We start from the raw sequence: 55,012 nt of genomic DNA, 5'->3' as shown, positions 1-55,012 counted from the left end.
GATCGGCTCGCCGCCTCCGGTGACGGCGCCATCGGAAGTCGCGAGGCCGCCGTCGGCGGCGTGCTCGAGGGTGAACGTCGCGCTCGATGCGGGCGTGCCGCCGAGCAGGGCGACGGGCCAGGCGATCGCGTCGCCCGCGGCCCAGATGGCCTGCTGCGTGCCGACGCCCGCGAGGGGCGGGTCGGTCACGACGATCTCGAGGACGTTCGTGGCGAGCGTGTAGAGGAAGCGGACCTCCTTGCCCTCGCTCGCGCTGAAGGAGTAGTTGGCGCCGTTGCGGACGCCGTCGACGCCGTAGTTCTCGTCCCACGAGAGGCCGTGCGCGACCTTCACCTCGTAGCTGCCGCTCGGCAGGGCCGAGGTCGCGAACTCGTAGACGCCGTCCTTGTCGCCGTCCTGCGCCAGGGTCGCGAGGCAGTCGGGCTGCCAGTCGCCCGGGCAGCCGAGCTCCGACTGCAGGCTGCCGGGCAGCGTGACGACGGGGCCCTCGGCGCTCGAGGAGATGATCTTCGTCACGGGGTCGAAGTAGAACGTGATCGGGCCGCCCGCGTGCGAGTAGGTGATGTTCCCGCCGTCGCGCACGCCGTTCGCCCCGTAGTTCTCGGCCCACGAGCCGTTGACCGCGACCTTGTACTCGTAGTCGCCGGCCGGGACGTCGAAGGTGCCCGTCCAGATCCCCGAGGCGGTCAGCGTGAGCTCGGCGGCGCCGCAGTCGGGCTGCCAGTCGCCGGCGCAGCCCATCTCGCTGTTGTGGCTGCCGGGGACGACGACCGAGTCGTAGCCGGGCTCGACCGGGCCGCCGTCGTCGACGGCGCCGTCGATCGCGACGCCGACGGAGGCGTAGGTCGAGGCGGCCGAGCGGTTGCCCGCGGCGTCGACCGTGACGGCCCGGTACTCGACGAGCGTGCCCGTGGCGAGGCCGCGGGTGTCGTGGAAGAGACGCGGCGAGGTGTCCTCCGCCGTGCCGAGAGGCGTCCAGGCGTCGTCGCCCGCGATGCGCCAGGCGAAGCTCGTCTCGGCCCACGTCGCGTCGTCGATGTCGGCGGCGACCGGCGCGAGGTCGGTGACCGCGGCACCGGCGGAGGGCGCCGACACGGTGATGGCCTGCGCTGCCTCAGGAGCGGTGACCAGGCGGTCGGCGACCCAGACGACGGCGGAGAGCGCCGGCACCGTGACCGACACGAGGCCGGTCGCGTCGGCCGTCGCGGCCGCGCCGTCGCCGTGCAGCACCGAGAAGGAAGCCCCGGCCGTGAGGGTCGGGATCTCGACCGTCCGCGGCTCGGCGGCGTTGTTGACCGCCACGAGGTGCTCGATCCTCTCGTCGCGATCGACGCGGCTGAAGGCGTAGACGCCCGCGCCGTCGGCGACGTAGCGCTCGATCTGGGCGCCCGTGTCGAGCGCGGGGTGCGCCTCACGGAGGGCGGCGAGCTCGGAGATCGCGCCGTAGAGCGGAGCATCCGTGCTGAATCGATCGACGCTGCCGGCCGTCTCGCCCGTGACGAGCGGCTGGTTCGCGTACTCGGCCACCTGCGTCGCGAAGAGGGTCTGGCGGGCGTCCTTGTCGCCGCCCGTGCCCGCGAAGCCCTGCTCGTCGCCGTAGTAGACGACGGGCTGGCCGCGCGTGAGGTACATGAGCTCGTGGGCGAGGACGGTGCGCTCGAGCGGCTGGCCGGTCGAGGCGAGGAAGTAGCCGACGCGGCCCATGTCGTGGTTGCCGAGGAAGGTCGGCAGCGCCGTCGAGGACGAGTCGGGGGTCGTGTAGCGGTCGTCGCCCGCGAAGAGCTCCTGCAGGCCCTTCGCCGAGTTGCCGCTCGCGAACGAGACGGCCTTCTGCTGGAAGGTGAAGTCGAGCACCGAGTTCATGTCGGTGTCGCGGATGTACGGCGCGAGCTTCACCGGGTCGGCGTCGTAGACCTCGCCGAACATGAAGAAGTCGGGCTTGCCCGCGACGTTCTTGGCGTAGTCGAGGACCTCGGTGCTCCACTGCTCCCAGAACTCGAAGTTGACGTGCTTGGCGGTGTCGATGCGGAAGCCGTCGATGCCGAGATCGATCCACTGCTGGTAGACGTCGACGAAGCCGTTCACGACGGTCGGATGCTCGGTCATGAGGTCGTCGAGCCCGACGAAGTCTCCGAACGTCACCGACTCGCCCGTCCACGTCGAGTCGCCGCGGTTGTGGTACAGCGTGGGGTCGTTGAGCCAGGCCGGGACCTTGACGGTCTCCGTGCCCGGTGCGATGACGGGCGTGTAGGGGAAGCTCGTCGCCGCGTCGAGGGCGGGGAAGTCGCCCGTGCCCGCGTAGTCTCCCGGGTCGAAGGCGGTGCCGTCGGCCGCGAGGTACGGGCTCGTCGCCTGGTCGATGTACGAGTACTGCCCCTCCTCGTACGCGATCACATCGGCGGTGTGGTTCGTGATGATGTCGAAGTAGATCTTGATGCCGCGCGCGTGCGCCTCGGCGATGAGGGCCTCGAGCTCGGCGTTCGTGCCGAGGTGGGGGTCGATCTGGGTGAAGTCGGTGATCCAGTAGCCGTGGTACCCGGCGGAGGCGTTCGCGCCCTCGCCCTGCACCGGCTGGTTCGTGAAGCTCGGGGTGAGCCAGATCGCGCTCGTTCCGAGCCCGGCGATGTAGTCGAGGTTCTCGCGGATGCCCGCGATGTCGCCGCCGTGGTAGAAGCCCTTGTCGGTCGGGTCGAAGCCCGTGACCATGCGGTCGCCCTCGAGCCCGCCGAGGTCGTTGGCGACGTCGCCGTTGGCGAAGCGGTCGGTCATGACGAAGTAGAAGTTCTCATCGCTTCCGGCCTGGCGCACGGGCGGGGCGATGATCGCGTCGTCGGCGGCGGAGTAGGCGCCCGCCATGCTCAGCAGCTCCAGGCCGACGCGCTGCGCCGCCTCGTCGAAGGTCACCCGGACGGTCGCGTCGCCGGCAACCGTGAGCGGGATGTTGTCGCCGCCTCCGTCGCGCCCCCACGCGGCGTCCCACGAGTCGTTCGCGGCGACCTTGTACTCCCACGATCCGGCCGGGATCGTGAATTCGGCGGAGAACACGCCCGACGTCCCGGTCGCGGCGAGCTCGGTCTCCGCGCACGCGGGGGCCCAGTCCTCGGCGCAGCCGAGCTCTGACTGCAGGCTGCCGACGAGGGCGTACGTGTCGCCCTCGGCCGAGGCCGCTGTCATCGCGGGGAGCGGACCGGCGACGAGCGCCGTGACGGCGAGCGCTCCGATCGTCAGCTGGGCGGACACGGTGCGGATGCGCGCGCGAGAGGTCATCGTCGACTCCGGTTTCTGCGGCACAGCGAGGTGCCAGGGGTGGTCGGGCCGACGCTAGCAACTGGCTGAGAATTGTGCAAGCGTTTGCACCTCTACCCCCCGAGTGCGGGGCCGGATGCCCGGAATGACGGGGCAGGAGTCTGCCCTGAATCCGGTTCACGCCCTGTGGAACCGGGCTGGAACGCGACGACCATCGACTGGAACCGCTTGCAACCACGGGCCGTGCCAACGAGAGCTCAGAGAGCGCCGAGCACGGATCGGGGCGCGCCGACCACGGATCAGAGCGCGCCGGTTCCCGGCGAGACCGGCGCCGTGGCGGCGGAGCCGAGCGGGCCGGCACCGCCGGCCGCGCGGACTAGAGCCCGCTGTACGAGTGCAGGCCCTTGAAGAAGAGGTTGACGACCGTGTAGTTGAAGATCACCGCGCTGAAGCCGATGATCGCGAGCCACGCCGAGCGGTCGCCGCGCCAGCCGCGCGTCGCGCGGGCGTGGATGTAGCCGGCGAAGAGGGTCCAGATGATGAAGGTCCAGACCTCCTTGGTGTCCCAGCCCCAGTAGCGGCCCCACGCGCGCTCGGCCCAGATGGCGCCGGCGATGAGCGTGAAGGTCCAGAACACGAAGCCGACGACGTTCACGCGGTAGGCGAGCGACTCGAGGGCGGATGCTCCGGGCAGGGTCTGCACGAAGCGCAGCCCCTCGGCCTTCGACGCGGCGGCGCGCGATCGCAGCAGCTGCATGATCGAGAGCCCGGCGCCGATCGCGAAGAAGCCGGTCGCGAGCGTGGCGACGAGCACGTGGATCACGAGCCAGCCGGACTGCAGCGGCGGCGGGGTCGGCACGACGTCGACGTAGAAGTTCGTCGTCACGATGCCGAGGGCGAGCAGAGAGAAGCCCGTGATGTAGGCGCCGAGGTAGCGGATGTCCTTCCAGAGCAGGGCGCCGAGGAACGTGCCCATCCCGAGCGCCGTCGCCGTGAGCCCGAACTCGAACATGTTGGCCCACGGCACCCGTTCGGCCGCGATGCCGCGGGTGAGGACGGCGGCGAGGTGCAGCAGCCAGCCGAGCGCGGCGAGGGCGACCGCGACCTTCTGGAAGCGGGTCGCGCCGATCGGCGCGTCGACGGGGGTGCCGGATGCCCGGGCCGTCGTCGTCCGCTCGATCGTCGATGTTCCGCCGCGGGCCGACCCTGCGGCCGCCTCGGCGGTGAGGGAGGAGGCGGGGGCGACCTGAGCGGGCGCGACCCGTGCGGCATCCGTCGACGCCGCCGAACGCGTGGCGAGGTCGATCGTGAACAGCACGAACGCGATGGTATAGACGCCCATGGCCGAGTAGACGGCGACGAGCGAGTAGGCGACGAGGTTCTCCATCAGGTCTCCAGAGTAGGCGCGAGTCGCTGGGAATGCGCATCGGCGAGGTCGGCGACCGCCGCCTCGAGCCCGGGGTCGTCGCCGCGGGCGAGGCCGGCGTACTCCAGGCGCACGCCGTCGTCGGTCGCGGTGGCCACGACCCACAGCCGTCGACGCGGCACGAAGAGGCTGACGACGAGCCCGCCGAGCACGAGCAGCGCCGAGATGAGCACGCCGGTCTGCGTCGGGTCGTGGTGCACATCGACGCTCACGAAGCGCTGCAGGCCGCTGAACTCGACGGACCCGAGCCCATCGGGCAGCTCGGCCGTCTGCCCGAGCCCGATCACGAGCGGATCGGCCGGCGCATCGCGGCCCGCGATCTGGGTGAGTCCGTCGGTGTCGAGCGCGTAGGCGTTCCGCGGCACGCCGTCGTTCAAGCCGAGGTCGCCGGTGAAGGCGTTGAAGGTGAGGACGGGCTGGTCGGGCTCCGGGTACACCGACGAGAGCGCCCCCGACTCGAGCTGGATCGCCGAGGGGTAGAAGAAGCCGATCATGCCGAGCTGCTCCTCCAGGCCGTCGGGCACCTTGATGACGCCGATGCTCGTCAGGTTCGCGTCCTGCGGGAGGAAGGGGACGGCCTCGCTGAAGACGATGTCGCCGTCGCCGTCGCGCACGGTGATCTCGGGGGCGAATCCGTTGCCGAGGAGGTAGAGGTTCGTGCCGCCGACGGTGAGCGGGTCGTTGACCTTCAGCGTGCGCTGCGCCTCGCGGCCGTTCTCGACGACCGTCATGCTCGCGGTGAAGTCGAGCGGCTGCACCTGCCCGGTCGTCGTGTCGAGCCCGTACTCGGCCTCGAAGTCGTCGAGCCGCACGCCGTAGGGGTCGAGCAGGGCGTCGTCGAAGAAGCGGCCGGGGTTGAACGAGTCGTAGCTGCCGAGCTGGTTGACGAAGGTCTCGCCCTGCACGATGACCTTCTGGCCGTTGTAGCCGAAGCCGCCGGCGAAGCCGATGGTCGCGAGCACTCCGACGAGAGCCATGTGGAAGATGAGGTTGCCGGTCTCGCGCAGGTATCCCCGCTCGGCCGAGAGCGAGTCGCCGTAGCGCTCGACGCGGTACCGGCGGCGGCGCAGCTCGGCGCGCGCGGCCTCGAGCGCGGTCTCGACGTCGCCGGGAGCATCCGTCGCCCGGTACCCGACCAGGCGGTTCAGGCGGGCCGGCGTCTTCGGCGGAGCCGAGCGCAGCGCGCGCGCGTGGTGCAGCGTGCGCGGGATGATGCAGCCGATGAGCGAGACGAACAGCAGCAGGTAGATGGCCGAGAACCACACCGAGGTGTAGGTGTCGAACACCTGCAGGGCATCGAGCACGTCGAAGAGCTCGGGGTTGTCGACGCGGTACTGGGAGACGCCGTTCGGGTCGGCCGAGCGCTGCGGCACGAGCGACCCGGGGATCGCCGCGACGGCGAGCAGCAGCAGCAGGACGAGCGCCGTGCGCATGCTCGTCAGCTGCCGCCACGCGAAGCGCAGCCAGCCGACCGGGCCGAGCGACGGCTGGGCGATGGGCGCGGATGCCCCGCGCGCGTCGCCGCCGTCGGCGCCGTCGGCCGCCGCGCGGGCATCGATCGCGGCTTCGCGCTGCTCGGCGGCGAGCGCGTCGGCGTCGATGTGGTCAGAGGGGCGTAACGGTTCCACCGATCACCGCCCCGAGGCTCGAGACGAAGAGCTGCCAGAGGCCGGTGACCATGGCGAGGCCGATGACGATGAGCAGGAGCCCCCCGATGATGTTGAGGACGCGGATGTTCCTCCGCAGCCACGCGGTCGCACCCGCGACCCAGCGGAAGCCCAGCGCGATGAGCAGGAACGGCACTCCGAGGCCCAGGCAGTAGACGAGGCCGATGAGGGCCGCGCGCCCCACGTCGCCCTCGTTGAGGATGAGCGCGTTGACGGCGACGAGGGTGGGGCCGATGCACGGCGCCCAGCCGAGGCCGAACACGATGCCGAGCACGGGCGCCCCCGCGAGGCCCGTGCGGGCCGCGATGCGCGGCTTCATCGTGCGCTGAAGGAACGACACCTGCCCGATGAAGACGAGCCCCATGACTACGACGACGACGCCCGCGACGCGCGTGATGACGTCGAGGTACTGCTGCAGGAGGAACCCGGCGGTCGCGAAGACGATCGAGAAGGCGACGAAGACGACGCTGAAGCCGAGGACGAACAGCAGGACGCCGAGCAGGAGGCGCCCGCGCTCGCGGCGGTTCTCGGCGGGGCGCGTGATGCCGCCGACGTAGGCGAGGTAGCCGGGCACGAGCGGCAGCACGCACGGCGAGGCGAAGGCGAGGAAGCCCGCCGCGAGCGCGATCGGCAGTGCGAGCAGCAGGTTGCCGCTCAGCACGATCTCGCCGATCGGGTTCACCACGCCGATCAGCTCGACTCGGCGAGGGCGTCGGCGATCATGGCCCGCAGCGTCGACGGCTCGGAGACCAACCCTGAGATGCGGGCGGCGACCCGGCCCTGAGCATCCACCACGAGGGTCGTCGGCGTGGCCGTCGGCGCGACCTGCCCCGCGAAGGCGAGCCGGACGATGCCGGTCTTCGCGTCGAGCACGGAGGGGTAGGTGACGCCGAACTCGTCGGCGAAGGCGAGCGACTGCGCCGCGGCATCGCGCGTGTTGACGCCGATGAAGGGCACGCCCGCTCCACCCTGCTCGTCGGCGAACTCCTGCTGCAGCGCCTCGAGGTCGGGCGCCTCGACGCGGCACGGCGGGCAGCCGGCGTACCAGAAGTTGACGACGTACACCTGGCCGGCGAGGTCATCGCTCGAGAGCTCGCCGCCCTCATCGAGCGGAGCCCCCTCCCAGGCGACGGGCGCCGAGCGCTCGTCCGCGGCGATGACCGTGTAGGCGCCGTCGCCCGAGATGTAGCCCTGCCCGGAACCCGAGCGGTACTGCTCGGCGAGCGGGTCGCTCGAGCAGCCCGTGAGGGCGATCGCGGCGACGGCGAGGGTCGCGGCGAGACGCGCGCGAGCGGTCGCGCGGCGTGCGGGCGTGCGGGCTGCGGAGAGGCGGGTCACACGGCTCCCAGATCGATGGACTGCGCGAGCAAGTCTGCCGCGGGATCCTGATAGCCGATCTCAGTGAAGGCGCCGTCGCGCCAGGCGAAGCTCGTGACGCTCGAGAGCGAGCAGCGGCGCTTGCGCGGGTCGTGCGCGAGCCTCTTGCCGGCGACGGCGCGGTGGGCCATCCAGATCGGCAGCTGGTGGCTGACCATGACGACCTCACCGGAGTCGGTGCGCTCGTGGGCGTCGCGCATGGCGATGAGCATCCGCGCCGCTATGTCGGCGAACGGCTCGCCCCAGCTCGGCGTCGACGGGTCGCGCATGAGGTGCCAGTGCTTCGGGTGCAGCAGCGTCCGCCGGTTCATCCGCTTGCCCTCGAACCGGTTCGTCGGCTCGATGATGCGCTCGTCGGTGCGGATCGGGAGCCCGAACGCGTCGGCCCACGGCTGCGCGCTCTCCTGGGCGCGCTGCAGGGGGCTCGCGTAGAGCGCGGTGACCGGATGCCCGGCGAGGGCCTGCACCGCCGAGGACGCCATGCGGTGCCCGAGCTCGCTGAGCCCGAACCCCTCGAGCCGCCCGTAGAGCACCCGCTTGGGGTTGTGCACCTCGCCGTGGCGCACGAGATGGACGATGTCGGCGGGCATGAGCCCAGTCTACGAGCGGGCGGATGCCCGGATTCGCGCCCGGTCGCGGCCCGAGCCCGGGCATCCCGCCCGCCGGTAGGCTGTTCTCTCGTGACTCGCACCCTCATCAAGAACCTCGCCCCCCTGCCCGACGGAACCGTGACCGTGGCCGGGTGGGTCGATACGGTGCGCGATCAGAAGAAGGTGCAGTTCGTCATCCTGCGCGACGAGTCGGGGGCCGTTCAGCTGGTCAACCCTGCGACGCGCGAGCTGGGTGACGACGCTGATGACGCAACGCGGTCGGCGCTCGCGCTCACCGAGACGATCTCGGGCCTCGCGCACGGGTCGATGGTGCGCGTCACCGGCGAGCTCAAGCACGACGAGCGCGTCAAGCTCGGAGGTATCGAGGTGAAGATCGCGAGCCTCGAGGTCGTGAGCGAGGCGCTGCCCGAGACCCCCATCGCCGACGACTCGAGCCTCGACAAGCGGCTCGACTGGCGCTTCCTCGACCTGCGCCGCCCCGAGGCGAACCTCGTCTTCCGCGTGCAGACGACGTTCGAGCACGCGCTGCGCACGTGGTGGGTCGAGAACGACTTCGTCGAGATCCACACCCCGAAGCTCATGGCGAGCGCGTCGGAGTCGCGCGCCGAGCTGTTCGAGCTCGAGTACTTCGAGGGCAAGGCCTACCTGTCGCAGAGCCCGCAGTTCTTCAAGCAGATGGCGCAGCCGGCGGGCTTCGGCCGCGTGTTTGAGATCGCGCCCGCCTTCCGCGCCGACCCCTCGTTCACGTCGCGCCACGCGACCGAGTTCACGTCGATCGACGCCGAGTTCAGCTGGGTCGACTCGCACGAGGACGTCATGGCGATGCACGAGCAGCTGCTCGTGGCGGGGTTCACCGCGGTCGTCGAGAAGCACGGCGCCGAGATCGAGGCCGCGTTCGGTGTCACCGTGACGGTGCCCGCCGTGCCGTTCCCGCGCATCCCTCTCGCGGAGGCCCTCGAGCTCGTGAAGGCCCGCGGCTACGAGGTGCCCCGCACCGACGGCGACCTCGACCCGGAGGGCGAGCGCCAGCTGTCGGCCCACGTGCGCGCGGCGTTCGGCCACGACTTCGTGTTCGTCACCGACTACGCGAGCGGGATCCGGCCGTTCTACCACATGCGCTATGAGGGGGATGCAGGGCTCACGAAGAGCTACGACCTCCTGTACAACGGCACCGAGATCTCCACCGGAGCCCAGCGCGAGCACCGGGTCGAGGTCCTCATCGCGCAGGCGCAGGAGAAGGGGCTCGAGCCCGAGGAGCTCGAGTTCTACCTCGACTTCTTCCGCTACGGCGTGCCCCCGCACGGCGGGTTCGGCATGGGCCTCGCGCGCGTGCTCATGCTCATGCTCGGGCTCGGGTCGATCCGCGAGACGACGTACCTGTTCCGCGGGCCGACGCGCCTGCTGCCGTAGTGCTGCCTGCGCGGCCAGCGCCTCCGGCCCGAGTGAGCCGCGATGTCGCAGTTGAGCCTGAACTTTTCAACCCAACGGCGACTTTCGGGCTCACTCGCTCGCGGAGCAGGGGGCGGGTCGGCTAGACCTCGAAGTCGGGGCGGATGCTCCAGCCGGTGTACGTCTCGAGGGCGGCCATGAGGCGCAGGGCCTCGAGCGCGGCGTGCTCGTGGCTGACCGTCGAGTAGACGTCGATCGCGAGGGGCGGCGGCTCGCCGAACTTCGGGATCTCGATCTCGGCGCGGGCCCCGCCGGCGAGCTCGACGTAGGGCCGCATGGTCCGCGCTTCGCGCACGGGGCTGTCGACGGCGAGGGCGACGATCGCGAGCGCGTCGATCTTGGTCACCGGGCTGCGGACGACGATGGTCGCGCACCACTCGGGCTGCTCGGCTCCCGAGCGACCGATTCGGGGCAGGAGGCGGCCGACGAGGTCGCGGACGGGCTCGATCACACCGTCACGATAGGCACGCCGGCTGGGCGGCCGCTCGGCGGCGGTCGGGAATATCCCTGGCGTCTATGCGTTTGCATCGATATCATCGGCGCGACAACCTCAGGAGCTGACATGACCGCGACCACCCAGGGCCTGCACCACGTCACCGCGATCGCGGGCGACCCCCAGAAGAACATCGACTTCTACATCACCGGCCTCGGGCTGCGGCTCGTGAAGAAGACCGTCAACTTCGACGACCCCGGCACGTACCACCTCTACTACGGCGACGAGTCGGGGCGCCCCGGCACGCTCATGACGTTCTTCCCGTGGCGCGGCATCCAGCCCGGCCGCATCGGCGCGGGCCAGTCGACCTCGACCGCCTTCTCGGTGCCGGCCGGCTCGCTCGGCTGGTGGGTCGACCACTTCGCCTCCGTCGGCGCCGAGGCGCGCATCACCTCGACCTCCTCGAGCGAGGAGCGCCTGCTCGTCCACGACCCCGACGGCCTGCAGATCGAGCTCGTCGCGACGCACGAGCACGACCCGCGTGACCCGTGGGACTCCGCGAGCGTCCCCGCCGAGCACGCCATCCGCGGCCAGCACTCGAGCGTCCTCACCGTGCGTGACGCCGAGAGCACCGTCGCGCTCATGGTGAACGACCTCGGGATGCGCGTGGTCGAGCAGGAGGGCAACCGCACCCGCCTCGCCGCGGGCGACGGCATGCCCGGCGCCCTCGTCGACGTCCACGCCTCGTCCCTCGCCCCCGCCGGCCTCACCGCGGGCGGCACCGTGCACCACATCGCGTTCCGCGTGCCCGACCAGGCGACGCAGCAGCAGTGGCGCGACGAGCTCGCGAGCAAGGGCCACCGCGTCACCGAGATCCTCGACCGCCAGTACTTCACGAGCATCTACTTCCGCGAGCCGGGCGGCGTGCTGTTCGAGATCGCGACCGACACCCCCGGATTCGACATCGACGAGCCGCTGCTCGAGCTCGGCCGCGCGCTCAAGCTGCCGCCGTGGCTAGAGCCCTCGCGCGAGGCGATCGAGGCGCGCGTGATCCCCGTCACCCTGCCGGAGGAGAACAACCCCGAGGTCGCCGCGTGACCGGCGCGGCCGAGCCGGGCGGCGCGGCCGCGGGTGTCGCCCTCGACGCCTGGCCGCACCTGTTCCAGCCCGGACGGGAGGGCGCCCCCGTTCTCCTCACGCTGCACGGGACGGGCGGCGACGAGCGCGACATCGCGCAGATCGCGCCGCACCTGCTCGATGGGGCGGGCATCCTCTCGCCGCGCGGTCGCGTGAGTGAGCACGGCATGAACCGCTGGTTCCGGCGCATCGCCGAGGGCGTGTTCGACGTCGACGACGTGATCGTGCGCGCCGGCGAGCTCGCCGCGTTCATCGCGCTCGCCCGCGAGCACTACGGCATCCAGGATGCCCGGCTCATCGCCGTCGGATTCTCGAACGGCGCCAACATCGCGCTCGCGACCGCGCTGCTGCACCCCGAGGCGATCGACCGGGTCATCGCGTTCAGCGGCATGTATCCGTTCGGCGATCGCGACCCGATCGGCGACGTCTCGGGGGTGAGGCTGCTGCTCGCGAACGGCGCGGCCGACCCGATGGCCCCCGCGGCGAGCGCCGCGCACCTCGCGCGGGTCGCGGCCGAGCACGGCGCGGAGGTCGAGCGGCACATCCGCGCAGGCGGCCACGGCATCGACGGCAGCGACATCGCGGCCGCGCGGACGTGGGTCGCTGACGTGGTCGCGACCGTCTGATCGTGCGCTCGTGCCAGCACGTGCGGGCGCGCAGCTCGGGCTCGGCCCGACCTGCTCGCACGGGCGCGGGCTGAGCCCGCCCCAGCCCCGGGCTCAGGCCTGGTGGGCGACCGCGTCGACGAAGTCGAGCAGGGCCGCGGCGGTGGCGCGCGCATCCTCCGCGGGCGGCAGGTGAGCGACCCCGGGCACCATGACCGCCCGGCCGTCGACGACGCCGTGGGCGATCTCGGCGGCCCTCGCCTGGGGCGCGACGAGGTCGTGCTCGCCCCAGAGCGCGAGCACGGGCATCCCGATCTCGCCGAGTCGTGCCCGCACGTCGTAGTCGGCGAGCGCCTCGCAGCAGCGGGCGTAGCTCTCGTCGTCGGCGTCCTGCAGCACCCGTAGCAGGCGGTCGGTGAGGTCGGGCTCGCGCTCCCTGGATCCGGGGGCGAACCAGCGCTCCGCCGATGCCACCATGACCGCCGTGGTCGACCGCTCGCGCACGATCGCGGCGCGCTCGTGCCAGGACTCCGGCGTGCCGAGCCGGGCGCCCGAGGCGACGATCGCGGCTGCGACCACGAGGTCGGGGTGTCGCAGCGCGAGCTCGAGGCCCGTCGCCCCGCCGAGGGAGACGCCGGCGGACAGGATGCGGTGCTCGCCCCGAGCGCGGAGAGCGGCGGCCAGTCCGTCGGCGATCGCGCCGACCGTGACGGGCCCGTCGGCGGCGGGGCCGGCGCCGTGCCCGGGCAGATCCCACGCGCACACCCGGTAGCGCTCCTGGAGGAGCGGGGCCACCGCCTCCCACAGGATCGTCGACGTTCCGAGCGAGGGACCGAGCACGACGAGAAGCGCGTCCGCCGGGCCGACCGTCTCCGTGAGGCGGATGCTCGGGGTCGTCATCGTCCGTCGCCCTCGTCGGCGACGCCGCCGATCGACATTCCCGCGATCCGTCCGTCCATGGCGCGAGCGTAGCGCCCGTTCGCCCGCACCGGCTGGCCGTCGTCTGCCGCGTCGCGCGCCGCTCTCGCCCGTAGGCTGACGTCGTGACGCGAGCCGCCGCCCTGACCCGCGCGTCCGCCCAGCGCTGGCCGACGAGCGCCGTGCTCTGGGTGGTCGCGCTGGCGATCATGGCGGGGTTCCAGTTCTGGCGCGGCGCCCCGATCGACGGCGTGATCTTCGCTGTCATCACGTCCGGCCTCCTCATCGAGCGGTCGGTGCGGATGCGCCGCCCCGCCGCCGACCCCGCTCCCGCCCCGAGGAGGTCGCCCTTCACGCCCCGCCTCTCCGTCGTCGTCGGCGTCGCGCTCGCCGCCGGGCTCGCGCTCGTGCTCGCCCCGCGGACGGGCGCGATGAGCATCGCGCTCGTCGCGGCCCTCGGGCTCGCGGCCGTCGCGCTGGTGTGGGATCACGCGCCGGGCTCCCGCCCGAGCTCGCCCGCCTCGCGCCGCCGCTCGCGCATCGCGTGGGGCTCGATCGGCATCGCGCTGTGCCTGTGGGAGGCGGCGGCGTACATCCTCTCGGTCGCCGTGCCGCGCGGCTGGATCGGCTTCCCGACGGTCTCGCTGCTGCTCGAACCCGCCGTCGACTTCGACCCGACCCGCGCGCTGCTCGCCGCGGCCTGGCTCGCCGTCGGCGTCTGGCTCGTCGCCGGCGCGGCCGCGCGGCGAGCGACCCCCCGAGCGGGAGCGCGCTCGTGATCGACGTGGTCATCGACGTCGAGCTCACGCGGACGATCACGATCGCCGGCTACCTCGCCGTGATCGTCGCGGCCGTCGCGATCGACGTCGCCGCCCGTCGCGGGGTCGGCCGGCTCGAGCCGCTCGGCGACACGATCGCCGCCGCGATGGGCGACCGGACCATCCGGATCGCGGTGGTCGCCACGTGGTGGTGGATCGGCTGGCACTTCCTCGCCGACCCGACGCGCAGCTACGGTCTCTGAGGCGCGGCCGTCGCGCGAGCCGTCAGAGTCGGGCGGCGCGGTCGGTCGAGAGGAGCATCCCCTCGATGACGCCCGCGCACGCCGCGGGGTCGGCGAGCGGCAGGTCGTGGCGACCGGGCAGGCTGCGGGCCGAGACGCTCGGGAAGCGCTCGGCGAGCTCGACCGCGCGTCCGGGGACGGGGACCGGGTCGCGGTCGCCGTCGACGAGCAGGACGGGGATGCCGCGCTCGTCGAGGTGGGTGAGCGCGCCCTCCCAGGTCTGGCCGGCGACGAGGGCGTCGAAGCTGCGGGTGTAGGCCTCCCAGGTGTGGCGCACGCCCGCGCGGGCGATCGGCGCCGGGAGGTCGGGGTTGAGGGCGACGGCGAGGCGCGCGGCGCTGTCGCGGTTCTCGCACACCCACGCGCACGTGCGCTCGGCGACCGGTCCGCTCGCCATGAGCGCCTCGAACCAGCCCATGCCCGCGACGCGCTCGTCGGCCTCGGCCCGCGTGCGGTACAGCGGAGCGTCGAACGCGACGACCGCGCGCACGGTCGACGCCGTCGCCGCCCACTGGATGGCGAGGCTCGCGCCCATCGAGTGCCCGACCGCGATCGTCGGGCGGTCGCCGAGCCCGAGCTCGTCGAGGGCCGCATCGAGCGCGGCGAGGTGGGCCGCGAGCGAGACGGACTCGCCCGCGGTGCCGTGCACCATCGAGTCGCCGAAGCCGAGCGGGTCGGCGACGACGACCGTGGCGTGGGCGCCGAGCCGGTCGTAGACATCGCCGTAGAAGACCTGCGTGGCCGCGATGCCCGGCAGCAGAAGCACGACCGTGTCGCCCTCGCCGAAGACCCGCACCCCGAGCGGTCCGGCGACCCGTACGTCGCCCGCCCCCGGACGCCACGAGCGGACCGCGGGCGACGCGGCGCGGGCCGCGAACCAGCCCGCCGCGGTGAGGCCCGCGCCGAGGGCGAGGCCCGTGATGATGCGGAGGGCGGCGGTCATCGCAGGGCCCTAGTGGGCATCCTTGCGCTTGACGCTGTTGCCCTTGGCGGTGACCTGGCGCTTCATGCGCGGGTCGTCCGAGAGGTCGAGGCCCTGCGGGCCGAGAGCGGCGACCGCCATCTCCTCGAGCCACTCGCGGTCGAGCGGGCCGTGCGCGGCGCTCGAGTACTTGAAGTAGATCGGCACGGAGGTGTCGATCCAGATGGCGCTGCGCCCGTCGCCGACGCTCTGCGGGTCGCGCCAGTTGAGGAAGAAGTTCTCGCCGCGGCGCAGCTTGGCCGAGAACAGCGCCTGCAGGTGCGCGAGCACGCGGTCGTCGAACTCGAACTGCTGGCCGACCGAGCCGTAGATCAGGGTCCCCATCGTGCAGAATCCTTCCGGTGTCGCCGCCATCGCGGCGAAAGCGCATGATGGGGGCATGCTACCCGGGTGACCTGGACTCCATGCGGATGGATGATTCCTCATGCGGCCACCGGCCCCGACCCGGCGCTCAGACCGTCATCGGGAGGTCGTGCCTCTTCACGGTGTTGTGGGCCGGCATCGCGGTGCGGCTGAGGTGCACCTCGTCGGAGAGATCGAGACCCCCGGCGCCGTGCGCGGCGATGGCCATCTCCTCGAGCAGCTGCCGGTCGAGAGACGGCCGCTCGACGCTGTCGTAGTGGAAGCCCAGCGGGATCGCCGGGTGGAGCCAGATCGCACTGCGCCCTCCCCCGACGACCTGCGGATCGCGCCAGGACAGGAAGAAGCACTCGCCCCTGCGGAGCTTCGCCGTGACGACCGCCTGCACGTGCGCGAGCACGGCGTCGTCGAAGTGGAAGCTCATGCGCTCCGCGCTGTACGCGAGAACGCCCATGGTGCACCTCCCGATCCGAGGTAACCGAACGGCCACAGTATGGCCCTCTCCGCGGGCGCGCGCCAGAGGCTCTCGACACCCGTTCGCGCGACGGCGCGGCCTACCGCCCGAGGCGGTCGGGGCGCAGGTCGAGGCGGCGCAGCAGCTGCGCGTTGAGAGCGACGACGACCGTCGACGCCGACATCAGCAGGGCGCCGACCGACATCGGCAGGATGAACCCGATCGGGGCGAGCACGCCCGCCGCGAGGGGCACCGAGATGAGGTTGTAGCCGGCCGCCCACCAGAGGTTCTGCGTCATCTTGCGGTAGCTCGCGCGCGACAGCTCGATCACCGAGAGCACCGATCGCGGGTCGTCGCTCGCGAGGATCACTCCGGCCGAGCCGATCGCGACGTCGGTGCCGGCGCCGATCGCGATGCCGACGTCGGCCTGCGCGAGCGCCGGGGCGTCGTTGACGCCGTCACCGACCATCGCGACGCGGAAGCCCTCGCCCTGCAGCTCGGCGACCTTCGCCGCCTTGTCCTCCGGCCGCACCCCGGCGAAGACGCGGTCGATGCCGAGCTCGGCGGCGACGGACTGCGCAACGGCCTCGGCGTCGCCCGTGATCATGACGACCGTCAGCCCGCGCTCGTGCAGCGCGTCGACCGCCTGGCGCGACTCGGCGCGGATCTCGTCGGCGAGCGCGAGCGCCCCGACGACCTCGTCGTCGACGAGCACGTGCAGGATGATCGAGCCCTGCTCGCGCCACGCGTCGGCCGCCGGCAGCTCGGTCGCGCCGTGGCGCTGCAGCATGCTCGGGCCGCCGACGCTCACGGTGCGGCCCTCGACCCTCGCCGTCACGCCCGTCGCCGGACTCGAGGTGAAGCCCGAGGCCGCCGGCACGGCGATGCCGCGCTCGGCGGCCGCGCGCACGATCGCCGCGGCGAGGGGATGCTCGCTGTCGCCCTCCGCGGCGGCGGCCAGACCCAGCAGCTCGTCCTCGCCGATCGGGCCGGCGCTGCGCGCGCCCGCGGTCTCGACGGCCGTCACGGTCGGGGCGCCCTTCGTCAGGGTGCCGGTCTTGTCGAAGAGCACGGCGCTGACGGTGCGCATGCTCTCGAGCGCGAGGCGGTCCTTCACGAGCACGCCGCCGCGGGCCGCGCGCTCGGTCGCGATCGACACGACGAGCGGGATCGCGAGGCCGAGAGCGTGGGGGCACGCGATGACGAGCACGGTGATGGTGCGGACGATCGCGTCGCCGGGCATCCCGAGGGCGAACCAGACGATCGCGGTGATCGCGGCGGCGCCGAGCGCGAACCAGAACAGCCAGGCCGCGGCTGTGTCGGCGAGGCGCTGCGCGCGCGACGACGAGCTCTGCGCCGTCTCGACCAGGCGACGGATGCCCGCGAGCGCCGTGTCGTCGCCGACCGCCGTGATCTCGATGCGCACGCCCGAGTCGGTGGCCACGGTCCCGGCGACGACCGGGTCGCCGACCTCGCGCTGCACGGCCCGCGACTCGCCCGTGATCATCGACTCGTCGAAGGCGGCCGAGCCCTCGACGATGCGGCCGTCGGCGGGAACCCGCGCGCCCGGCCGCACGATGACGCGGTCGCCGAGGCGCAGCTCGCTCGGGGCGACCGTCTCGGTGCCGGAGTCGGTGATGCGCTCGGCTTCATCGGGCAGCAGGGCGGCGAGCGAGTCGAGGGCGCTCGTGGTCTGCGCGAGCGAGCGCATCTCGATCCAGTGCCCGAGCAGCATGATGACGACGAGCAGGGCGAGCTCCCACCAGAAGTCGAGCTCGTGCGGCAGCAGGCCGAGGCTCGCGCCCATGCTGGAGAGGAAGGCGGTCGTGATCGCGAGCGCGATCAGCAGCATCATGCCCGGCTTGCGGGCCTTCAGCTCGTCGACGGCGCCGGTGAGGAACGGCCGGCCGCCCCAGACGTAGATGACGGTTCCGAGTGCGGGCGAGATCCATTCGATGCCGGGGATGCCCGGGAGCTCGTAGCCCAGGATCATCGCGAACATCGTGCTGAAGCCGATGACCGGGAGGGCGAGGAGGAGGTTCCACCAGAAGAGGCGGCGGAACTGGCCGACGTGGTCGGCGTGGCCGCCGTGGCCGCCGTGGCCGCCGTGGCCCGCGTGCGCTCCAGCGCCCTGTGGGGCGTCATGGGCCTCGTGGCCCCCGTGCTCGGGCGTCGGCGCGGGCTCGTGCATCTGCTCCTGCGTGTGCTCAGCGTGCGTGCTCATGCCGGCACTGTATACCCCCCTGGGGTATGTGTCGAGGGTCTAGGAGGAAGTTGTCAGGACCCGGCGGACGAGCACGATGGAGTTCTCGATGAGCTCGCGCACCGTCCGGTCGAAGCCCGGCTCGTACCACTTCGCCGCCGTGTAGGTGAGGACGCCGCGTGAGAGCGCGATGACCATGTGGGCCTCGTCGTCGAGCTCGGCATCCGTCGCCTCGGTTCGCCCCGCGGCGCGGAACCGCTCGACGACGACGGCACGATAGCGCGCCTCCATCTCCCCGTCGATCGCGAGCCGCTTCGCCGAGAGCTCCGGCGTCGTGTAGATCACGCGCTGCCGCAGCCGGTAGAGCGCCGGGTCGACGGCGACCTCGGTGAGCGAGTCGATCACCATCGTCAGGAAGTCGACCAGCACGTCATCCGTTGGCTCGTGCACGAAACGCCGCACCTGCTCCTCCGACGCGAAGGGGGTGCGCGGCCCGAGGATGGCCGCCTCCTTCGAGCCGAGGTAGTTGTAGAAGGTGCGCGGCGAGGTCATGCACGCCTCGCAGATCATCTCGACGGTGACGGCGTCGTAGCCGTGCTCGGCGGCGAGCTCGACGGCAGTGCGCTCGAGCTGCTCGAGCATCGCCGCGCGCTTGCGTTCCCGCAGCGGCGGCGATGACGAGGTCACGAGCCGATCGCAGTCCGAATCGGCACCGCGGCCTCGTCGTCGAAGTAGCCGGCGCCGTGGGAGGGGAGGTCGAAGTCCCACTCGGCGAAGTACGGCGAGTGCACGCGCGGCTGCACCGGCTGCGGGTGCGCCGCCAGGTCGAAGTCGGGGTCGCTCTCCAGGCCGAGCGACGCAGCGACGCGAATCAGTCGCGCGGTGTCGAGTGAGTAGGTGAAAGGCACGTGTGCGCTCCGTTCCGACTGGGCGATATCCCGAGCCGGATGGTGCAGGCAAGGCATATTTGCAGGGTGTGCAGAAGTGTAGGCATGCACCTTTCGCCACCGCCAGCATCGATCCGCCGTCAGGAACGCTCGAGGAACGAATGAGCCGCCCTCGCCAGCGCCGCGAGAGCCCCGCGACATCCGGGCTCCCGACCCGGGCGAGCGTTTGCTACTCTCGACGCATCATGAGTCGCCTCCTGTGTCGTCGCTGCTGTTGTCGCTCGTCTCTCTGACCGACCAGCACCCTCCGCGCATCCCCGCGCTCCCTCGACGACACTCGCGGCCGACCGCATCCTGACAGAACGGATGCCCGTCGCCGCCCGCTGCGAAAGGCACCGCTCATCATGTCCACGACCCCCGCTTCCGCCCTCACCCTCCCCGTGCTCGACCTGTCCCTCCTCGACGGGACGGACGCCGACGCCGCGCGCTTCCGCGACGAGCTGCGCCGCGCGACGCACGAGGTCGGCTTCTTCTACCTCGTCGGCCACGGGGTCCCGGCCGAGCTCATCGCCCGCGCGTTCGACACGGCTCGCGCCTTCTTCGCCCTCCCGGAGGAGGACAAGCTCGCGATCGAGAACGTCACGAGCCCGCACTTCCGCGGCTACACGCGCATGGGCGGCGAGCAGACGCTCGGGCAGACCGACTGGCGCGAGCAGATCGACATCGGCGCCGAGCGCCCCGCGGTGCCGCTCACCGAGGGCGTCGAGCGCTACTGGGCCCTGGAGGGACCGAACCTGTGGCCCGAGGCGCTGCCCGAGCTGCGCGAGGTGTCGGAGGAGTGGATCGCCCGCCTCGACGCGATCGGCACGCGCCTGCTGCGCGCCTGGGCGGAGGCCCTCGGCGCTCCGGCCGACACCTTCGACGCGGCCTTCGCGAACTCCTCCCCGCACCTGAAGATCGCCCGCTACCCCGGCGTCGACGCGCCCGAGCCGGCCCAGGGCGTCGGCGCCCACAAGGACCTCGGCGTGCTCACCCTCCTCTACGTCGAGGAGGGCCGCGGCGGCCTGCAGGTCGAGAAGGACGGCGCCTGGATCGACGCGCCCCCGATCGACGGCGCCTTCGTCGTCAACATCGGCGAGCTTCTGGAGATCGCCACCGACGGCTACCTCAAGGCCACCAAGCACCGCGTGCTGTCCCCCGCGCCGGGCACCGAGCGCATCTCGATCCCGTACTTCCACGGCCCGGCCCTCGACGCCGAGGTGCCCACGATCACTCTGCCCCCGGGGCTCGCCGCCGAGGCCCCCGGAGTCGACCGCGACCCGGCGAACCCGCTGCACCCCGTCTTCGGCCGCAACTGGCTCAAGAGCCGCGTGCGCGCGCACCGCAACGTCGTCGAGACGCAGTACCCCGACTGGCTCCAGTGAGCGGGTCGAGAGGTCGCTGACCCCCCTGTCGGGTGCCCCCCGAACGTAGGCTCCCCCTAGTGGGGGATGACCGCTCCCGGGCCGGCCACTACCGTCGTGGTAGCGGCACAGATCCGGGGGGATCGTACGTGACGCTTCACTGGGGGGCACGACTTCGGTCGGTGCACACTGCTTCCCCGGCTCGGGGGAGCCGGGGAGCAGGGCCCGCCTCTTCGGCCCGCTCTCGTCGGGCATCCTGGCTAGGCTCGTTCCGCACCCCGCGGAGAGGACGAGCATGCGCGCGATCGTGATGACCGAGACCGGCGGCCCCGAGGTCCTGCAGGCGACGGATGCTCCGCCTCCCGCCCCGGCGCCTGGCGAGGTGCTCGTCCGCACGCACGCCTCCGGGGTCAACTTCATCGAGATCTACCAGCGCTCCGGCGGCTACCCGGTGGGTCTGCCCTTCACTCCGGGCTCGGAGGCCTCCGGCGTCGTCGAGCAGCTCGGCGAGGGCGTCACGACCCTGCGCGTCGGCGACCGCGTGACGACGTGCGAGGCGCGCGGCACCTACGCCGAGCGCTTCACGGTCGCGGCCGACCGCGCGGTCGTCGTGCCCGACGGGGTCGACCTCGACACCGCGGCCGCGCTGCCGCTGCAGGGCATCACTGCCCACTACCTGTCGACGTCGGTCGCGCATCCCGGCCCGGGCGAGACGGTGCTGCTGCACGCGGGCGCCGGCGGCGTCGGGCTGCTGCTCACGCAGGTGCTCGCCGCGCGCGACGTGCGCGTCATCACGACGACATCCGACGACGAGAAGGCCGCGCTCAGCCGCGCGGCCGGCGCGTGGCGGACGATCCCGTACGAGGGCTTCACCGAGACCGTGCGCGAGCTCACCGACGGCGACGGCGTGCCGGTCGTCTACGACGGCGTCGGCCGCGCGAGCTTCGACGGCTCGCTCGCGGCGCTCGCCGTGCGCGGCCTGCTCGTGCTGTTCGGCGCCGCGAGCGGGCCGGTGCCGCCGTTCGAGCTCCAGCGCCTGAACTCGGGCGGCTCGCTGAGCGTGACCCGCCCGACGATCGGGCACTTCCTCCGCACCGCCGACGAGCGCGCCTGGCGCTACCGCGACCTGTTCGCCTCGCTCGCGGCGGGCGAGCTCGACGTGCGCGTCGGCGCCCGCTTCCTGCTCGCCGAGGCCGGGGCGGCGCAGGCCGCGCTCGCGAGCCGCAGCACGACGGGGAAAGTGCTGCTCACGCCGTAGCGGCGGCTGGCTCGTGATGCCCTCGGGGCTTCCATGCTGATGATGGGCCGACCATAACGATTCCTCGATTCCGCGCGGGGGCTAGGGTGAGGCGACCGAGAGGCGACGCATGTCGAAGAAGACGAAGAAGCACGGCACGAATGTGAAGCGCGTGCCGAAGAAGCTCTACGAGGCGGAGCTCGAGCGCCTGCAGATCGAGCTCGTCGAGATGCAGCAGTGGGTCATCGCGACCGGCGCCCGCATCCTCGTCATCTTCGAGGGCCGCGACGCCGCCGGCAAGGGCGGCGCGATCAAGCGCGTCATGCAGTACCTCAACCCGCGGCACGCCCGCGTCGTCGCGCTGCCGCAGCCCTCCGAGCGTGAGAAGGGGCAGTGGTACTTCCAGCGCTACGTCGAGCGGTTGCCGACCAAGGGCGAGATCGTGCTCATGGATCGCTCCTGGTACAACCGCGCCGGCGTCGAGCGCGTCATGGGGTACTGCACCGATGAGGAGTACCACCGGTTCCTCCACCAGGTGCCCGTCGTCGAGCGGATGCTCGTGGAGGACGGCATCACCCTCATCAAGTACTGGTTCTCGGTGTCGGACGAGGTGCAGCAGGAGCGCTTCACGTCTCGACTCGAGGACCCGATGCGGCGGTGGAAGCTGTCGCCGACCGACCTCGAGTCGATCCATCGCTGGGAGGACTACTCGCGGGCGAAGGATGCCATGTTCGACGCCACGGACATCCCCGAAGCGCCCTGGTGGACGATCGAGAGTGACGACAAGCGGGCCTCGCGCCTCAATTCGATCGCCCATCTGCTCAGCCAGATCGACTACCACCGCACCGAGCCGGAGCCGGTGGAGATCCCCGACCGGCCGGAGGCCACCGACTACGAGCGCCCGCCCCGCGATGACCATCAGTTCGTGCCGGACATCGCGGCGAAGCTCGTGAAGAAGGCGAAGAAGAGCAAGAAGGGGGAGGCGCCATGACAGCCGATTCGACGAACGGGCCCGCCGGCCGCCGCCGCGTCGCCGCTGTCGTGTACAACCCCATCAAGGTCGACCTGCCGGCCATCAAGGCCGTGGTGGCAGAGGAGGAGTCCGCCGCAGGGTGGGGGACCACGCTGTGGTTCGAGACCTCTGAGGAGGATCCGGGCCAGGGCGCCACCGAAGCGGCCCTCGCCGAGGGCGCGGAGATGATCATCGTCGCAGGCGGCGACGGCACCGTGCGCGCCGTCGCCGAGGCGGTGCACGAGCACGGAGTGACGCTCGCCCTGCTCCCCTCGGGCACGGGCAACCTGCTCGCGCGCAACCTCAAGCTCACGCTCGACGACCTCGAGCACTCCATCCACTCCGCCTTCACCGGCGACGATCGCGCGATCGACCTCGGGATGATCGAGATCCGCCGTGCGGACTCCTCTGTCGACCGGCATGCGTACCTGGTGATGGCGGGGCTCGGGCTCGACGCTCAGATGCTCGCCAACACCGACGAGGAGCTCAAGGCGAAGGTGGGTTGGCTGGCCTACGTCAAAGCGATCGCCATCGCGTTGAAGGACGACAACCAGCTGCGCATCCGCTACAAGCTCGACGGGGGCCGATCGAAGTCGATGCGCGCGCACACCGTCATCGTCGGCAACTGCGGCACTCTGCAGGCCAACGTGCTGCTCATGCCCGACGCCGCCGTCGACGACGGAAAACTGGACATCGTGCTCCTGCGCCCCGAGGGCTTCGTCAACTGGGTGCAGGTGTTCACCAAGATCGTGTGGGAGAACGGAGTGCTCAGCCGCACGAGACTCGGTCGGAAGCTGCGCACCGACGAGGTCAAGGCCCTCAACTACCTCAAGGGCTCCCGTTTCACGCTCACGGTCGAGAAGCCCGAGCTGATCGAGCTCGACGGCGATGAGTTCGGCGAGGCGGTGGCGTTCCGCACCTGGGTGGAGGCCGGGGGCCTCACCGTGAAGGTGCCCGCCGAGTCATCGGAGGACTGAGGAGCCGCCGCCATCAGGGCCGCCGCACCGCCTCGCGGAGAGCCGCGACGATTACCCGCCGCGCCCTCGCACCCTCGCGGGTGGGCAGCAGCGGGTAGACGTGCAGTTGTCCGGCGATCTCCGTGAACGCGACCTCGACGCCGGCCGCGCGGGCCTTCGCCACGAGCAGATGGGCGTCGGGATTGAGTACGTCGCGGGTTCCGGTGAGCACGGTCAACGGCCCGAGCCCGGCGAAATCGCCGAACAGCGGGCTGACGACGGGGTCGGTGAGCTCACGGTCGCCTCGCCAGAGGTCGGAGAGCACCTGGCCGCCCGGCACGCCGAGCCATGGGTCGGTGGGCTGCACCTCGGGGATGCGCGGGTTGCTCCAGCTCAGATCGACGGCCGGCGAGATCAGCACCGTCACGGGCAGTGCGATGCCGTCGTCGCGCAGGGCCAGCGCCGTGCTGAGTGCGATCTGACCACCCGCGGAGTCTCCGGCGAGGCAGGTCGGGCCGTAGCGCTCCCGGTTCTCGACGACGAGGGCCGCGACCCGCTCGGTGACCTCGGCCGCCGTGCCGAACGGCACCAGCGGGGAGATCGGAAGCGAGACGACCGTGGCGGATTCTGCCGCGATCTGGGCCGCCAGCTGCCAGTGCTGCAGTGCGATCTCGTTCACCCAGCCGCCGCCGTGGGCGTACACGACGCTGCCCACCGGGCTGCTGAGAGTCGGCGTGATCGTGTAGATCGGCCGTCCGCCGTCGGTGCGCACGTCGATGCGCACGTCGGGTCGCAGCCGCGCCGGCGGGCCGTGGCGCGCCGGCCGCAACGCCCGCTCGCGCACGCGGCGGCGAGCGCCCGCGGCGGTGATGAAGGTGCGGTGCCCAGTCGCCCGCAGGCGACGGCAGCGGCAACCTTCAGCGCAAGAGTCGCGCGAGCCATCGGTACTTCTCGACCTGGTGAAACTCCTGCCCGCCCTCGTGGTCATTGAACGGGTAGACCGCCATCGACTTGGGGCCCCCGTACCGGTTGTAGGCGGCATACACGGTCGAGGGCGGACACGTGGCGTCCATGAGGGCGACGGAGAACAAGGCTGACGCCGTGGCGCGCGAGGCGAGAGACGCGCCATCGACATGCGACAGCGTGCGCAAGACCCGCTCGGCGTGGTCGCGGTTCACGCTGAGGTAGCGCGAAATCTCGCGGCACGGGTCGCGGTCGCTGACCGTGATCGCTCGGCCGAAGTGGCACAGGAACGGCACGTCGATGAGCGCCCCAACGGGCACGTCGCTGAGGCTCGCAGCAGCCAGCGCCAGCCCGCCCCCCTGGCTGCCCCCGGCCACAACGATGCGAGCCGGGTCGACGTGCACCGATTCGGCGACCGCGGTGATCGCCCGCACCGCATCCACGTAGACCCGGCGGTAGTAATACCGCTCCGAGTCGAGAATTCCCTCGGTCGTTTTGCCGGGCACCGCGTTCGAGAGCGACGAGTGATGAGGGTCGGGGGTCGCTCCCGGCGTGTTCGTGCCCGTCGTCATAGGACGCCCGGGGTTGACGCGGATCGAGGACGCGTCCCTGGGTGGGTTCCGCCTACGCCGCGGCACATCAAGCTTCGGGGATCGTTGGGGTCGTGCATCGATCAGGAACCGGAGAACTACAGGCCTGACCGACACCCGAACGTGATGGCTAACCGACATGCGCCGTAGGGCAACCCTTGTGTTACTGAGCCCGCCGGATCTAGCGACGAAGAACGCGATCGTGACCGCGATGGTGATGATCCAGATGAGGGGCGTGACGCCCTCAGGGGTGCTCCTTGGTCAGTCAATGAATGACCAGGGTCACTTCCACCCCGGCGAACCAGGGCAAGCCGCCCGGGGCACGAAGGCGTGCTCGTAGTGACGAGTCGGCTTCGAAGGAGTACTCCCCTTGATTCGCCGATCGTACCGTGCCGAGTGCCGCACGGCGGAGTCGTTCCGTCGTGCGACACTCGGGTCAGTTCGTCGAATTACTTCCGCACGGTCGGGATCGAGCCGGTGCGACGGTTGATCTCGTCAGCCACCGCGATCGCGTCACCCGCCGGCGCAGTCGACTTAGCATCGGGCCGCGCCGCGAACAGGTAGATCGCGCCCGTGCCCAGCACGATGCCCAAGCCGATCAGCACGACCCAGTCGGTGACGAAGTCGCCCGACGCGCCCGGGGTGGCGAGCAGATACATGGCGAAGATGCCGTAGGCGAGCGCAAGGATGTTGACGACCATGCCGAACGCACCGAGCGAGAACGGCCCGGCAGGGCGCCAGCCCTTGAACCGCTGCCGCAGCGACGCCAGCACCACCATCTGGAACGCCACGTAGATGCCGAGCACCGCGAAGGCCGTCACGGGGTAGAGCAGAGCGGGGTTGATCCAGACCAACACTGAGATCACCGCGGGAATCGTGCAGGCCACGATGAGCGCGTTGACCGGCACCTTGCTCTTCGGCGAGACCTTGGCCAGCCAGCGGTGACCCGGCAGCATCCCATCGCGGGCGAAGGAGAAGAGCAAGCGGCTGGCCGCCGCCTGCAGGCTCAGCACGCACGAGAGGAACGCGGTCACGGCGACGACGAGGAAGATCTTGGCGCCGACATCGCCCAGGGTGGCGCTGAGGATGCCCGGGATCGGGTCGGCGTCCTCGCCGGCAACAATCGCCTCCAGGTTCGGTGCCGCCATCACGTAGCCGGCGAAGGAGAACAGTGCCGAGACGCCCCCGACGAGGATCGTCAGGACCATGGCGCGCGGAACCTGGCGAGCCGGCGACGCGACCTCTTCGGCAACATCACCGCAGGCCTCGAAGCCGTAGAACAAGAACAGCCCCGCAAGCGCGGCACCGACGAAGGCCGTCAGGTAGCTGCCATCGCCCTCGACGCCCATCGTGTCGAAAAAGACGCTGAATTCCTGCTGGCGCTGGAAGATCAGTAGGTACAGGCCAACTCCGATGACGCCGATCAGCTCGGCCGCGAGGCCGATGCGGGCGACGCGAGCCAGCCACGTCGTACCCGCGAAGTTGATCACGAGCGCGATGAGAAGAAGGGCGAGCGCCAGCAGCAGTCCGGATGTCGCATCCAGGGTGATGCCGAACAGGCTCGCCGCGAAGCCCGCGCCGTACTGCGCGACGGCGGTGATCGTGACGATCATCGCCCAGATGTAGACCCACGCAGCCATCCACGCATAGCGGCGGCTCCACAGGCGGCGTGCCCACGGGTAGATGCCGCCGTGGATTGGGTACTGCGAGACGACCTCGCCGAACACGAGAGAGACCAGCAACTGCCCGCCTCCGACAATGAGGAGCCACCAAATCGACGGCGGGCCACCCACCGTCAAGGCGAGCGCGAAGAGCGAGTAGACGCCGACGAGCGGTGAGAGATATGTGAATCCGAGGGCGAAGTTCGCCCACAGACTCATCGACCTGTTGAAGGTGTCGTCGTACCCGAGCACCCTGAGGTGTTCGTTGTCGGACAGCTCCGAAGGCTGATCGGGGTGGGTCGTCATGGTGCCCTTTCGATCGTCATTGAACTGCGGGACCTGGAGACTGCTACGGGGCGTGGTGACTCTCCGATGGCGCCGCCTCAGCGAGCGGTGGAGCAATCATGGTCCCGAGCCGGACCGTCGTCAACAACCACACCACGCGAGCCGCCGACGCTCTCCGAGGCTTCCTCTGAGAAGCAGAAAACCCCCGATCCAAGGGGGTCGGGGGTTTCCTATTTGCTGAGACAGGACAACGCGGGCTGCTTGCGAAACTCCTCCAGCCGCCCAGATGCAGGTCAGATTGAGCCCGGGAAAAGCGCTCATCCTCTGCGAGTGACCGGAAAATCCTCTGCGGGCTGCCTAGGCGGGCCGCCGCTGCAGACGACCCGCATGCTCGATCACCTACGGGAGATTAGCTCTCGTTCGCACTCTGCACCGGCAGCCCCTCATTTGCCCCGCCGCGCTACGCCCCGGCCGGGACGGCTCAATCGATCAATCGCTAACCAAGAGAGTACGAAGCTCTCTCTCTACGACCTCCCGGACCCGCTGTTGAGCCGGATCCAGGCCCACGACAGAGCGGTTGACGCGACCCCAGAACGAGTCTCCGTCCGTTCCAGCCGGAAGCACGAGGCGCCACTCGATCCCCTCCGGCGGATACGGCACAGAGTTCTCTTCCAGGAATACCCGCAACTCCTCGCTGCGGATCTGCTCTTCCTCGACTGTGGCCGGCCTCGAATGGCCTGTGGTATCGGAATACACAACGACCGGCTCGCTGGACGCGGTCACCTGATATGTCCACGCTGGGCCGGAAAGATAGGCGAGGAGCGCCTGCCAACCGTTTCTCTCCAGCCTCAGCTCGTCTCCACGCCGGGGTGGCTCGCGCGGTAAATCTTCCCAGCTTCGAGGCAGTGAGTCGCTTGTCATCCAGCCAGCCTCATCCCGGGAAGTAGCAATTGTCGTTACCGTAGCAGTTGAATTTCTGACCCATGAGCGGCGGGTTCATTCGGATCGGCGGGTAGCCGGACGGCACTACCCATCCACGGACTTCGCCGGTGTATTGAGCCGATTGCACCAGCCTATTCCCGTAGATAAGCGGTCCATTGAATCGGCCTAGCCCGATGGCTATGGATGCATCGCCGTTGTCCGCAGCGTGGGTGCCGCACGAGCTGAAAAAGTCACCCACCTGGGTGCAGTGCACATTTGCCCCGCTGATGGAGATGCTGGGCCCCGTCTCGTGGATCCACGAGACCGTCCAGCGAGCCTGCCGACCATTGAGGCTGTTGGGTATGATGACGTCGAATGTGCCGATCACACCATTCTGATCGCCGTAGGCCGCGTTACCTTTCGTCTCGGAAATGTAGGCGCTGATTCGACGGGTGCAGGTCGTTCCGAACTCACACCAGGTGTCGTAGTCGTCGCCCACGGCCATCGTCCCAATATTCGCCGCGGCTTCCACGGTCTGCGGGTCATCCGCCACGCGCTCGGTCACATACCGCGCAGGATGCTCGGCGTCAGCGCGCGGCGCCAGGTACGTGAGCTGTCCACCGAGGCAGGACCAGCTCTCCAGCTTCTTGGCCGTGGCTGCGGCAATGCAGGCCTCTAAAGGCGCACGTGCGGGCAAGTTCTCAGGAGGGGCAGCTGCCGCGGGGGCGCTTGAGAGTAGTAGAGCTACGACTGCAGCCGCCGCCGCCCATCCTGTGATGCTCTTCATCTGACTTGGCGTTCCGGGCTCCATTGCCCTGTGTTTTCGAGACGATCTCGAAAACTACTGTTGATGCTGACCGTAGGTCCTGCCGGAGCTGACGAAAAGTCGGCCATAGGGGGACTCGGGAGCCTTAGCGTCCGGGCCTCCCCGTAGGGGGATGTGCCCGGCCATCGGACAGCAGGCGAAGGTGGAGTGCCCGCTGCGCGAGATCCACCCACAGTCGTCGAAGAAGGCAAAGCCGGAGATCCTCAACGCACCCAGCGAGGACCAGCGCGATCGCATCTGCCGCCAGACGTCCGTGATGTTCCCGGTGTCGGAGGGTCAGAAACTTCGGCAGGAACTGATCTACGGCACCGAGGAGTGGGCCGCCGCCTACCGCCACGACCGCAACACCGTCGAGAGCTGGAACCGCGAGTTCAAGTACGAGAGCAGCTCCATCGCCGCGACGGCGCGGCGGCGCATGCGCGGCCTCGGCGCAGCTCAGTTCATGTTCGTCCTCGAGATCATGCAGCGGAACTTCGCGCGCATCGCTTCCTTCTTCGAGAAGGAGGCACGGAAGAAGACTGCACCCGCTGTGCGTCGACGCCGCGATCGAGACGGACTGTCGCCGTACGTGAGGAACCGCGGCCCCAAGGTCGAGACGTTTGTCGCGGTTCCCGGCGCCCCACCAAAGCCACTGCGCACCTAGAGGCTGCTCGCCTCTCGACACCCGCAACAGGCACACCTGCACGACCGAAGGCTTCGCCGCGCCCGCACACGGGTCCGGCGGAGCCTTTTGTCGTCTTTGGGGCCGCGAGTACTGCCAGTGAGGCGTGCATGCCGGCCGATAGGCCGCCGGGAACGCAGAAAACGCCGCCGATCGCTCGGCGGCGTTTTCTATGGGCCTAGTTTCGCAACCAGATCTCGCGAGTTTCGCAAGGAGCCCCAACGCGGAACCGGTGGGATTTGAACCCACGGTGGGCTCAACACCCACACAACTTTTCGAGAGTTGCACCTTCGGCCGCTCGGACACGGTTCCGCGGGAGAGTTTAGTACAGGCCGGCGGGTGGCGCGAACCGGGCCGGAAAGGCAGCATCCGGCCTTCCGTCGCTGCATCCGCCGCCGCATTCGCCCCTCGGCATCCGCTTCATCCTCGCTCGCTACGATGCGGGAATGGCCCCCTCAATGCGCACGCCCTGGCTGTGGCAGCGGCGGCGGCAGTGGGCGGCCCGCGGGCGCGCCGAGGGCGAGCTGCTCTACGTCGCAATCGGCGACTCGGCGGCGCAGGGCATCGGCGTGCGCGACCTGGACTCCTCCTACGTCGGACTGCTCAGGAACCGTCTGCAGCGTCTCTCGGGCCGTACCGTGCGCGTCGTTAACCTCTCGCGCTATGGCGCGCGCATCGGCGACGCGCTCGATCGGCAGCTGCCACTGCTGCGCGCGATCATCGATGAGACCGGTCGCGAACCCGACCTCGTCACGGTAGCGATCGGCGCCAACGATATGCGCGACGTCGACCACGACGGGTTCGTCGCCGGCGTCGAGCGGCTCATCGACTCGGTGCCGCGGCACGCGGTGATCGCCGACCTGCCGTGCTTCCACTTCGGCCCTCGCGAGCTGAATGCCGCGGACGCCTCGCGCGCCATCGAGACGCGCGTGCGCGCATCCGGCCGCCCCTTCGCGCCGCTGCACCGCGTCACCGAGCTGCGCCGCGGGCCACAGTCGTGGGCGGAGTTCACGTGGGACCAGTTCCACCCCAACCGCCTCGGCTACCGCGTCTGGGAGTCGGCCTTCGCCAGCGCCGTGAACCGCCGGGCGCGTCAGCTGCGGCTCGGCGACTGACCGCGCCCTGCGCGGGTTGCCCACCGTCGGCCCGCCTCATCGCCCGGCGTCGGTGCTCGGCCGTAGCATCGGGAGCATGGCCCGCCCGACGACGACCTTCCGCTGCTCCGAGTGCGGGTGGACGACCCCGAAGTGGGCCGGCCGCTGCGGCGAGTGCCAGCAGTGGGGCACGGTCGTCGAAGCCGGCCCGGCCGCAGTGACGCAGCGCACGACCTCGGCGCGCGTCGCCGAGGCCCGCGTCGCCCGCCCGATCACCGAGATCACGGCGCGCGACGAGAGCCACACCCCCACCGGCATCGCCGAGTTCGACCGCGTGCTCGGCGGTGGCATCGTGCCGGGCGCGGCGTTCCTGCTCTCGGGCGAGCCGGGCGTCGGCAAGTCGACGCTCCTGCTCGAGGTCGCCTCGCGCGCCGCCCGTCGCGGCCAGCGCGTGCTCTACGTCTCTGCGGAGGAGTCGACCGCGCAGGTCCGCCTCCGCGCCGGCCGCACGAACGCGCTGAGCGACGAGCTCTACCTCGCGGCCGAGACCGACCTCTCGGTGATCCTCGGCCAGATCGACGAGGTGCAGCCGCAGCTCGTCATCGTCGACTCGGTGCAGACCGTGGCATCCCCCCTCATCGACGGCCTCGCCGGCGGCGTCTCGCAGGTTCGCGAAGTCGCGGCGACGCTCATCCGCGTCGCGAAGGAGCGCGACCTCCCGGTCATCCTCGTCGGCCACGTCACGAAGGACGGCACGATCGCGGGGCCCCGGCTTCTCGAGCACCTGGTGGATGTCGTGTGCCAGTTCGAGGGCGATCGCCAGACCGCGCTGCGCTTCGTGCGCGCCCACAAGAACCGCTTCGGGCCGACCGACGAGGTGGGGTGCTTCGAGATGACCGGCGACGGCATCGCCGAGGTCGCCGACCCGAGCGCGCTGTTCCGGTCGCACGCGCCCGTGCCCGTGAGCGGCACGTGCGTCGCCATCGCGATGGAGGGCCGCCGCGCCATCCCCGTCGAGGTGCAGGCGCTCGTCGTCGCGTCGAGCGCGCCGCAGCCGAGGCGCGTCGTCAACGGCGTCGACTCCTCGCGCGTGGCCATGCTGCTCGCGGTGCTCGAGCGCCGCTGCGGCATGCCGCTGTCGAGCTTCGACGTCTACGTCTCCACCGTCGGCGGCATCCGCCTCACCGAGCCCGCCGCCGACCTCGCCATCGCTCTCGCGATCGCGAGCGCCCGACGCGAGAAGGCCCTCGATGGCCATCTCGCCGCGATCGGCGAGATCAGCCTCGCCGGAGAGATCCGCGCCGTCGCCGGGGCGCCGCAGCGCGCCGCCGAGGGCCGACGCCTCGGCTATCGCACGCTCATCGACGCCTCGGCGCTGCACGTGCGCGAGGCAGTGCGGCTCGCGTTCGCGAGCGCGAGCGACGAGAAGATCGACATCCCCGAGTTCTGACCTGCGGCAGGCGGATGCCGCGCGCTTGAGTGCGAAAGTCGCAGTTGTGCCGGGAAGTTCCGGCTCACTCGCGACTTTCGGGCACATCCGCCGGCAGTCTGGGCGTGCGGCCCTACTCCGCGGCGTCGGCGACCGGTGCCTCGAGCCGCAGCGCGTCGAGCACCGTCTGCGGCTCGGCCTGCATCGCGTGCGGGCCGGCGACGTCGAACCACACGGCCTCGAGAACGCCGATGTTCTGCTCGAGGAAGTCGGCGAGCGTCGCCCCGTCGTAGGCGAGCACGCGCAGGTCGGTCTCGTTCGGCAGCATCGAGACGTACGTCTCGGGGCTCGAGAACAGCAGCAGCATGTACTTGTCGGCCTCGCCGCGCCGGAACACCCGCACCTGCGACGGCCCGTCGACGGGGAGCAGGGGCACGATCACGTGGTCGTTGCGCAGCGCGAAGGCGACGGCCGCGGCATCCTGCCTCTCGAGGGCGGCGGCGAGGCGCTGCTCGATCGGCAGGGTCGACTCGGGCAGCGGGCTCGCGGCTCCGGGCATGCGGCGCGGGGTGCCGCCGGGGCGTGAGGGGCGCTTCTTCTTCGGCATCGCCACCAGCCTACGCGGGCGCCGCCGAACGACCGTGGTGGGGATGCCCGGGGAGAGCGGGCGCCGACCGCACGCGCCCGCGGGCGTCTCGCCGGGCATCCGCCCCCATCGCTACTGGAGGATGAAGGGCTTCGGCTCGGAGGTGAAGCCGCCGATCGTGACCGTCAGCCGGTAGGTCGCGCCGCCGCCGATCGCCGCCGTGCGCTCGCCCTCGCAGGCGCCCCCCGGCTCGGAGCGCACGCGCTGCCACGAGAACGGCGTCGTCGAGAGCGGCGTGCCCGGCTCGAGGGTGACCTCGGCCGGCGCGGGGTCTGTCTGGCAGTCCTTCGAGGACCAGATGCGGTCGCTGCCGGAGGTGATGACGTACTCCTGCACGTCGGTGCCGACGGTCGCGACGCACGGGGCCGAGCCCGTGTTGGTGAGCGTGAGCGAGAGCAGCGGCTGCACCTCGGCGGGGTACGAGTCGGCGTCGGTGACGGACGCGACCTGCACCTGGTCGGGCGTGCACGCGTTCGGGTCGGCCGGGTCGACGGGCTCGGCGGGCTCCTCGGCGCCCGCCTCGTCGGCCGGGGCGTCGCTCGCGGCGGGGTTCGCGCCCGGGTCGCCCGCGCCCGCCTGATCGGCTCCGGGGCGGACGAGGATCAGCACGACGATGAGGATCACGGCGAGCAGGCCGATGCCGACCACCAGACGGCGGCGCCAGTAGACCTGGGGCGGCAGCGGCCCCACGGGTTGACGCAGGGTCTGCATGGGGTCAGGGTACGTCGCGGCGGGCCGGATTCCGGGGCGGGCGGGCGGCGTGTGCGCAGATCGCCCGCGGGCGAGGGGGCGGATGCCGTCGGCGGTCGCCGCCGGTGCTAGTGCAGCTGCTTGAGCATGCGCGTGTTGCCGAGCGTGTTCGGCTTGACGCGCGAGAGGTCGAGGAACTCGGCGACGCCCTCGTCGGGCGAGCGCAGCAGCTCGCTGTACACCTCGGGGTCGACGAGCAGCTGCTCGCCCATGGGCTCGAACCCGTGCCGGGCGAAGAAGTCGACCTCGAAGGTCAGGCAGAACAGGCGGGAGAGCCCGAGCGCGAGAGCAGCATCCTCGAGGGCTGTGAGGATGCCGTGGCCGACCCCCCTGCCCAGCCACGATTCGGCGACCGCGAGGGTGCGCACCTCGCCGAGGTCCTCCCAGATGACGTGGAGCGCGCCGCAGCCGATGACCTCGCCGCCGCCGTCGACGGCGACCACGAACTCCTGCACCGACTCGAAGAGCACCACGAGCTCCTTGCCGAGCAGGATGCGCTTCTGCACGAGCGGCTCGACGAGCTGCGTGATGGCGCGCACGTCGGAGGTGCGGGCCGGCCGCACGAGGAATCCGGGGGTGGTCACGCGATCAGCCTAGAGGCGGCGGCGGATGCCCGGCTCACCGACCGCGGACAGCACGGAGCCCCGGCCACCCGAACGGCCGGGGCTCCTGCTCGCGCCGACGTGACGGGGCGCGGAACCGCGATCAGGATCCGGGGACGAGGACCCGGTCGATCGTGTGGATCACGCCGTTGGAGGCGTGGATGTTGGAGAACTCGGGGAGGATCTTCGGGTCGGCGAGCGGAGCGCCGTCCCGCAGGTTGACGCCCTGGACGCGGAAGCTGACGCCGCTGAGCGTGTCCACGCTTCCGGCCTTGACGACCTGGGTGCGCGACTTCTCGCCGGCCGACACGTGGTAGAGCAGCACGTCGACGAGGTTCGGGAGCGTCGCGGCGGTTGCGAGGGCCTCCTGCTCGGTGGCGGGACGCGAGCCGGTGAGGTCGGTCACGAGGCGGAGGAAGGCCTCGTCGTTCGGGGCGAACACCGTGAGGTCGGCCGAGGGGTCGGCGGTCGCGCCGGCGAGGCCCGTGGCGACGAGGGCGCCGACGAGGATGTCGTAGTCGCCACCGTTGGTGTCGTAGGCGCCGACGCCACCCGAGGCCGCGACGGCGATGTCGGTGATCGTGGGGCCGTCGTGGCCCGCGGCGACCGCGGGGGCGGCGGTGCTCGCGGCGAGCGCGAGCGAGGCGAGACCGGCGAGGGCGAGACGCTTCTTCATCGAGGTTCTCCAGTTCATGAGCCGCGGGGGCGCGGCGGGGATCGGTATCGGCGGAGGGCGGAGATGCCCCCCGAATGAGGGTGCTTCTCCGTGCCCTCCGACGACAAGGCGCCCCAGCCTTCCCGCGGCGAGCCTGCGGCCGGCTCGCGGCTGGTGCGCAGGCAGCACGCGGCCACTCGTCGGCAACTTCGCGGCGGAGGGTGCATCCGGACCAGGAGTGTCGCCGGTACGCGCGCGCGACGCTCCGGATCCTCGCGACCTCGGGAACGACGACGCCCCGCCCCGGAGATCCGGGGGCGGGGCGTCGGTCGTGGTGCGCGCGGCTACTCGACGGGCGGCAGCTCGCCGGCGACCGCGGGGCCGGCCTCGACCGCCGCGAGCTCCTTCTGCGTGGTGACGAAGGTGAACTCGCCGTCGACGAAGTCGACCTCGACGTGGTCGCCGCCGTTGAGGCGACCGTGCAGGATCTCCTCGGACAGGCGGTCCTCGATCTCGTGCTGCACCGCGCGGCGCAGGGGGCGAGCACCGAGCGACGGGTCCCAGCCGAGCTTGATGAGCTGAGCCTTCGCCGAGTCGCTGACGTTGATGGTCAGGTCGCGGTCCATCATGCGGTCGCGCAGGCGCTTGATGAACAGGTCGACGATCTGCAGCAGCTCGTCCTGGTTCAGCTGCGGGAAGACGATCGTCTCGTCGACGCGGTTGAGGAACTCGGGCTTGAAGTGCTTCTTCAGCTCCTCCACGACCTTCGCGCGCATGGCGCTGTAGGTCGCGGCCGTGTTGCCCTCGAGCGTGAAGCCGACCGGGCCGCCCGTGATGTCCTTCGTGCCGAGGTTGGTCGTCATGATGATGACCGTGTTCTTGAAGTCGACGACGCGGCCCTGACCGTCGGTCAGGCGCCCCTCCTCCAGCACCTGCAGCAGCGAGTTGAAGATGTCCGGGTGCGCCTTCTCGATCTCGTCGAAGAGCACGACGCTGAACGGCTTGCGGCGCACCTTCTCGGTGAGCTGGCCGCCCTCCTCGAATCCGACGAATCCGGGAGGGGCGCCGAACAGTCGCGAGACGGTGTGCTTCTCGCCGTACTCCGACATGTCGAGCGCGATGAGCGCGCCCTCGTCGTCGAAGAGGAACTCGGCGAGCGCCTTCGCGAGCTCGGTCTTCCCGACGCCCGTGGGGCCGGCGAAGATGAACGAGCCCGAAGGGCGCTTCGGGTCCTTGAGGCCCGCACGGGTGCGGCGGATCGTCTTGGCGAGGACGGAGATGGCCTCCTCCTGGCCGATGACCCGCTGGTGCAGGGCCTTCTCCATGAAGATGAGGCGGCTCGACTCCTCCTCCGTGAGCTTGAAGACGGGGATGCCCGTGGCCTGCGCGAGCACCTCGGCGATGACGCCCTCGTCGACGGTGCCGCCGACGCCGGCCTCGCCCGAACGCCACTGCTTCTCGAGGCGCAGCCGCTCGCCGAGCAGCTTCTTCTCGTCGTCGCGCAGGCTGGCGGCCTTCTCGAAGTCCTGGTTCTCGATCGCGAGCTCCTTCTCGGAGCGCACGCCGGCGATCTTCTCGTCGAACTCGCGCAGCTCAGGCGGTGCCGACAGGATCGACAGTCGCAGCCGAGCGCCGGCCTCGTCGATCAGGTCGATCGCCTTGTCGGGCAGGAAGCGATCCTGCACGTAGCGGTCGGCCAGGTTCACGGCCGAGACGATCGCGCCGTCGGTGATCGAGACCTTGTGGAACGCCTCGTACTTGTCGCGAAGCCCCTTGAGGATGTTGATCGCGTGCGGCAGCGACGGCTCCTGCACCTGGACCGGCTGGAAGCGACGCTCGAGAGCGGCATCCTTCTCGAAGTGCTTGCGGTACTCATCGAGCGTGGTCGCGCCGATCGTCTGGAGCTCACCGCGCGCCAGCAGCGGCTTGAGGATGCTCGCCGCATCGATCGCGCCCTCGGCGGCACCCGCACCCACGAGGGTGTGGATCTCGTCGATGAAGACGATGATGTCGCCGCGCGTGCGGATCTCCTTCGTGACCTTCTTCAGGCGCTCCTCGAAGTCGCCGCGGTAGCGCGAGCCGGCGATGAGCGAGCCGAGGTCGAGCGAGTAGAGCTGCTTGTCCTTCAGCGTCTCGGGCACCTCGCCCTTGACGATCGCCTGGGCGAGGCCCTCGACGACGGCGGTCTTGCCGACGCCGGGCTCGCCGATCAGGACGGGGTTGTTCTTGGAGCGGCGCGAGAGGATCTGCATGACCCGCTCGGCCTCCTTCTCGCGGCCGATGACGGGGTCGAGCTTTCCGTCGCGCGCGGCCTGCGTGAGGTTGCGGCCGAACTGGTCGAGCACCTGCGAGCCCTTGTCGGCGCTCGGGGTGTCGCCGCCGACGGCGACGGCCTCCTTGCCCTGGTAGCCCGACAGCAGCTGGATGACCTGCTGGCGCACGCGGTTGAGGTCGGCGCCGAGCTTGACGAGCACCTGGGCGNGCGACGCCCTCGCCCTCGCGGATGAGGCCGAGGAGGATGTGCTCGGTGCCGATGTAGTTGTGGCCGAGCTGCAGCGCCTCGCGCAGGCTCAGCTCGAGCACCTTCTTCGCGCGCGGCGTGAAGGGGATGTGCCCGGTCGGCTGCTGCTGACCCTGGCCGATGATGTCCTGGACCTGCTCGCGCACGGCGTCGAGCGAGATGCTGAGCGACTCGAGCGCCTTCGCGGCTACTCCCTCACCCTCGTNGGATGAGGCCGAGGAGGATGTGCTCGGTGCCGATGTAGTTGTGGTTGAGCATCTTGGCCTCTTCCTGGGCCAGGACCACCACGCGACGGGCACGGTCGGTGAAGCGTTCGAACATCGGATACCTCCTCAGGCGCCGGGGCGCTGACGGGGCCCCGGTTGCTATCGAGGGTAACCAGGGGTGGTGGGGAAAACTGCCCCTGTTCGCCGTAGGCGTGCGGGATTCCGGGGCGTGCGCTCACCGGGCCGGAATCGACTCTTGCTCGATTGGGCATTCGCCAGTACCGTATCGATATTCGTTATTAACGATCATCGATAAGGATGCTCATGCCGACCTCGTCCGCCCCATCCGTCCCACCGCCCGTCGTCGCCAGTCGAGACGCGACCGCGCTCCGGTTCGTCGCGGCGCTCGCGCTCACCGCGAGCGCCGTATGGGCCATCGGCGCCATGCTGGCGGTGCTGCTCCCGCTCGTCGGGGGAGAGCCGGTCGAGGTGGAGCTTCTCGCGGCAGGGGCCGTGACCGTCGGCGACGCCGACGGCATCCCCCCGCTCATCGCCCAGAGCTATCTCGTGCTGGTCGATGCGGGCGACGTGAGCGGTGGAGCCTTCGGGCTGCTGCTCGCCGAGGCGGGTCTCACGAATCTGGTCGGCGCGGTCGTCGCCGGTGTCATCGCGTTCGCGCTGCGGGCGATCGCGCGAGGCGACGCGTTCCACCGCGCGATGCCCGGGCTCATGGTGGCGGTCGGCTCGGCGCTCGCAATCGGGATGCTCGCCGCCTCGGCGCTCGGCGGGCTCGGCCGAATGATGGCGGCCGACGAGCTCAACGCCGCGGCCGGATCGGAGCAGCTCGCTGTCGGCTTCGCGTTCGACCCCGTGCCGGTCGTGGTCGGAGTCGCGGTGCTGGCGCTCGCGTTCGTCTTCCGCGCGGGAGCGCGGCTGCAGCGCGAGACGGCGGGGCTCGTCTGATGGACGCGATTCTTCTCTGGAACATCGCGTACGCGGCGATCCCGCTCGTCGCACTCGCCGTGATCATCGTGACGGTCACGATCCGTAGGCGGCGAATTCGCGCGGCCATAGCCGCCGCGGGCGGCGAGCCCTCCGGCGCTCCAGCCGCACGTGTCATCGGCATGCTCGCCTTCATCTACGGGCTGGGTGCCTCTTTCGCAGCATTCATCGGGCTCGTCGTGACGATTTCGATGACGACCAGCAGAGTTCAAGGCGCCCCAGGCTCCAGCGCGCTGACGCTGCCGGTGCCCATCTCGCCCGCGTCAGTGATTCCCGAGTCGGTTCTTCGACCGCCCGTATTCGATGGTCAGCTCATCGGCTCGGGATACTTCACCGAGATCTCAATCCCGGGCGCAGGGCTCAGTCTCGGGACCGAGCTCCTGTACGTCGCGCCGATGCTTCTCGCCCCGGTGCTGCATGCGATCGTTGCTTTCGGCATCGCGTCGCTCGCTTCGCGGATCGAGAAGAACGAGGGCTTCGCGCCCGAGCTCGCCCGCACTGCCACGGTGGTCGGTGTCTCACTTGTCGCGATCGGCTCGGCCTCGCAGGTCCTGCATGGCTACGGCGTGAGTCTTGCCCGGCACGAGCTGCTCGCCGGAACCGAGCTCGGCGGCTGGATCGGACCGGGGCCCCTCGACGTCACTCACATCGCCGCCGGCGTCGGGGTGCTGCTCGTCGGCGTGCTCCTGCGGCGAGGGGTGCGGCTCGAGCGCGAGACGGCGGGGCTCGTCTGATGGACCTGTCAGTCCTGCTCCTCATCGTCCCCGTGCTCGTCGGCGTCGCCGTCGTCGTCGGGGTGCTCTCACCACGGCGGGAGTCTGTCGAGGCTCGACGACCGCTGCTGCCGCGACTCGTCGCCGCCGCATGCCTCGTCGGAGTCGCGGTGGTGGCTCTGGGTACGGTGATCGGCGTCGCGCAGTCGCTCATCCCCACGAGCTGGGTGACGCTCGAGATCCCCGTCACACTCAGGGTTGAGCAGACCCCCGCCGACCTCCGCGCCGACCCTGCCGGCAGCCTCACCGACGCCGTCGTCTCGGCGCCTACCGCCCTCACCGTCGACGGGCTCGGCGCCGCGGCCCGGATCTGGCTCGCCGCAGGCACGCTGATCGAGGGCGCGGTCGCAGTGACGCTGCTGCTCGTGGTCGCCCGCTTCGCGCGCCAGTCGATCTCCGACACCCCCTTCACGCCCCGACTGAGCCGGCTTCTCGTCATCGCCGGAATCACCCTCGCCATCGGCGGGATCACGGGCCAGATCGCCTCGAGCATCGCCGGGACGCTCGCTCACGAGCAGCTGTTCGCGCTCTCGCCGGAGGCGCTCGGCGACGGCATCGCCGTTCCCCCGTCGCTGACGTTCGACCTCTGGCCCCTCGGAGTCGGACTCGCTCTCGTCGTCGTGGCCGGGCTCGTGCGCAGCGGCGAGCGGCTGCAGCGCGAGACGGCGGGGCTCGTGTGATGGCGCCGGCGGCGTCCGATGATGATGAGACGGGCATCCACTGCCGGCTCGACGAGCTGCTCGAGGAGCGCGGGCTCACCCTCACCCGGTTGAGCGAGCTCGTCGGCGTGAGCCTCGTCAATCTGTCGGTGCTGAAGAACGACCGCGCTCGGGCGATCCGGTTCTCGACGCTGCGGGCGATCTGCGAGGCGCTCGATTGCGAGGTCGGCGACCTGCTCGTCGTCGAGCGCTGAGCCCTTGCCCGGCGTGCGGTCGCCGGGCGCTGCCGGGCGTGCACTGACTCCGGAGTTCCGGAGGACGCGGCCTGTCGAGGCGCGGGCGGACGGGACCGCGACGACGGATCTCCGGAATTAGTGCACGCCCGGCGGCGGGGCGGTGGCGGGCAGCTGCGGCGCGGCAGCTGCGGCGCGGCAGCTGCGGCGGGCAGGCGCCGCCGAGCAGCCGCCGCCAGGCAGGCGCCGCCGGGCAACCGCGGCCGGGCAACCGCGGCCGGCGAGGCGCCAGCCCCACCGCCGACGTAGGGTGACGGCATGAGCAACCTCGAGCCCGAGCCCGCCGAGCTCGTGTGCGACGAGCAGCCGGCGCCGAGCATCCTCGTGCTCGAACCGCGCGAGGTGCCGCTCGGCGGGCCCCGCGCGATGACCGTGCGCCGCACGCTCCCCCAGCGCGGGCGCAGCCTCATCGGCGCCTGGTGCTTCGTCGACCACTACGGCCCCGATGACGTCGCAGAGACGGGCGGCATGGTCGTGCCGCCGCATCCGCACACGGGGCTGCAGACGGTGAGCTGGCTGTTCGAGGGTGAGATCGAGCACCGCGACTCCACCGGGGCCCACCAGCTCGTGCGCCCCGGCGAGCTCAACCTCATGACCGCGGGCAGGGGGATCCAGCACAGCGAGGTCTCAACCCCCGCGACCACGCGCCTGCACGGCGCCCAGCTGTGGGTCGCGCTGCCCGACGCCGACCGGCGCACGACCCCGTTCCTCGAGCACACCGAGCCGCGGCCGGTCGAGGTCGGCGCCGCTACCGTGCGCGTGTTCATCGGCGCGCTCACCGGCATCGCCGAGGCCGCCGCTCGCGTCTTCAGCCCGCTCGTCGCCGCCCAGCTCGACCTGCCTGCCGGCGCGAGCGTCGAGCTGCCCGTCGACCGGCGCTTCGAGCACGGCCTGCTCGTGGATGCCGGCGTCGCGACGATCGACGACGTCGCCATCCCGACGGCGCACCTCGCGTTCACGCCCACGGGTCGGTCGACGCTGCGGGTCTCCGCGGGCGATGCTCCCCTGCGGGGGCTGCTCATCGGCGGCGAGCCGCTCGGCGAGCCGATCGTCATGTGGTGGAACTTCATCGGCCGCGACCACGACGAGATCGTCGGCTTCCGCGCCGCGTGGCAGTCCGAGGTGATCGACGGCACGGCGCCGGCCGATACCTTCGGCCGGGTCGAGAGGTGGCCGGGGTCGGCGCTTCCGGCACCGACGCTGCCGGGCATCCGCCTCAGGCCCCGTCGGCAGCCGCCCGCGTAGGGGCGAACGACGACGGATGCTCCGCGCGCGCTACTCGTGCGGGTCGGCGTGGAGCTTCTCGAAGCGCGCGCGCTCCTCGGCCTCGATGTCGCTGTAGGCCTGGCGCTCGGCGCGGTCGGCACGGATGATCGCACGCATCGCGAACCAGAAGATCAGGCCGACGACGATCGTCGGTGTGATCGAGAACACCGCGTTCGTCCAGAAGTCGTCCACGACACCAGGATACGTCGCGCCGGCTCGGAAGAAGGTGCCGCCGGGTCGTCATCCGTTGGGGGGGTCGGACGACGACCCGGCCGGCGGAGCCGGATCGCGCATCGGGGGTAAAGCGATCGGGCTCCCGTCGATCGAGCTAGGGGCGCATGAGCCTCCGGCCGGAAGCGATGCCGTACACCGCGACGCCGAGAGCGAGGATGCCGGCGAGGGCGAAGGCCGCGACCGCGATGACCGGGCCCGACTCGGCGGGCACCGCGGCCTCGATGGCCGAGGCTCCGTCGGTCGGTTCGGGGAGGGACTCGGTGGGGAGCTGGATGAAGCCGCGCAGGATCTCGTTGTCGATGCGGATGTCGGCCTGGACATCCGACAGCCGGCCGCGGTCGGCGACCGCGACGAGGCAGTACGTTCCGTCGGCGACGGTGAGGGTGTCGACGAGGGCGCTGAAGCCGTCGCGGGCGGAGACGGTCGTGGTCGTCGAGGCGACGGCGCTGCCGCACTCGCCGAGCTGCTGCGGTGCGAGCTGCAGGGTGAGCTCGTGCTCGCCGTCGCCGGCGATCGTGCCGGCGATGTAGAGCTCGCCCGAGACGATGGTCCCGGAGACGGGGGTCGTGATGCGCAGCGCGTCGGCGGCGATGCCGGGCGAGGCGACGAGGATGAGGCTCGTCGAGAGCGCAGCCGTGATGAGGCTGTGCGTGACGGCATGGGTGTGCTTCACGGGGGTTCGCCTTCGGGTCAGGCGAGGTCGACGACTCGTGGGGCGGGCCGTCGGCGTCGTATCGGGTGTGGTGCGTCAGAGCCGCGCGGGTGTCCGGTGGGTGGCCGGTCGCGGTTCTGCGAGCACCCTCATGGTACGGACGCCGCGGGCCGGCATGCTCGCCCCAGATAGGGGGTCACGGCCCGGAGGCGACCGCTACATGTTGTGGCTGGAGTGGGCGGTGAGGGCGGTGTGGCTCGTGTGGCNCCCGCCGGCGATCAGCCAGATCGCCAGGCGCATCGGCGGGATCTCGCGCTTCTTCCGCTCGGCGTCGCCGGGGAGGGGGAGCTCGTTCTTGTCGGCCATGGGGGTCTCCGGCTACTTGACCAGCGGGAAGAGGATCGTCTCGCGGATGCCGAGCCCGGTCAGCGCCATGAGCAGGCGATCGATGCCCATGCCCATGCCGCCGCTCGGGGGCATCCCGTGCTCGAGGGCGGTGAGGAAGGCCTCGTCGAGGCGCATCGCCTCGGGGTCGCCGCCCGCCGCGAGGGTCGCCTGCGCGACGAAGCGCTCGCGCTGGATGACCGGGTCGACGAGCTCGGAGTACGCCGTCGCGAGCTCGAAGCCGCGCACGTAGAGGTCCCACTTCTCGACGCGGCCCGGCAGGCTGCGGTGCTCGCGCACGAGCGGGCTCGTGTCGACGGGGAAGTCCATGACGAAGGTCGGGCGCACGAGGTCGCCCTTCACGAAGTGCTCCCACAGCTCTTCGACGAACTTGCCCGGCAGCGGGTGGTCGATCTCGATCTCGACGGCGTCGGCGAGCCTCTTGAGCTCGGCCATCGGCGTCTCGGGCGTGATCTGGACGCCCGCGGCGGCGCTCAGCGAGTCGTACATGCTGAGGCGATCCCACTCGCCGCCGAGGTCGTACTCGGTGCCGTCGGCCCACGTGACGACGTGCGAGCCCGAAATCGCGACGGCCGCGTTCTGGATCATCTCCTGCGTCAGGTCGGCCATCTGGTGGTAGTCGCCGTACGCCTGGTACGCCTCGAGCATCGCGAACTCGGGGCTGTGCGTGGAGTCGGCGCCCTCGTTGCGGAAGTTGCGGTTGATTTCGAACACGCGCTCGATGCCGCCCACGACCGCGCGCTTGAGGAACAGCTCGGGCGCGATGCGCAGGAACAGCTCGGTGTCGAATGCGTTCGAATGCGTCGTGAAGGGGCGGGCGGATGCTCCGCCGTGCATCGTCTGCAGCATCGGCGTCTCGACCTCGAGGTAGCCGTGATCGGCGAACGTCCGGCGCAGGCTGCCGACGGCGAGCGCCCGGGCGCGGACCGTCTTGCGCGCCTGCTCGCGAACGATCAGGTCGAGGTAGCGCTGGCGGACCCGGGTCTCCTCGTTGAGCTCGTTGTGCAGGTTCGGCAGCGGGAGGATCGCCTTCGCCGCGATCGCCCAGCTGCGGACCATGATGCTGAGCTCGCCGCGGCGACTGGTGATGACCTCGCCCTCGACGAAGACGTGGTCGCCGAGGTCGACGAACTCCTTCCAGCGGGCGAGCTCGTCGTCGCCCACCTCGGCGAGCGACACCATCACCTGGATGCGGCTGCCGTCGCCGGACTGCAGCGTCGCGAAGCAGAGCTTGCCCGTGATGCGCGAGAAGACGACGCGACCGGCCAGGGCGACGCGCTCGCCCGTGACCGTGTCGGGCTCGAGGTCGGGGTGCCGCTCGCGCACGGCCGGGATCGTGTCGGTGATCGGCAGGCCGACGGGGTAGGCGTCGATACCTGCGGCGAGCATCCGCTCGCGCTTGTCGAGGCGCACCTGCTTCTGCTCGGCGATCTCGGCGACGGTCGGCTCAGCGGCGTCGGGCGCGGGCGTGGTGTCGGTCATGAGGCTCCTCGGTTCAGCAGTTCAGCCTACCGGCGGGCGCGCGGGAGCCCGGCCGGGGCGGTGGGCGCGCACGGGGGTGCGCAACTCAGGAAGGTCGGGTCTCCGCAGGAGCCGGCGGCGCGGAAGGTCGCCGTTGGAGGGAGCGACGTTCCTGAGCTGCGCATGGTCTCGGCGCGACCGATACCGAATGCAGTCCCCGGATCGCTGCGAGGGGCGGGTCAGCGGGCTGCAGGCGAGCGTCACGTCGGATCGACTGCAATCGGTTCGAGGGCAGCGCGGGCGACGCGGGCGACACAGGCGGCGGGCGGATGCTCGCGCGGGGTCGCGCGTCAGGCGAGGTGCAGCAGCTGCGTGTCGATGAGGCGGGTCGAGCCGACGCGCGCGGCGACGAGGGCGCGTGCGGCTCCGGTGTGGCCGGGCTCGGCGGGCTGGAAGGTTTCCGGGTCGACGACGGCGACGTAGTCGAGCTCGAGCAGCGGCTCGGCGTCGAGCACCGCGAGCGCGGCCTCGAGCGCGGTCGGCAGCCCGGCACCGGCGATCGCTGCGGCGCGTGCGGCTGCGAGGGCGCTCGGCAGCGCGAGCGCCGCCGTCCGCTGCTCGGGCGACAGGTACGCGTTGCGACTCGAGAGCGCGAGACCATCCGAAGCCCGCACGGTCTCGACGACGTCGATGCGCGTCGGCACGTCGAGGTCGCGCACCATGCGCTGCACGAGGAAGACCTGCTGCGCATCCTTCTCGCCGAAGACGGCGACGTCGGGGGCGGCGATGAGCAGGAGCTTCGCGACGACCGTGAGCATGCCGTCGAAGTGGCCGGGTCGGGAGGCTCCGTCGAGGATCTCACCGACCGCTCCGGCCGAGACGCGCGTGCCGATGGGTCCGCGCGGGTACATCTCGGCGACGGTCGGCGCGAAGACGACGGCGACCCCGCGGTCGGTGAGCGCGGCGAGGTCGGCCGTCAGATCGCGCGGGTAGCGGTCGTAGTCCTCCGAGGGCCCGAACTGCAGCGGGTTCACGAAGATCGACACGACGACCGCATCGGCGAGCGCCGCCGCGCGGTCGACGAGCGCGAGGTGCCCCTCGTGGAGCGACCCCATGGTCGGCACGAGCGCGACGGTCCGGCCCGCGGCGCGCTCGGCGTCCAGCCGGGCGCGCAGGCCGTCGATCGTGGTGTCGACGGGCGGCGGCGTGCGGCTCATGCGGCTCCGGGGTCGAGGGGGTCGGGGCGGTCGGGGCGGTCGTCGGTGCGGCCGCGCGGGCGGTCGTCGCGCGGATCGGCTTCGGCGGGAGCATCCGCCCCCGCATCGGCGAGCGCCGCGAGGTCGATGCTATCGACGGCCGCGGACCGCAGCGCGTTCTCGACCGCCGAGCGCACGACCGCGCCGAGCACGCGGCCCGGCTCGTCGACGCCGATGTCGCGCAGGGCGCCCATCGCCTGCGCGACGATCGCGGTCGAGAAGTCGGAGGCCGACTGGATGGCGTCGGCGTAGGCGGCGCGGTGCTCCTCCGAGACGATGATCGGCTCGGCGCCCATCTCGACGACGAGGGCCTGCGCGATCGGCAGCACGGGGCTCGGCGCGGTCACCGCGCACCAGGCCTCGCGCAGGCGCACGAGATCGATCGACGTGCCGGTGAAGGCGAGGGCCGGATGCACGGCCAGAGGGATGATGCCCGCGGGCCGCGCGGGGTCGAGCACCCGCACGCCGTGCGCCGCCGAGGTGTGCATGACGAGCTGGCCCGGCTGCCACACGCCGAGGGCCGCGAGCCCCGAGACGAGTCCGGGCAGCTGGTCGTCGGGCACGGCGAGGATGACGAGCTCGCTGCGCTCGACGATCGCCGGCACCTCGAGGTGAGGGACTCCGGGGAGGATGCTCGCGGCGCGCTCGCGCTCGTCGTCGGTGCTCGCCGAGATGCCCGTGATCGCGTGGCCGGCGCCGGCGAGGGCGGCGCCGAGGACGGGGCCGACGCGACCCGCGCCAATGATGCCGACGCCGAGGCGTCCGTCGCGGTGGGTCACGCGTCGCTCCCGTCGACCGTGAGCGGGGCCGCAGTGCTCGCGCGCCAGCGGTGCGTCGTGTCGACGGTCGCCGTGCGGATGGCGGCCTCGGCGACCGCCGCGAACAGGCCGAGCGCCGCTTCCCGGTCGATCGCCCCGAGCGCCGGCGTGATCGGCCCGGACACCGTGTGCACGTGCACCGCCGCCAGTCGCAGCGGCCGCAGCACGGGGCCCTGCCGCACGCTCACGCTCTGCATGCGCGGGAAGGGCACGATCGTGAGCGAGCGCCAGATCGCGCCCGTCCGCAGCAGCACCCCCGACTCCGTCATCGCGAAGCCGTTGCGCGGCTGCGAGAACCAGCGCAGCGCCCGCGCGCGACGGGGCGAGTTCGTGAAGCCGTCCTCGCCGCCCGGCGAGAGCATGCCCCGCTCGAGCAGCGGCATCGCCTCGTCGGTCGCGACGTCGGGGAGCAGCAGTCGCAGCACCGTGCGCACGTCGTCGAGGTTGCCGACCGGGAGGATCGTCGTCTGCTGCTGGCCCGCGGCCCCCTGCTGCGATGAGCGGGATGCGCGGTTCACCGCGATCTGCCACCACCCGAGCGGACGCCACAGCAGCGGCTGGTTGACGCGCACCGAGTGGATGCGGCCCGGGGGCAGCGTCTCGTTCGAGGTCGACAGGAGCCCGAACCCGACGCGCACGCCGTCGGGCGTCGAGGCGATCGAGTAGCGCAGCGAGCGCGTGATGCGCGAGACGAGGAAGCCGCCGACGCCGAGGAGGGCCGGCAGGAAGCCGATGAGCAGCAGCGTGTCGCCCGTGATGCCGACCGCGATCGCGAGGCCGACCCCCGCGATCAGGAGGAACAGCATGGCGTCGCTCAGGACGGTCGAGCCGATGAGCCGCCCCGGGTTCATGCGCAGCACGGCCTCCGGTGGCGCGAGCGCCGGGTCGAGCTCGGGAGCGAGGAACTCGCGCGCGCGGTCCTCCAGCAGGGCGCCGACGCCACCGGGTCCCTGCCCGGCGCCGACGCCGACGCCGGGGCCGGGGCCGGGATGCTCGGGCCCTGCCTCGGCGTCGCCCGCGATCGCGGACCGGCGCGCGCCGGACGCGAGGAGCAGGATCTCGCGGCGGAGGGCATCCGCGTCACGGGACGTCAGGTACGACAGCGGCACGTTCGCGTCGTTGCCGGCGACGGAGATCTCGAGCTTCGCGGCTCCGAAGAGGCGCGGGATGAACGGGCGCGCGATGTTGATGCCCTGGATGCGGTCGAGGCGGCCCTTGCGGGTGGTGCGGAAGAGGATGCCCGACCGCACCTCGACGACCTCGTCGGTGATGCGGAAGGTGTGCATGCGCCACGAGAGCCAGAAGCCGCCGACGGCGAGCAGCAGCACGAGCAGGGCGACGCCGAGCGCGGCGAGCACGAGGTTCTCGCGCAGGATGAAGTCGAGCGGGTCGCCCGAGAACTCGCCGTCCGCGCCCGGCCCGTAGCCGGGGACTCCGACGAACAGCTCGATGAGCCGCTCGCGCAGGTTGCCGAACACGATTCCCGCGAGGATCAGCACCGTGATCCCGCCGCGGAAGAGCGGCGTCGCGCGGTGCAGGCGGTGCCACTCGCCGTCGGCGAAGTCGGTCACAGGCCCGCCCGGCGGGTCTCGGCCACTGCGACGAGGTGGTCGCGCAGGCGCTCGGCGTCCTCCGCCGGGAGCCCCGAGATGACGATGCCCGACGACGCGGCGGCCGTCACGAAGCGCAGCTCGGAGAGGCCCGCCGCTCGCGCGATCGGCCCTCGGGTGATGTCGACGAGCTGCATCCGCCCGTACGGCACGGCCGTCACGCGCTGCGACAGGATGCCTCGTCGGAACAGCAGGTCGTCCTCGCGGAGCGCGTAGCCGATCGCGCGAACCCGACGCGGGGTGAGCGCGATCACGAGGAGGAAGCACGCGCCGAGCGCGATGCCCAGCAGCGAGGCGGGCGCCCAGTCGCTCACCCAGAAGGGGATGAACCCGGCGGTCGTCATGATGGCGCCGAAGATCAGGTAGCCGACGATCTCGACGACGATGTACTTCGGCGAGACGCGCTGCCAGTCGGTGCCGTCGAGCTCGAGCGCGGCGGGCGGCGCCTGCGGCATCGGGGTCGCGGCGGTCGCCTGCGGCTGGTCGGTCACGAGTGCGTCTCCCCCGGTGGTCGTCGGCCGGCTCACGGCGATGCCGCGGCGGCCTCCTCCGACTCGTCGTCCTCGGGCGGGAGGCTGCAGAAGTGCTCCGCTACGAGAGCGGCGATCAGGAGGATCACCGCCGCGACGAGCGTGCCCGTCGCGGTCAGCGTCGAGCCTATCGGCACGACCGCGCGCGACAGTAGATAGGTGAGGATGCCTGCGGCGCCTCCCGCGAGCAGGGCCGCGGCGAGCGCGCTGGCCTTCGCGAGCACGACCACGCGGGTGGCGTAGAACGGGTCGATGCGCTTCTCGCCCTTCGCGGCGCGGCGCACCGGCCAGGCGAGGGCGATCAGCAGCGCGGCGATGAGCACGAGCCCGACGGCGAGCGAGGGCGGCGGAACGAGCACGGGCTGTCCGCGCATCGCGAGCGAGAGGTCGATGACGAACGCGAGAGCGAACCCGACGAGCGCGAGCACCGCGAGCGGGAGGGGGCGCGAGCGGCTCATCCCCGACCTCCGGCCTCGCCCCGCGATCGCAGGCCCGCCAGCAGGTCGGCGACGGGTCCGTGACCGGCGAGCTCGGCATCCGGCTGCACCTCGAGCCATGGGGCGAGCACGAAGTCGCGCTCGTGGGCGCGGGGGTGCGGCACCTGCAGCTGCTGGGAGTCGATCTCGAGCGCCCCGAACGCGATGAGGTCGAGGTCGAGCGTGCGGTCTCCCCAGCGCTCGACGCGCTCGCGGCCGTGCAGGTTCTCGATCGCGCGCAACCCGTCGAGCAGCTGGAACGGATCGAGCCGCGTGTCGAGCAGCGCGACGCCGTTGAGGTACTCCGGCTTATCGGGGTCGGGCCCGTCGACCGTGAGCGCGACGGTGCCGTGCCACGACGACACGGCGCGGATGCTCGACTCGGGCAGCGCGCCGAGCGCACCCACGGCGCTCACCAGTGTGGCCTCGCGGTCGCCGAGGTTCGAGCCCAGGGCGATGACGGCGAGGGCGGTCATGCGCGGCTCCGCTCGATCGCGACGGCGACGTCGGCGAACGGCACCGGGATCGGCGCCTCGGGCTTGTGCACCGTCACCTCGACGCGCTCGACCGCGCGGTGCGCGAGCACGACGGCGGCGACGCGCTCGGCGACGGTCTCGATGAGGTCGACGGGGTCGCACTCGACGGCCTCGACAATCTCGACGGCGAGCTCGCCGTAGTGCACGGTGTCGGCGACGTCGTCGCTGCCGGCGGCGCGCGCGAGGTCGAGGTGGGCGACGACGTCGATGACGAAGGGCTGGCCGTCGCGTCGCTCGTGCTCGTAGACGCCGTGGTGGGCCTGCGCGCGCAGGCCGGTGAGGATGATGCGGTCGCTCATGCTGCGGCCCCTCCCGTGACCGGGGCGGGCACGCCGCGCCACGCCGCCCACACGGCGAGCGCTCGGCTCGTCGCGGCGGCGTCGTGCACGCGCACGGCCCGCACGCCGGCGTCGGCGCACAGGGCGCTCACGACGGCGGTCGGCAGGTCGCGCTCGTCGACGCTCGCGCCCTCGGGCAGCAGCGCGCCCAGGAACCGCTTGCGCGACGCCCCGACGAGCAGCGGGAATCCGAGCTCGGCGAGCGCCGGCATCCCGCGCAGCAGCGCCCAGTTGTCGGCACCACGCTTCGCGAATCCGAGCCCCGGGTCGAGCCAGAGCCGCTCGGGCGCGATGCCCGCCGCAATCGCGGCGTCGGCGCGCGATCGCAGCTCGTCGCGCACCTCGGTGACGATGTCGGCGTAGTCGCTCACGGCATCCCATCGATCGCTGCGGCCGCGCCAGTGCATCGCGACGTAGTCGACCTCGAGCGCGGCTATCGTCGACAGCATGGCGGGGTCTTCGAGGCCACCGCTCACGTCGTTGACGATCGACGCCCCGGCCTCGACGGCCGCGCGCGCGGTCGACGCGTTGAGGGTGTCGATCGAGACGCGGATGCCCGCCGCGGCGAGCGCGCGCACGACCGGCACCACGCGGGCGGTCTCCTCGATCGCGGACACGGGCTCGGCCCCGGGCCGGGTCGACTCGCCCCCGACGTCGATGACGTCGGCGCCGTCGTCGACGAGCCGGCGGGCCTGCGCGACCGCGGCCTCGGGCTCGAGGTAGCGGCCGCCGTCGCTGAACGAGTCGGGCGTGACGTTGAGCACGCCCCACACCTCGGGCCGCACGGGCCCGGGTGCGGTGCTCACGCGCCGCTCCGGCCGATGAGCGCCATGACCTCGGCTCGCTGCACGGGGTCGGCGAGGCTTCCGCGCGAGGCGACGGTCACGGTGGTCGACTCGGCGTAGCGCACGCCGCGCGCGGCGACGCAGCCGTGCCGCGCCTCGATGACGACGAGCACGCCGGCGGGGGCGATCGCGCGGTCGAGCGCGTCGGCGACGTCCTCGCCGAGGCGCTCCTGCAGCTGGGGGCGGGCCGACACGATCTCGACCAGGCGCGGGATGCGCCCGAGCCCGATGATGCGCTCGGCCGGCACGTAGGCGACGTGCGCGACGCCCGTGAACGGCAGCAGGTGGTGCTCGCACATCGAGCGCAGGGCGATGTCGCGCAGCAGCACGAGCTCGCCGCGCTCGCCGGGCTCGGTCGCCATCTCGGCGCCGTCCTGCAGCTCGGGCACGGGGTCGACGCCGACGCCGGCGAAGAAGTCGCCGTACGCCTTCGCGATGCGCTCCGGCGTCGTCGCGAGGCCGGGCCGCTCGACGTCCTCGCCGATGGCGGCGAGGATCTCGGCGACCGCCGCCTCGATGCGGGGGATGTCGATGGGCGCCATGCGCGTCAGCTCGCCTGGTCGGTTCCCGGGTCGGCCTCGCTGCGCGCGACGCTCGCGGGCGCGGCGTGCTCGCTCGCGACGCCGCCGTCGGTCACGGAGCTGTCGATCGGCGCCTTCGCCGGCATCGGCACGGGCGGCAGGTCGGGCAGCGGTCGGTCGTCGCTCGAGAGCCACTGCGGGCGCTCGGGCAGCTTCTTGACGTCCGCGAAGATCTCGGCGAGCTGCAGGTGGTCGAGGGTCTCCTTCTCGAGCAGCTCGGTCGCGAGCCGGTCGAGCACGTCGCGGTTGTCGTTGATGACGTTCCACGCCTCGGTGTGCGCCTGGTCGATGAGCGCGCGCACCTCGGCGTCGACGCGCTCGGCGACGCGCTCGGAGTAGTCGCGCTGATGGCCCATGTCGCGGCCGAGGAAGACCTCGCCGCTCGACTGGCCGAGCTTGATCGAGCCGACCTCGGCGCTCATGCCGTACTCGGTCACCATCTTCCGGGCGATGCTCGTCGCCTTCTCGATGTCGTTGCTCGCGCCCGTGGTCGGGTCGTGGAAGACGATCTCCTCCGCGACGCGGCCGCCCATCGCGTAGGCGAGCTGGTCGAGCAGCTCGTTGCGCGTGACCGAGTACTTGTCGTCGAGCGGCAGCACCATCGTGTAGCCGAGGGCCCGGCCGCGCGGGAGGATCGTGACCTTCGTCACCGGGTCGGTGTGGCGCATCGCGGCCGCCGCGAGCGCGTGGCCCCCCTCGTGGTAGGCGGTGATGAGCTTCTCGTGGTCGCGCATGACGCGGCTGCGGCGCTGGGGGCCGGCCATGACGCGGTCGACGGCCTCGTCGAGATTGCGGTTGGTGATGATCTCGCCGTTCGTGCGCGCGGTGAGGAGGGCCGCCTCGTTGAGCACGTTCGCGAGGTCGGCGCCCGTGAAGCCGGGCGTCTTGCGCGCGAGCACCTCGAGGTCGACGTCGTCGGCCATGGGCTTGCCCTTGGCGTGCACGCCGAGGATCTTCGCCCGGCCCTTCATGTCGGGCGCGTCGACCTGGATCTGCCGGTCGAAGCGGCCCGGGCGCAGCAGGGCGGGGTCGAGGATGTCGGGGCGGTTGGTCGCCGCGATCATGATGACGTTCGTCTGGGGGTCGAAGCCGTCCATCTCGACGAGCATCTGATTGAGCGTCTGCTCGCGCTCGTCGTGCCCGCCGCCCATGCCGGCGCCGCGGTGGCGGCCGACGGCGTCGATCTCGTCGACGAAGATGATGGCCGGAGCGTTCTCCTTGGCCTCCTTGAAGAGGTCGCGCACGCGGCTCGCGCCGACGCCGACGAACATCTCCACGAAGTCCGAGCCGGAGATCGAGTAGAACGGCACGCCCGCCTCGCCCGCGACGGCGCGCGCGAGGAGCGTCTTGCCGGTACCGGGAGGGCCGTAGAGCAGCACACCCTTGGGGATGCGCGCGCCGACGGCCTGGAAGCGCGTCGGGTCCTTCAGGAAGTCCTTGATCTCGTGGAGCTCCTCGATCGCCTCCTCGGCGCCCGCGACGTCCTCGAAGGTGACCTGCGGGCTCTCCTTGCTCACGAGCTTCGCGCGCGACTTGCCGAACTGCATGATGCGGCTGCCCCCGCCCTGCAGGTTCGACAGCAGGAACCAGAAGATGACGCCGATGATGAGGAAGGGAATGAGCAGGCCGAGCAGGCTCACGAACCAGTTGGTCTGCGGCACCTGGTCGTCGAACTCGTCGAGGTTCGCGTCGTCGATCGCAGCGACGATCGCCTCGCCGCGCGGGGTGACGTACTGGAACTGCACGCGGTCGCCGTTGTCGCCGTCGGGCTCGCTGAGCTCGAGGTCGACGCGCTGCTCGCCGTCGATGATCGTGGCCTTCTCGACCGTCCCGCCCTCGAGGAGGGCGAGGCCCTCCTGCGTCGTGATCGTGCGGAATCCGCCGCCGCTCAGCAGGCCGAAGCCGATCCAGAGCGCGATGGCACCCGCGAGGATGTAGAGGAAGGGGCCTTTGACGATGCGCTTGGCATCGAACTTCTTGCGGGCCATGAGGCGAGCCGCACCTTTCTGCGAGCGTTCGTCCGGAACTCGGGATGCGAGGGGAACGGTTAACGGTATCGGGCGCCTCTTGGGCGATGCTGATCTGTTCGCGGTCGGCGCAGACCCCTTACGCCTTCCAGGAGGTCCGTGCTCGGGTGGAGCCCATGACCGAGATCACCGTCCCGAACCCCGACCGCTTCCGAGACCTCCGCGTCGTCGTGGTCAACACGACCCTCAAGCGGAGCCCCGAGCTCAGCAACACGCAGGGCCTGCTCGACCGCTCGATCGCGCTGCTGCGCACCAATGGCGCGACCGTCGACACCTTCCGGCTCGTCGACCACGACGTCGCGCCGGGTGTTCAGCCCGACATGCGAGAGCAGGGATGGCCGACCGATGCGTGGCCGACGCTGTGGCCGCGCATCGCCGAGGCGGACATCCTCATCATCGGCAGCCCCATCTGGCTGGGCGAGCAGTCGAGCGTGACCCGCCGCCTCGTCGAGCGCCTCTACGCGCACTCGAGCGAGACCGGGGAGGACGGACTGAGCGTGTTCCACGGCAAGGTCGGCGGCGTGATCGTCACGGGCAACGAGGACGGCGTGAAGAACGTCGGCGCCTCGCTGCTGTACGCGCTGCAGCACATCGGCTTCACGATCCCCCCGGGGGCGGACGCCGGCTGGATCGGCCCGGTCGGCCCCGGCCCGAGCTATCTCGACAACGACTCGGGCGGGCCCGAGAGCGACTTCACGAACCGGAACACGACGTTCGCGACCTACAACCTGCTGCATGTCGCGCGACTGCTGAAGGATGCGGGCGGCTTCCCGGTCGGCGGCAACCGGCCGGGCGCGTGGGAGGACGGCGAGCGCTTCGGCTTCGACGCTGCGCCGCCCGCGACGCAGCCCGAGGCCGAGCCGCAGCAGACGGCCAACCCCGAGCACGACTAGCGCGTGGGTCCCCGCCGGGCAGGTGCGTCACTCAGGAATGGTGACGGCTTCGGCGCTTTCTCCCCTCGTGTTTCAGGGGGTCAGCACGTGCGAGTTGTCGGAGATTCCTGAGTTGCGCACCAGCCATGCCGCGGCGGACCGCACGGCTGGGCGGCCGTCGAGCCTCACGAGATAGGCGATCGTCACGAACGCGGACCCGTCGCCGTTCGGATAGCGTGCCCGATGCCGTGTGCCGCCATAGGCCCCGAGTATCTCTGCGCTAGCGATCCCGACGCCGAGCTCCTCGGCGACCTCGCGCGCGACCGCGTCGAGAGGCGACTCGTCCGGATCGATCGCTCCGCCGATGGTGCTCCACCGGCCGGTGTCGGCGTGAAGCCCGAGAAGCACGCGGCCATCACCATCGACCGCGATGGCAGAGACTGCGGGGAGAAGCATCATTCGGTGACCGATGAGATCGCGCATCCCCGCGACGTACTCGCTCATCGGCATGGAGTGGTGGCCTACTCGTAGACGTGCGGCGCGAGCACGCCGATCGCGCGCAGGTTGCGGTAGCGCTCGGCGAAGTCGAGGCCGTAGCCGACGACGAACGCGGGCGGGATGTCGAAGCCGACGTACTCGACGTCGACCTCGACCTTGATCGACTCGGGCTTGCGCAGCAGGGCGAGGATCTTCACGCTCTTCGCGCCGCGCGACTGCAGGTTCTGCAGCAGCCACGAGAGCGTGAGCCCCGAGTCGATGATGTCCTCCACGATGAGGACGTCGCGGCCGGCGATGTCGGTGTCGAGATCCTTGAGGATGCGGACGACGCCGCTCGACTCGGTGCCGGCGCCGTAGCTCGAGACGGCCATCCAGTCCATGTCGATGTGGATCTGCAGCTCGCGCGCGAAGTCGGCCATGACCATGACCGCGCCCTTGAGCACTCCCACGAGGAGCGGCGTCGTGTCGGCGTAGTCGGCCTCGACCCGGCGCGCGAGCTCGGCGAGCTTGGCGTGGATCTCCTCCTCGGTGATGAGCACCTCGGTCAGATCGGCGCGGATGTCCTCGACGTCCATCGGTCTCCCAGTCGCATGTCAGCTGTCGGCGGGCGAAGGCGCGGGCTCGGGCGCCGCCGTGAAGACGATGCG

Annotated in this window: 58 protein-coding genes, 1 tRNA gene and 2 pseudogenes (2 of these 61 cut by a window edge); 18 read left to right on the top strand and 43 right to left on the bottom strand. The window is 71.3% G+C overall.

Annotated elements, in window-relative coordinates; genetic code table 11:
- From pulA to ASG83_RS05985, 6 genes are all read right to left on the bottom strand, one after another.
- On the bottom strand, positions 1-3,267 hold the 5' portion of the coding sequence (gene pulA, locus ASG83_RS06010; RefSeq protein WP_082599106.1) for a pullulanase-type alpha-1,6-glucosidase. It extends 2,979 nt beyond the left edge of the window; 3,267 of the gene's 6,246 nt are visible here — the first part of the coding sequence; the start codon lies at positions 3,265-3,267; its stop codon lies off the left edge, out of view.
- 355 nt (positions 3,268-3,622) lie between these two features.
- Positions 3,623-4,633, bottom strand: coding sequence for a c-type cytochrome biogenesis protein CcsB (gene ccsB, locus ASG83_RS06005; RefSeq protein WP_055858089.1), 1,011 nt, complete (start codon positions 4,631-4,633; stop codon positions 3,623-3,625).
- On the bottom strand, positions 4,633-6,300 hold the full coding sequence (locus ASG83_RS06000; RefSeq protein ID WP_235460044.1) for a cytochrome c biogenesis protein ResB: 1,668 nt from the start codon (positions 6,298-6,300) through the stop codon (positions 4,633-4,635). Before ASG83_RS06000 ends, ccsB begins: the two co-directional genes overlap by 1 nt.
- A complete protein-coding gene (locus ASG83_RS05995; RefSeq protein WP_156376769.1) occupies positions 6,278-7,021 on the bottom strand; it encodes a cytochrome c biogenesis CcdA family protein in 744 nt (247 codons plus the stop codon). The genes ASG83_RS06000 and ASG83_RS05995 overlap by 23 nt, the downstream gene beginning before the upstream one ends.
- A gap of 8 nt (positions 7,022-7,029) precedes the next feature.
- Entirely contained in the window at positions 7,030-7,677 is a 648-nt protein-coding gene (locus ASG83_RS05990; RefSeq protein WP_055858086.1) for a TlpA disulfide reductase family protein, read from the bottom strand.
- The gene (locus ASG83_RS05985) at positions 7,674-8,306 is read right to left on the bottom strand and encodes a histidine phosphatase family protein (RefSeq protein ID WP_055858083.1); all 633 of its coding nucleotides are present in this window, start codon (positions 8,304-8,306) and stop codon (positions 7,674-7,676) included. The genes ASG83_RS05990 and ASG83_RS05985 overlap by 4 nt, the downstream gene beginning before the upstream one ends.
- A gap of 90 nt (positions 8,307-8,396) precedes the next feature.
- On the opposite strand from ASG83_RS05985, the gene aspS reads away from it, so the two are divergent.
- Positions 8,397-9,737: an aspartate--tRNA(Asn) ligase gene (gene aspS / locus ASG83_RS05980; protein WP_055858082.1), complete on the top strand. Its 1,341-nt coding sequence runs from the start codon at positions 8,397-8,399 to the stop codon at positions 9,735-9,737.
- A 121-nt stretch (positions 9,738-9,858) separates the two neighbouring features.
- Here the strand turns inward: aspS and ASG83_RS05975 are convergent, their stop codons facing one another.
- Complete coding sequence (locus ASG83_RS05975; protein ID WP_235451357.1) at positions 9,859-10,227, bottom strand: hypothetical protein; 369 nt, start codon at positions 10,225-10,227, stop codon at positions 9,859-9,861.
- Positions 10,228-10,338: 111 nt separating this feature from the next.
- Between ASG83_RS05975 and ASG83_RS05970 the strand changes: the two genes are divergently transcribed.
- Complete coding sequence (locus tag ASG83_RS05970; RefSeq protein WP_055858079.1) at positions 10,339-11,307, top strand: ring-cleaving dioxygenase; 969 nt, start codon at positions 10,339-10,341, stop codon at positions 11,305-11,307.
- Positions 11,304-11,972: an alpha/beta hydrolase gene (locus ASG83_RS05965; RefSeq protein ID WP_200959264.1), complete on the top strand. Its 669-nt coding sequence runs from the start codon at positions 11,304-11,306 to the stop codon at positions 11,970-11,972. The genes ASG83_RS05970 and ASG83_RS05965 overlap by 4 nt, the downstream gene beginning before the upstream one ends.
- Before the next feature lie 93 nt (positions 11,973-12,065).
- On the opposite strand, the gene ASG83_RS05960 is transcribed toward ASG83_RS05965, so the two are convergent.
- The gene (locus ASG83_RS05960) at positions 12,066-12,851 is read right to left on the bottom strand and encodes an alpha/beta fold hydrolase (protein WP_055858076.1); all 786 of its coding nucleotides are present in this window, start codon (positions 12,849-12,851) and stop codon (positions 12,066-12,068) included.
- 143 nt (positions 12,852-12,994) lie between these two features.
- Between ASG83_RS05960 and ASG83_RS05955 the strand changes: the two genes are divergently transcribed.
- Both ASG83_RS05955 and ASG83_RS05950 read left to right on the top strand, forming a co-directional pair.
- Positions 12,995-13,648 (top strand): hypothetical protein, encoded by a 654-nt coding sequence (locus tag ASG83_RS05955; protein WP_055858073.1) that lies wholly within the window; start codon positions 12,995-12,997, stop codon positions 13,646-13,648.
- The gene (locus tag ASG83_RS05950; RefSeq protein WP_055858070.1) at positions 13,645-13,890 is read left to right on the top strand and encodes a DUF6186 family protein; all 246 of its coding nucleotides are present in this window, start codon (positions 13,645-13,647) and stop codon (positions 13,888-13,890) included. The genes ASG83_RS05955 and ASG83_RS05950 overlap by 4 nt, the downstream gene beginning before the upstream one ends.
- A gap of 22 nt (positions 13,891-13,912) precedes the next feature.
- On the opposite strand, the gene ASG83_RS05945 is transcribed toward ASG83_RS05950, so the two are convergent.
- The 6 genes from ASG83_RS05945 to ASG83_RS12795 form a co-directional block, all read right to left on the bottom strand.
- Positions 13,913-14,872 carry an alpha/beta fold hydrolase gene (locus ASG83_RS05945; protein ID WP_055858068.1) on the bottom strand — a complete coding sequence of 320 codons (960 nt, stop codon included), beginning with the start codon at positions 14,870-14,872 and terminating at the stop codon, positions 13,913-13,915.
- A 9-nt stretch (positions 14,873-14,881) separates the two neighbouring features.
- Positions 14,882-15,235 (bottom strand): ATP-dependent DNA ligase, encoded by a 354-nt coding sequence (locus ASG83_RS05940; RefSeq protein WP_200932256.1) that lies wholly within the window; start codon positions 15,233-15,235, stop codon positions 14,882-14,884.
- A 127-nt stretch (positions 15,236-15,362) separates the two neighbouring features.
- Complete coding sequence (locus tag ASG83_RS05935) at positions 15,363-15,725, bottom strand: hypothetical protein (RefSeq protein WP_200932257.1); 363 nt, start codon at positions 15,723-15,725, stop codon at positions 15,363-15,365.
- Positions 15,726-15,825: 100 nt separating this feature from the next.
- Positions 15,826-17,949, bottom strand: coding sequence for a heavy metal translocating P-type ATPase (locus tag ASG83_RS05930; protein WP_055858065.1), 2,124 nt, complete (start codon positions 17,947-17,949; stop codon positions 15,826-15,828).
- 39 nt (positions 17,950-17,988) lie between these two features.
- Positions 17,989-18,615 (bottom strand): TetR/AcrR family transcriptional regulator, encoded by a 627-nt coding sequence (locus ASG83_RS05925; protein ID WP_055858063.1) that lies wholly within the window; start codon positions 18,613-18,615, stop codon positions 17,989-17,991.
- Complete coding sequence (locus ASG83_RS12795; protein ID WP_055858062.1) at positions 18,612-18,836, bottom strand: hypothetical protein; 225 nt, start codon at positions 18,834-18,836, stop codon at positions 18,612-18,614. Before ASG83_RS12795 ends, ASG83_RS05925 begins: the two co-directional genes overlap by 4 nt.
- A gap of 383 nt (positions 18,837-19,219) precedes the next feature.
- Between ASG83_RS12795 and ASG83_RS05915 the strand changes: the two genes are divergently transcribed.
- The 4 genes from ASG83_RS05915 (at position 19,220) to ASG83_RS05900 (ending at position 23,444) form a co-directional block, all read left to right on the top strand.
- Positions 19,220-20,239: an isopenicillin N synthase family oxygenase gene (locus ASG83_RS05915; RefSeq protein ID WP_055858060.1), complete on the top strand. Its 1,020-nt coding sequence runs from the start codon at positions 19,220-19,222 to the stop codon at positions 20,237-20,239.
- A gap of 274 nt (positions 20,240-20,513) precedes the next feature.
- On the top strand, positions 20,514-21,476 hold the full coding sequence (locus ASG83_RS05910) for a quinone oxidoreductase (protein ID WP_055858058.1): 963 nt from the start codon (positions 20,514-20,516) through the stop codon (positions 21,474-21,476).
- Between the two features lie 109 nt (positions 21,477-21,585).
- Complete coding sequence (gene ppk2, locus ASG83_RS05905) at positions 21,586-22,446, top strand: polyphosphate kinase 2 (protein WP_055858055.1); 861 nt, start codon at positions 21,586-21,588, stop codon at positions 22,444-22,446.
- Positions 22,443-23,444, top strand: coding sequence for a diacylglycerol kinase family protein (locus ASG83_RS05900; protein ID WP_055858053.1), 1,002 nt, complete (start codon positions 22,443-22,445; stop codon positions 23,442-23,444). The genes ppk2 and ASG83_RS05900 overlap by 4 nt, the downstream gene beginning before the upstream one ends.
- 13 nt (positions 23,445-23,457) lie before the next feature.
- Here the strand turns inward: ASG83_RS05900 and ASG83_RS05895 are convergent, their stop codons facing one another.
- The 5 genes from ASG83_RS05895 to ASG83_RS05875 all read right to left on the bottom strand — a co-directional run bounded on the left by ASG83_RS05895 (position 23,458) and on the right by ASG83_RS05875 (position 28,408).
- Positions 23,458-24,411, bottom strand: coding sequence for an alpha/beta hydrolase fold domain-containing protein (locus ASG83_RS05895; RefSeq protein ID WP_082599104.1), 954 nt, complete (start codon positions 24,409-24,411; stop codon positions 23,458-23,460).
- The gene (locus tag ASG83_RS05890; RefSeq protein WP_235460041.1) at positions 24,341-24,958 is read right to left on the bottom strand and encodes an acetylxylan esterase; all 618 of its coding nucleotides are present in this window, start codon (positions 24,956-24,958) and stop codon (positions 24,341-24,343) included. The genes ASG83_RS05895 and ASG83_RS05890 overlap by 71 nt, the downstream gene beginning before the upstream one ends.
- A gap of 467 nt (positions 24,959-25,425) precedes the next feature.
- Entirely contained in the window at positions 25,426-26,943 is a 1,518-nt protein-coding gene (locus ASG83_RS05885) for an APC family permease (protein WP_055858048.1), read from the bottom strand.
- Between the two features lie 468 nt (positions 26,944-27,411).
- On the bottom strand, positions 27,412-27,843 hold the full coding sequence (locus ASG83_RS13400; RefSeq protein ID WP_369813312.1) for a DUF5956 family protein: 432 nt from the start codon (positions 27,841-27,843) through the stop codon (positions 27,412-27,414).
- Between the two features lie 10 nt (positions 27,844-27,853).
- The gene (locus tag ASG83_RS05875; protein WP_055858043.1) at positions 27,854-28,408 is read right to left on the bottom strand and encodes a hypothetical protein; all 555 of its coding nucleotides are present in this window, start codon (positions 28,406-28,408) and stop codon (positions 27,854-27,856) included.
- 373 nt (positions 28,409-28,781) lie between these two features.
- On the opposite strand from ASG83_RS05875, the gene ASG83_RS05870 reads away from it, so the two are divergent.
- On the top strand, positions 28,782-29,312 hold the full coding sequence (locus ASG83_RS05870) for a hypothetical protein (RefSeq protein WP_055858040.1): 531 nt from the start codon (positions 28,782-28,784) through the stop codon (positions 29,310-29,312).
- Between the two features lie 242 nt (positions 29,313-29,554).
- Here ASG83_RS05870 and ASG83_RS05865 read toward each other — a convergent pair.
- A tRNA-Ser gene (locus tag ASG83_RS05865) sits at positions 29,555-29,642 on the bottom strand.
- 134 nt (positions 29,643-29,776) lie between these two features.
- Between ASG83_RS05865 and ASG83_RS05860 the strand changes: the two genes are divergently transcribed.
- Both ASG83_RS05860 and radA read left to right on the top strand, forming a co-directional pair.
- Complete coding sequence (locus tag ASG83_RS05860; protein ID WP_082599102.1) at positions 29,777-30,445, top strand: SGNH/GDSL hydrolase family protein; 669 nt, start codon at positions 29,777-29,779, stop codon at positions 30,443-30,445.
- 76 nt (positions 30,446-30,521) lie between these two features.
- Positions 30,522-31,874, top strand: a complete 1,353-nt coding sequence (radA, locus tag ASG83_RS05855; protein ID WP_055858035.1) for a DNA repair protein RadA — start codon at positions 30,522-30,524, stop codon at positions 31,872-31,874.
- Positions 31,875-31,986: 112 nt separating this feature from the next.
- On the opposite strand, the gene ASG83_RS05850 is transcribed toward radA, so the two are convergent.
- The 7 genes and pseudogenes from ASG83_RS05850 to ASG83_RS13325 all read right to left on the bottom strand — a co-directional run.
- The gene (locus ASG83_RS05850; protein WP_235451360.1) at positions 31,987-32,460 is read right to left on the bottom strand and encodes a dehydrogenase; all 474 of its coding nucleotides are present in this window, start codon (positions 32,458-32,460) and stop codon (positions 31,987-31,989) included.
- A gap of 111 nt (positions 32,461-32,571) precedes the next feature.
- The gene (locus ASG83_RS05845; protein ID WP_055858031.1) at positions 32,572-33,210 is read right to left on the bottom strand and encodes a hypothetical protein; all 639 of its coding nucleotides are present in this window, start codon (positions 33,208-33,210) and stop codon (positions 32,572-32,574) included.
- 107 nt (positions 33,211-33,317) lie between these two features.
- Entirely contained in the window at positions 33,318-33,833 is a 516-nt protein-coding gene (locus tag ASG83_RS05840; RefSeq protein WP_055858028.1) for an amino-acid N-acetyltransferase, read from the bottom strand.
- A gap of 121 nt (positions 33,834-33,954) precedes the next feature.
- A complete protein-coding gene (locus ASG83_RS05835; protein WP_055859378.1) occupies positions 33,955-34,527 on the bottom strand; it encodes a fasciclin domain-containing protein in 573 nt (190 codons plus the stop codon).
- Between the two features lie 323 nt (positions 34,528-34,850).
- A pseudogene (locus tag ASG83_RS05830) lies at positions 34,851-36,987 on the bottom strand (ATP-dependent Clp protease ATP-binding subunit); the annotation flags it as partial.
- A gap of 1 nt (position 36,988) precedes the next feature.
- Positions 36,989-37,232 (bottom strand): annotated as a pseudogene (locus tag ASG83_RS13170) (Clp protease N-terminal domain-containing protein); the annotation flags it as partial.
- A 1-nt stretch (position 37,233) separates the two neighbouring features.
- Positions 37,234-37,348, bottom strand: a 115-nt coding sequence (locus ASG83_RS13325; protein ID WP_255358247.1) for a Clp protease N-terminal domain-containing protein, incomplete at its 3' end; no start/stop codon positions are given.
- Between the two features lie 209 nt (positions 37,349-37,557).
- On the opposite strand from ASG83_RS13325, the gene ASG83_RS05825 reads away from it, so the two are divergent.
- From ASG83_RS05825 to ASG83_RS05805, 5 genes are all read left to right on the top strand, one after another.
- The gene (locus ASG83_RS05825) at positions 37,558-38,196 is read left to right on the top strand and encodes a hypothetical protein (RefSeq protein WP_156376693.1); all 639 of its coding nucleotides are present in this window, start codon (positions 37,558-37,560) and stop codon (positions 38,194-38,196) included.
- Positions 38,196-38,969, top strand: coding sequence for a hypothetical protein (locus ASG83_RS05820; protein ID WP_055858023.1), 774 nt, complete (start codon positions 38,196-38,198; stop codon positions 38,967-38,969). The genes ASG83_RS05825 and ASG83_RS05820 overlap by 1 nt, the downstream gene beginning before the upstream one ends.
- Positions 38,969-39,688 (top strand): hypothetical protein, encoded by a 720-nt coding sequence (locus ASG83_RS05815; protein WP_055858021.1) that lies wholly within the window; start codon positions 38,969-38,971, stop codon positions 39,686-39,688. The genes ASG83_RS05820 and ASG83_RS05815 overlap by 1 nt, the downstream gene beginning before the upstream one ends.
- Entirely contained in the window at positions 39,688-39,921 is a 234-nt protein-coding gene (locus ASG83_RS05810) for a helix-turn-helix transcriptional regulator (RefSeq protein WP_055858019.1), read from the top strand. The genes ASG83_RS05815 and ASG83_RS05810 overlap by 1 nt, the downstream gene beginning before the upstream one ends.
- Positions 39,922-40,218: 297 nt before the next feature.
- Positions 40,219-41,205: a pirin family protein gene (locus ASG83_RS05805; RefSeq protein ID WP_055858018.1), complete on the top strand. Its 987-nt coding sequence runs from the start codon at positions 40,219-40,221 to the stop codon at positions 41,203-41,205.
- A 30-nt stretch (positions 41,206-41,235) separates the two neighbouring features.
- Here ASG83_RS05805 and ASG83_RS05800 read toward each other — a convergent pair whose 3' ends face one another.
- From ASG83_RS05800 to ftsH, 13 genes are all read right to left on the bottom strand, one after another.
- Complete coding sequence (locus ASG83_RS05800) at positions 41,236-41,418, bottom strand: hypothetical protein (protein ID WP_055858011.1); 183 nt, start codon at positions 41,416-41,418, stop codon at positions 41,236-41,238.
- Positions 41,419-41,554: 136 nt separating this feature from the next.
- Positions 41,555-42,133 carry a hypothetical protein gene (locus ASG83_RS05795; RefSeq protein WP_055858009.1) on the bottom strand — a complete coding sequence of 193 codons (579 nt, stop codon included), beginning with the start codon at positions 42,131-42,133 and terminating at the stop codon, positions 41,555-41,557.
- Between the two features lie 357 nt (positions 42,134-42,490).
- Positions 42,491-43,999 carry a lysine--tRNA ligase gene (gene lysS, locus ASG83_RS05790; RefSeq protein ID WP_055858007.1) on the bottom strand — a complete coding sequence of 503 codons (1,509 nt, stop codon included), beginning with the start codon at positions 43,997-43,999 and terminating at the stop codon, positions 42,491-42,493.
- 329 nt (positions 44,000-44,328) lie between these two features.
- On the bottom strand, positions 44,329-45,195 hold the full coding sequence (panC, locus tag ASG83_RS05785) for a pantoate--beta-alanine ligase (protein WP_055858005.1): 867 nt from the start codon (positions 45,193-45,195) through the stop codon (positions 44,329-44,331).
- Positions 45,192-46,013, bottom strand: coding sequence for a Rossmann-like and DUF2520 domain-containing protein (locus ASG83_RS05780; protein WP_082599101.1), 822 nt, complete (start codon positions 46,011-46,013; stop codon positions 45,192-45,194). Before ASG83_RS05780 ends, panC begins: the two co-directional genes overlap by 4 nt.
- Positions 46,010-47,623, bottom strand: a complete 1,614-nt coding sequence (locus ASG83_RS05775; RefSeq protein ID WP_055858003.1) for a PH domain-containing protein — start codon at positions 47,621-47,623, stop codon at positions 46,010-46,012. Before ASG83_RS05775 ends, ASG83_RS05780 begins: the two co-directional genes overlap by 4 nt.
- Entirely contained in the window at positions 47,620-48,153 is a 534-nt protein-coding gene (locus ASG83_RS05770; protein ID WP_235451361.1) for a PH domain-containing protein, read from the bottom strand. The genes ASG83_RS05775 and ASG83_RS05770 overlap by 4 nt, the downstream gene beginning before the upstream one ends.
- A gap of 32 nt (positions 48,154-48,185) precedes the next feature.
- Positions 48,186-48,650, bottom strand: a complete 465-nt coding sequence (locus ASG83_RS05765) for a DUF3180 family protein (protein ID WP_055858001.1) — start codon at positions 48,648-48,650, stop codon at positions 48,186-48,188.
- On the bottom strand, positions 48,647-49,144 hold the full coding sequence (gene folK, locus ASG83_RS05760) for a 2-amino-4-hydroxy-6-hydroxymethyldihydropteridine diphosphokinase (RefSeq protein ID WP_055858000.1): 498 nt from the start codon (positions 49,142-49,144) through the stop codon (positions 48,647-48,649). Before folK ends, ASG83_RS05765 begins: the two co-directional genes overlap by 4 nt.
- The gene (folB, locus tag ASG83_RS05755; protein ID WP_055857998.1) at positions 49,141-49,503 is read right to left on the bottom strand and encodes a dihydroneopterin aldolase; all 363 of its coding nucleotides are present in this window, start codon (positions 49,501-49,503) and stop codon (positions 49,141-49,143) included. The genes folK and folB overlap by 4 nt, the downstream gene beginning before the upstream one ends.
- Complete coding sequence (gene folP, locus ASG83_RS05750) at positions 49,500-50,348, bottom strand: dihydropteroate synthase (protein ID WP_055857997.1); 849 nt, start codon at positions 50,346-50,348, stop codon at positions 49,500-49,502. Before folP ends, folB begins: the two co-directional genes overlap by 4 nt.
- Positions 50,345-50,929, bottom strand: coding sequence for a GTP cyclohydrolase I FolE (gene folE, locus ASG83_RS05745; protein WP_055857995.1), 585 nt, complete (start codon positions 50,927-50,929; stop codon positions 50,345-50,347). The genes folP and folE overlap by 4 nt, the downstream gene beginning before the upstream one ends.
- Before the next feature lie 5 nt (positions 50,930-50,934).
- Positions 50,935-52,956 (bottom strand): ATP-dependent zinc metalloprotease FtsH, encoded by a 2,022-nt coding sequence (gene ftsH / locus ASG83_RS05740; RefSeq protein ID WP_055857993.1) that lies wholly within the window; start codon positions 52,954-52,956, stop codon positions 50,935-50,937.
- A gap of 155 nt (positions 52,957-53,111) precedes the next feature.
- Between ftsH and ASG83_RS05735 the strand changes: the two genes are divergently transcribed.
- The gene (locus ASG83_RS05735; protein WP_055857991.1) at positions 53,112-53,888 is read left to right on the top strand and encodes a flavodoxin family protein; all 777 of its coding nucleotides are present in this window, start codon (positions 53,112-53,114) and stop codon (positions 53,886-53,888) included.
- 72 nt (positions 53,889-53,960) lie between these two features.
- Here the strand turns inward: ASG83_RS05735 and ASG83_RS05730 are convergent, their stop codons facing one another.
- The 3 genes in view from ASG83_RS05730 to tilS are tightly spaced (at most 18 nt apart) and all read right to left on the bottom strand, a layout consistent with a single transcriptional unit that may run on beyond the window.
- Complete coding sequence (locus ASG83_RS05730; RefSeq protein ID WP_162253786.1) at positions 53,961-54,371, bottom strand: NUDIX domain-containing protein; 411 nt, start codon at positions 54,369-54,371, stop codon at positions 53,961-53,963.
- Positions 54,372-54,388: 17 nt separating this feature from the next.
- The gene (gene hpt / locus ASG83_RS05725) at positions 54,389-54,940 is read right to left on the bottom strand and encodes a hypoxanthine phosphoribosyltransferase (protein WP_055857987.1); all 552 of its coding nucleotides are present in this window, start codon (positions 54,938-54,940) and stop codon (positions 54,389-54,391) included.
- 18 nt (positions 54,941-54,958) lie between these two features.
- Positions 54,959-55,012, bottom strand: partial view of a tRNA lysidine(34) synthetase TilS gene (tilS, locus tag ASG83_RS05720; protein WP_055857985.1) — the 3' end only. The gene runs 984 nt beyond the window's last position; only the last 54 of its 1,038 coding nucleotides appear in the window; the start codon falls outside the window, past its right edge; it ends in the stop codon at positions 54,959-54,961.

It is taken from the genome of Yonghaparkia sp. Soil809 (genome assembly GCF_001429705.1).
Taxonomy (GTDB): Bacteria; Actinomycetota; Actinomycetes; order Actinomycetales; family Microbacteriaceae; genus Microcella.
Note: the sequence above shows the minus strand (reverse complement) of the source record. Positions and strands in the feature narration are given on the sequence as shown.

Excerpts from the sequence above, each read along its gene's own strand:
- ASG83_RS05825 (WP_156376693.1), top strand. The coding sequence starts at position 37,558 with ATGCCGACCTCGTCCGCCCCATCCGTCCCACCGCCCGTCGTCGCCAGT.
- ASG83_RS05735 (WP_055857991.1), top strand. The coding sequence starts at position 53,112 with ATGACCGAGATCACCGTCCCGAACCCCGACCGCTTCCGAGACCTCCGC.
- ASG83_RS05895 (WP_082599104.1), bottom strand. The coding sequence starts at position 24,411 with ATGACCACGAGGGCGGGCAGGAGTTTCACCAGGTCGAGAAGTACCGAT.
- ASG83_RS05850 (WP_235451360.1), bottom strand. The coding sequence starts at position 32,460 with ATGCCGAAGAAGAAGCGCCCCTCACGCCCCGGCGGCACCCCGCGCCGC.
- ASG83_RS05820 (WP_055858023.1), top strand. The coding sequence starts at position 38,196 with ATGGACGCGATTCTTCTCTGGAACATCGCGTACGCGGCGATCCCGCTC.
- ASG83_RS05805 (WP_055858018.1), top strand. The coding sequence starts at position 40,219 with ATGAGCAACCTCGAGCCCGAGCCCGCCGAGCTCGTGTGCGACGAGCAG.
- ASG83_RS05935 (WP_200932257.1), bottom strand. The coding sequence starts at position 15,725 with ATGGGCGTTCTCGCGTACAGCGCGGAGCGCATGAGCTTCCACTTCGAC.
- ASG83_RS05970 (WP_055858079.1), top strand. The coding sequence starts at position 10,339 with ATGACCGCGACCACCCAGGGCCTGCACCACGTCACCGCGATCGCGGGC.
- ASG83_RS05860 (WP_082599102.1), top strand. The coding sequence starts at position 29,777 with ATGGCCCCCTCAATGCGCACGCCCTGGCTGTGGCAGCGGCGGCGGCAG.
- ASG83_RS13400 (WP_369813312.1), bottom strand. The coding sequence starts at position 27,843 with ATGACAAGCGACTCACTGCCTCGAAGCTGGGAAGATTTACCGCGCGAG.
- folK (WP_055858000.1), bottom strand. The coding sequence starts at position 49,144 with ATGACCGCCCTCGCCGTCATCGCCCTGGGCTCGAACCTCGGCGACCGC.
- ASG83_RS05915 (WP_055858060.1), top strand. The coding sequence starts at position 19,220 with ATGTCCACGACCCCCGCTTCCGCCCTCACCCTCCCCGTGCTCGACCTG.
- folE (WP_055857995.1), bottom strand. The coding sequence starts at position 50,929 with ATGGCGCCCATCGACATCCCCCGCATCGAGGCGGCGGTCGCCGAGATC.
- ASG83_RS05730 (WP_162253786.1), bottom strand. The coding sequence starts at position 54,371 with ATGAGCGAGTACGTCGCGGGGATGCGCGATCTCATCGGTCACCGAATG.
- ASG83_RS05845 (WP_055858031.1), bottom strand. The coding sequence starts at position 33,210 with ATGCAGACCCTGCGTCAACCCGTGGGGCCGCTGCCGCCCCAGGTCTAC.
- ppk2 (WP_055858055.1), top strand. The coding sequence starts at position 21,586 with ATGTCGAAGAAGACGAAGAAGCACGGCACGAATGTGAAGCGCGTGCCG.
- ASG83_RS05835 (WP_055859378.1), bottom strand. The coding sequence starts at position 34,527 with ATGAAGAAGCGTCTCGCCCTCGCCGGTCTCGCCTCGCTCGCGCTCGCC.
- ASG83_RS05945 (WP_055858068.1), bottom strand. The coding sequence starts at position 14,872 with ATGACCGCCGCCCTCCGCATCATCACGGGCCTCGCCCTCGGCGCGGGC.
- folB (WP_055857998.1), bottom strand. The coding sequence starts at position 49,503 with ATGAGCGACCGCATCATCCTCACCGGCCTGCGCGCGCAGGCCCACCAC.
- ASG83_RS05870 (WP_055858040.1), top strand. The coding sequence starts at position 28,782 with ATGTGCCCGGCCATCGGACAGCAGGCGAAGGTGGAGTGCCCGCTGCGC.
- ftsH (WP_055857993.1), bottom strand. The coding sequence starts at position 52,956 with ATGGCCCGCAAGAAGTTCGATGCCAAGCGCATCGTCAAAGGCCCCTTC.
- ASG83_RS05910 (WP_055858058.1), top strand. The coding sequence starts at position 20,514 with ATGCGCGCGATCGTGATGACCGAGACCGGCGGCCCCGAGGTCCTGCAG.
- ASG83_RS05960 (WP_055858076.1), bottom strand. The coding sequence starts at position 12,851 with ATGACGACCCCGAGCATCCGCCTCACGGAGACGGTCGGCCCGGCGGAC.
- lysS (WP_055858007.1), bottom strand. The coding sequence starts at position 43,999 with ATGACCGACACCACGCCCGCGCCCGACGCCGCTGAGCCGACCGTCGCC.
- panC (WP_055858005.1), bottom strand. The coding sequence starts at position 45,195 with ATGAGCCGCACGCCGCCGCCCGTCGACACCACGATCGACGGCCTGCGC.
- ASG83_RS05985 (WP_055858083.1), bottom strand. The coding sequence starts at position 8,306 with ATGCCCGCCGACATCGTCCATCTCGTGCGCCACGGCGAGGTGCACAAC.
- ASG83_RS05930 (WP_055858065.1), bottom strand. The coding sequence starts at position 17,949 with ATGAGCACGCACGCTGAGCACACGCAGGAGCAGATGCACGAGCCCGCG.
- ccsB (WP_055858089.1), bottom strand. The coding sequence starts at position 4,633 with ATGGAGAACCTCGTCGCCTACTCGCTCGTCGCCGTCTACTCGGCCATG.
- ASG83_RS05885 (WP_055858048.1), bottom strand. The coding sequence starts at position 26,943 with ATGACGACCCACCCCGATCAGCCTTCGGAGCTGTCCGACAACGAACAC.
- hpt (WP_055857987.1), bottom strand. The coding sequence starts at position 54,940 with ATGGACGTCGAGGACATCCGCGCCGATCTGACCGAGGTGCTCATCACC.
- ASG83_RS05810 (WP_055858019.1), top strand. The coding sequence starts at position 39,688 with ATGGCGCCGGCGGCGTCCGATGATGATGAGACGGGCATCCACTGCCGG.
- ASG83_RS05765 (WP_055858001.1), bottom strand. The coding sequence starts at position 48,650 with ATGAGCCGCTCGCGCCCCCTCCCGCTCGCGGTGCTCGCGCTCGTCGGG.
- ASG83_RS05815 (WP_055858021.1), top strand. The coding sequence starts at position 38,969 with ATGGACCTGTCAGTCCTGCTCCTCATCGTCCCCGTGCTCGTCGGCGTC.
- ASG83_RS05890 (WP_235460041.1), bottom strand. The coding sequence starts at position 24,958 with ATGACGACGGGCACGAACACGCCGGGAGCGACCCCCGACCCTCATCAC.
- ASG83_RS05900 (WP_055858053.1), top strand. The coding sequence starts at position 22,443 with ATGACAGCCGATTCGACGAACGGGCCCGCCGGCCGCCGCCGCGTCGCC.
- radA (WP_055858035.1), top strand. The coding sequence starts at position 30,522 with ATGGCCCGCCCGACGACGACCTTCCGCTGCTCCGAGTGCGGGTGGACG.
- ASG83_RS05940 (WP_200932256.1), bottom strand. The coding sequence starts at position 15,235 with ATGGGGACCCTGATCTACGGCTCGGTCGGCCAGCAGTTCGAGTTCGAC.